Here is a 57,671-nt window from a genome sequence, read left to right as displayed (position 1 = left end):
CGCGCACACAGCAAGCGCGCACATTACCTGAGCATGACGGTCGCGCGCAAGCACCTGCGTGGACAGCGGGTCGGGAGTAAGGCCCATCTTCTCGCACACGTACTCTTCCACAAACGAATCGATGCTCGAATACGTGCCTACCGCACCCGAAATAGCACCTGTAGCGGCTACCTCACGCGCTTGCTCCATGCGCACTTGCGCGCGCTTTAAGGCCCACGCCCAGCTGCCGAATTTCATGCCGAACGTCATGGGCTCGGCGTGAATGCCGTGCGTACGACCCACACACAGCGTCTCCTGGAATTCGAATGCACGACGCTTGCATGTTTCCCCAAGTTGCTTAATGTCATCCAAAATAATGTCAATCGCTTGCGTGATCTGGTAAGACAGCGCGGTGTCGCCCAAATCAGACGACGTCATGCCGTAGTGAACCCAACGGCTGGGCTTTTCTTGCCCCTCGGGAACATCGGCGTCAATGCATTCTGCCATGTTTGTGGTGAAGGCGATAACGTCGTGATTCGTCACCTTCTCTATCTCGTCGATGCGTTCGACGGTGAAGCCGGCGTGTTCGCGAATCCAGGCGGCTTCTTCCTTGGTAATGCCTGCTTGACCCAGCTCAGCTTGGGCTTCGCACGCAAGAACCTCGATCTCCTTCCAGATTTCGAACTTGTTCTGAAGCGTCCAAATATGACCCATAGCAGGGCGAGTGTAGCGATTGATCATGGCAAGGCCTTTCTACGAAAATACGCACTACGAAGTATAGTGCGTCAATCGCGACCGCGCCCAGAAAACCACTGGAAACGAATCGAACAGAGCATTTTGCATTTGTAACCGACGCGTCTCTCATTACGGCGCATATTGGGGTATGCTTTTTGGCAGCATCGTTATTCGTAGAAGGAACGTCTATGAGCAATGTCATTGTTGTCGGGTGCGGCCGCGTTGGTTCGAGCTTGTCGAATATGCTTTCCGATAGCGGCAACAACGTGTGCGTCATCGACCGCAACCCCGATGCGTTCACGAATTTAGGAAGAGGCTTCAACGGCTCCACACTACAAGGGGTAGGCTTCGACGAAGATCTGCTCATTCAAGCAGGGGCGAAGGAGTGCGATGTTGTTGCGGCAGTCACCCAGTCTGACAACACCAACCTCATGGTCGCTGAGGTTGCCAGCCGTCTATGTGGAGTGCCTCACGTGATCGCACGTCTGTACAATCCCGATCATGAACGTGCGTACATGCAACTGGGTATCGACTACGTGTGTGGCACCTCGCTCGTTGCCGAAGATGTGTTCAGTAAGGTGGTGTCGGGGCATGGCTCGCATCTCGATACGTTCGGCGAATTCGAAGTGCTGCGCTTCTCGCTCGACTTAAGTTGGCACGACAAGCGCACCATCCGCGTTTCCGAGATAGAGCGCGACCACAACGTGCGGATCATCGTATTCGAGCGCGGTGATGGCTCGGCGAGTTCGATTCCTACGAAGGATTCCATTCTGTATCATGGCGACTCCATTCTCGCGTGCGTTCGTCACGATCTGATCGAGCCGTTTTCGAAGTACATTCAAGATTAGCGGCGCGAAAAGCGCTTGGTAGAGGAAAGGGCAACCATGTACATCGTTATCGCCGGCGGAGGGAAAATCGGGGAGTATTTGGCAAGCGTATTGCTGGAAAGCGGCAACTCGGTTGCCGTCATCGAACAATCGCTTGAAACCGCGAACCGTCTGTCGGTCGTTTTGCAAGGCCGCTACCTGGTCATTCATGGCGATGGTTGCGACTCCCGTTATCAGGAGGATGCTGGCATTCGTCATGCCGATGTGTTCGTAGCGGTTACCGGACAGGATGACAGTAACTTGGTGTCGTGTGAAATTGCCCAGCGCGTGTTTAACGTGCCACGGTGCATTGCCCGCGCGAACAGCCCAAAAAACCTGCGCATTTTCAAAGAGGTAGGCATCGAGTGCGTGTCGTCCACCACGGTTATCGCGGGACTTATCGAAGAGGAAGCGTTGCTGGGCAGCGTGAGTGTCGTGTCGTCACTGGCGCATGGCAACGTGGTGTTGGCTGAAATGCTGGTGCCGCGCATGAGACATCATTCCAACGCCGAAGGCGTTTTAGCTGCTGACATTCCCATGCCCGAAGACAGCCTGATTGTTGCAGTTGCCAAAGAGGACGACGCTATTGTGTGCAACGCCGACACACGCCTGTTCCCCGGCGACAAAGCTATTGTCGTCTCCGATACCGACCTACTCGATCACGTGCGCAGCATCTTCAAAGCGCTGTAAACGTGCCCATGCTATACAGCACGGGCACGTTCTACGTTAAACCTACTGATGCTTTGCGAAGCGTCTTGCCTCTTTCCTCGCGCAGCAACCAAGAACAACGGCTGCACAGACAATTATCACTAGAAGGAGATACACTACATCAGGTAATCGGTCTCCTGTTTCAGCTGTGATGGTTGCTTTTGCTGAGTTGTTAGATGAATCGGCATTGCCATCCTGGTTTGAAGAAATACTCACGTTTGTATTAGCGCCAGCATCGGCGCTGCTATCAGGACTCCCAGTATCACCGCTCGAACCACTGTCTCCCTCGGTTCCTCCAGGATTCTCATCTTCGCCACTACTCGATCCGCCTTCGTCTTCGAGGAATACTGCAACCAGTGAGCGATTCTCGTCGATTCTAAAGGTATAAGCAATATCGGTGCTTACCGGCACGTCAGTTTGATAGTTGGCACCATTTTCGAACCATCCCTTGAAAGTTGCTTTTTCGTGAGCATAGGCGTATGCGGTAACGTGATCTCCTTTGGTAGCTGACGCTACGCCAACCGCATCGCCGTTGCCAACAACTTCGACCTCAACAGAAAGGGCTTCTCCACTAGCTTCGTCAACTACATAGCTCTCATTTACAACCATACCATCGTTGCCGATTATTTCCACGGTATCGACGAACACATTGCTCACTTGAGCATCGGGATACGAACGCAGCTGATAGCTTTCACCCTTTACTAAGTCAAGATCGTTGTAAACTTTCTGCTGATAATCAGCACCTTCGAAATCGTGTGATGACCAGGTAATATCGAGTCCTGAATCAACTGTTTCAGTAGCTTTGCAAGCAATAGTGTAGTTCTGGTCGGTGGGTATCCAGAGGTATTTTGCGCCAATTTCAGAATCAACGTAAGCTGACACACTCGCATCGGCACTCATAAGCACTTCATCGACTTGATTGTTTACTATGCGTGCAACAACATTTCCTGAAGCATCACGAACTTCTAGGTCAACCGGACAGTAGAACACTGCTTTCTTGGTGTCGCATAGCTGTCCTTGCTTGAGCGGTGTAATATCGTACTCCTGCAGCGCGTGAGTCCAGTATACGTACGTATCGGGTGTGTGCGCGAAGAACACGTTGTTCTCAGCGTTTTCGTCAGCAGCGATCAGCAGTCTTTCCGCAGCAAGCTGCGCACTTAACGTAAGGTTTAATATTGGATCACCGTCGACAACGTCTTCTAGCTCTTCTTTATGGTCCCCAACTAGTCCATCAAACACATTGTAGCGAACGAAATACCAGAAAACTGGACAATAGCTTCCTAGCGAGAGTATCAACAGCGGGACTGGTTTTCCTTCCTCGCCCTCAGCAAGATAACTCGTTAACATTTCGAAATACTTGTGGAAGGTCATGCCTTTAACAATGGGAGCGTAGTGTTTCTGTTTATAGAAATCTTGTACTGTAGGTGCTAGGTTTTCCGCATCAGATACGAATTTGTCTGTGGGACCCACTGTCTCAAATGGTACATACGTTATACCCGAATATGTTTGATATTCTGCCTGAACTCGAGACTCAAGCTTGGTAAACAACAGATGTTGTGTGCCCCGCGTTGGCAAGTAGAACGTCTTGCCGAAGCGCTCAAAACCCCATTTCTTGAGGGGTACTCGTGGCACAAAATCCTCGGGATTCACGAAATTGAAAATGTTGTCGTAGGTGTTTCTGTGCACCATTGTTTTCGTAGTTGTTGCTGGTGTGGCAAACGTGTAAGCGTACACACGGCTTGTATTGAAGTGCGTGGATAGCCCGAATGACAGGTCGGCAGCCAGCAGGTTTGCCACGGCTGCGCCGCGGCTATGTCCTGTAATGAGAATACGCGCGTTGCGGTCATCTATTCTGTTTTTTTGCAAGTACTCTATTAACTTTCCAAGCAACTCGGTCTCGGCATATTTGAAACCAGCATGATATTTCACGTCTATACCGTCGTTATAGTCAATCTGAGCATTCGATACCCATTCAATATTGCTCGGTGTTCCACGCACGGCAACTATAATAAGATCTTGTTCTTGCCCACTTGCATCCAAAAACTTTTTCTTGCCGAAGGCATAAGCAACCAGATCTATACTCTCCTTGTAATCGGAATCACTATCTTCTTTTATGCTTTTCCCTTGCAGACGATGTGTATAAGAGCTTACGTCCACGTCGCCCTCGCCAGTATCGAAGCCAAGTGCGGCAAATGATTCGCGGATGTATATGCAATCCTTTTTGGGATCCTCACTAGGTGCATTATTATATGCCGCCATAGCAAGAGCAGAAGAAGCAGTGGCAAGTTGAGGGTTGTATTTCGTTGATTGCTGATCGAACCATGCGTCATCCCAGTACACCGGATAGGAAACAGGATGCGTCTCACCGTTGACTACTGACTGCTCCGTTGTGGAAAGGAAGTTGATATTGAAAACACCTTGCTCGTTTTCAACCTTGGAGGGGTCGGATGTCGTATCATCAGTAAAGTGGAGTTGCACGGGCGTGTCGTGGTCGATACAATCGCCTACGCCTAACTGGCCATATTGGTTACCGCCCCACGTCCACGCCGTACCATCGTTTTTCACCACAGCGATTGCATACAAATCGCCCACGGACACATCGGTTACGTTTTCCATGACTTGCGTTGGGGTGGAAGATTGGGCGAGATTATTGTTGTTTATTCCCCACGTCCAAAGCGTGTTATCAGTTTTAATTGCGCAGGCTAGCTCTGCTCCAGTATCAGCTTTGATTACATTATCCATGCGTTTGAAAGGCGTATAGACTACCTCTTCATGATGAGCGGCATCAAAAACCGGGTAGGACATGTTTTGACGGCCCCACATCCACAGCTCATTATTTTCGGTAACATATAATTGAGAAGCGCCCGCCGCAAAGCTTCGTACGGGAAGTTGTGTCTCTATTCTAGTTGGCTCGAATCTAAAAGAACTTGGATCGGGTGCTGTACCGTCGCCAGGAACCCCCCATCCCCATGTATAAAATGAACCGTCCTGCGTTACAGCAGCACCCCTGCCTTCGTCAGCCCACATAGAGACTGCATTGTCCATAATCTTGCATGGTTTGATAGATGAGTCCGATACAGGATTGCTTCCATGATTGTAACCCCATGTAAGAATCTCACCGTTTTCAGTAAGTACAGTAGTAATTCCGTTATAGCCTTCTGAGTCAACACTTTTTACCCCATCCATGATCTTTTGAAAGTCGAGACATTCATATTTGAGGACTGTACCAGAATCGGTGTACTCAGCATTCAGGGCATCGGAACCTGAAACCCATAAAGAACCGTCGCTTTTGAGTGCATGAATCCTATCTCTTGTTAGAGAAACCTGCACCACATTTTCCAAAACTCTCTTTGGGATGGGACGGACATCTCCCGTAGCGGTGTTGTCACCTAAAGGAGCAGCGCCCCATGTCCATAACGAACCGTCATCCATAATGGCAGCCCCGGTGTATTCTCCCAAATAGATTCTCTTTACTCTATTGTCGTAAGAGGAAGAGCGTGTTGTCGGGACAGTTGCGGAATCTCGGGCTACCTCCTGTTCAACTGCAGGGTTTGCTATGGCATATGTTGGAATAAGCCCTGCAACAAGAACACAAGCCAACAAACAACGACCAATTCCGCTGAGCAGCGAGTTTGTAGTCAACTCTTTAGCAAAATGGTACATACGATCACTCTCATTCGTTTGCCATTTCGTGACAAACGTAGTATATCATTCGGTTTTCCACCCTACTTACTAGATTACCGGATAGCCCGTCTTGGTATCGACAATCATCAGAAGTTGACACCCCTCTTACTCAATTCGATCAGCTTTTGGATTTCTGCTTAAGATAGTCTCTCATCATTCGAGTTCTCTCACTGTCCCTACCCTTATTTCTAATGAAAATCCGCCGTACGAAGACGGCGGGAAAACTCAAACGATACAACGAAACGAGAAAGCCACTGCAGAAGAGAAATGCTCAAACTGGAGCCATTCGGAAACTCGTTCATTCCACCAGCCCTGAACAGACGAGTCGACACGGAGGGCTTTAAATAAGCATCATCTGGCCCAGCGTGTTATAGAACCAGTGATCATAGTTCGGTGGGCAGTATTTTTGAGCACCAGCGTAGGTGATCGAATAGCCATAACCGCTGGCAAGACCCGCTACATGTGCGCGAATGGACTCTTCCCAACTCGACCAGCTCGAGTTGCCCCAGCCCCATGCATTGTATGGTCTAAAGCACACCTGCCCGTTGCCGCTTTCGGTGTTCGAAATAGCCGGCGAGAAGCGTGGGTCGATGCCGTTGTCCCATGCCGCTTCCGCAAACACGCTGCCATACCCGGCTAAATTCGTGCCAGCAAGGTACGCATCAATGCGCGCGCTCCATTCGGCAACGAATGCGTCTTTGCCAACTTCCCAGTCCACTTCGGACAGCTGGGCTGCAGCAGCTGATGCAGCGTCGGCGTTCATCGTCGCCTGCTGCTCAGCCCGAGCCTGCTGCGCAGCAGCGATGCGAGCTTCTTCCTCCTGACGAGCAGCTTCCTCAGCCGCTTTGCGCGCTGCTTCCTCTTCGGCTTCGATGCTTTCAATACCCGCAGAAATATCGCGATTCGTTTCCATAGCTAACGACGAGCTATCAGTCGACAAGGTATCGGATGTTGCACCAGAAAAGTCAGTTGCAGCGGACGACGCGCTAACGGCGTCGATTCCAAACGTGTCGGCATCCGACGAGACCCCGCTTCCCGCAGAGGCGAACCCGAGGCCGATGAAAACGGCGAGTGCGCACGATACGAGCGAGCCAATCGCGAAACGCGCGACAATGCTCGTTGTACGATGCGTTTTTCTCCGCTGTGCCAAGCGGCTTCCTTTCTCCGGACAACAAAAACACGACAACCGCAAAGCGGATGACAGCTTGTTGGATTATGAGTGGGATTACTGTCGAAAAAGAGCTTTATGCTTTTGTCGTTGTTTGTATTTTACCGAATTGAGTAGCCCAAACGCAAAGTTTTATGGAGATCGGCTTCACGTTTTGTTCGCTTGACAGTGGCGGAATTAGGCAAAATGCCTGTTAGTTTCACGGTTTGTAGCAAGTATCTCGACCCTGCACACACTAACCGTCACAAAGCGCGCACCTTATGTTCGATCGCTCTTTTGCTGCTCAGCGGTCGGTAGATCGGCACCATCGGCGTTCCAACAACTCGGAGGCTGCGGGGGTAAATGACCCACACTTACAAAGCGGTTCGACAGACTGGAAGACACGACATAACGTGAATCAGGATTTTTTGGACGCAAATACGGTCGGCTCGACACGTACTCAACCCGCCCGTACGTTTCGGAGAGCACCGTTTCTGGACGCACCTCGTATGGGTCGTCCAAGGCAGAGGCCATAGGAAGGAGCTTCCACAGCACAAGATACGCAACGCCAGCAACACCGCCTGTTACCGGCATCGACGCGACAAACAAGATGCGCACCACAAGCGAATCACACTCAAACGCATGGGCTATGCCCGAACACACGCCGCCGACAACGCCGTTTCTGCTTCGCATGACCTTTCTGCGCATCACGGTTCCTCACAGGTCCTCTTCGATTACGCCTTAGCAGCATCTGATGTGCCTAAATCAGGCAAGCGCTCGATGCGGACCTTCGATATGCGCAGACGGCGCATGGCGACAATGCGGAAGCGGTATCCCTGAAAATCAAGCTGGTCGCCAGTTTCTGGCACAGTATCGAGCTTGCTCATAAGCCAGCCGGCCAACGTTTCGTAATCGTCGGAATCCTCAAGCGGCCAACCGCGCTCGATGGCTTCTTCCACCGTGCAACGCCCATCGGCCAACCAAGCGCCGTCGGACACCACCGAAATGAGCGTCGATTCGTGGTCCGTCTCATCCGCAATTTCGCCGACAATTTCCTCAACGATGTCCTCAACGGTAATAAGGCCATCGGTCCCGCCATATTCGTCAACCACAATGGCCATCTGCTGTCGCTTCGTCTGCATTTCTGCGAGCAGGGGAAACACATCTTTCGATTCGGGAACAAACATAGCTTCGTACGCGTAGTCGGCCACAGTATCGTCGCAGCGACCATCCATAAGCGGAGCAATGAGATCTTTGAAATGAATGATACCGGTGATGTTGTCGCAATCTTCGTGATACACCGGCAAGCGGGAATAACCCGTGCCACGCATGCGGTCGAGCGCTTGGCGGATCGTTTCCACATCTTCAACTAAAATCATGTCGACGCGAGGAATCATGATCTCGCGAACTGCCATGTCGCGCAAATCGAGAATGTCGCTGATCATGCGCTTCTCGTCGGCAAGCAGTTCATCGTTGCCTTCGACCATTGATTTAATCTCTTCTTCGGAAAGCGACTGGTTCTTTCGATTGAAGAGCTCGAACATGCCGCGGCCCTGCTTCTTTCCCTTTTCCATTCTCTAATCAATCCGCCTTTCGCGGTTATACAACATACAACGCTACCGACAAAAACTGTAACACGCTACCTGCAACCACGAACAAATGGAACACGAAATGCAGGTAGGGAATCTTTTTGAACACGTAGAACACGGCGCCGATCGTATACGACAGACCACCGGCAAGCAAAAGCCAGAAGCCTGGCGCCGCAAGCGAGCTGTATAAAGCAGGCAGGAAGAACACGATGCTCCACCCCAACAGCAGGTACAACACCGCCGACACCCAACGTGGGCGAAACACCCAAAACGCCTCGGCCGCCATACCCGCAAGCGCTACCGCCCACACGAACACTGCCAGCAGTATACCGCCATGCGGTGCGAGTGTGATCAGGCAATACGGTGTATAGCTTCCCGCAATAAGCAAGTAGATGCCGCAATGGTCGAGCACCTTAAACACACGCTTAGCCTTTTCGGCAGCGATGGCATGGTACAGCGTGGACATAGTGTATTCGAGCAACAGCGATATGGAGAACACCAACGCCGCAAGCAAGCGAATGCCGCCGCCATGGCTAACCGCAATAACCGTGAGAATAGGAATCGCGGCGATGGACAGAGCAGCACCGATGCCATGAGAGATTGAATTGGCGATCTCTTCGCCAAGTCGGTACTCGCGCGTTATGTTTGTTTTCGTCGTCATGGGTTTACTCTAACATGGATTCAACCCATTACGTGTGGCGTTGTCGTCTGTAACGAAGCTGCTACCAGCCAGTGGCCGAATCGCCCACCTACCGCGTTAGCAGATGCGAGGCAGTTGCTCACCTACCAGCATGTCGAGAATGCGCGTGCCACCAAACGCTGTTTCCAACAGCACTTTCGGCCCCCGGTCTAAGCGGGCTGCCGACACCTCGCCAATAATGGCCGCATCGGCACCGTAACGGTTTGCACGCATGGCGGAAAGCGCCGCATCGGCCTCGTCAGGCGCAACAACACACACCATCTTCCCCTCGTTCGCAACTTGCAACACGTCGTACCCGAGCATGTCGCACGCACCCTGCACAGCTGACTTCACAGGAACGTCATCTTCGCGCACTGTAATGTCCACACCCGCCTGCGCAGCCAACTCGTTAAGTGTCGACGCCAAGCCGCCGCGCGTGGGATCACGGAAACAGCGCGTATGTGGGGCAACAGATAACACCTCGGCGATTAGATGGTTTAGCGGTGCGGCGTCGCTTTGTACGTTCGCGGTAAACGACAGGTCCTCACGGCACGCCATGATAGCGATGCCATGGTCGCCTAGTGTGCCGCTCACCAGCACCTTGTCACCTGGGCAGCATTGCGCGCCGCCCAGGTTCACACCTTCGGGAACTATACCGATGCCGCTGGTGTTAATATACACGCCATCGCCATGCCCCCGATTTACCACCTTGGTATCGCCCGTGACGATGCGCACGCCAGCTTCTGCTGCAGCGGTAGCCATCGAAGCACAGATGCGCTTGAGGTCAGCGATAGGATACCCCTCTTCCAGCACGAACCCGCAACTTAAATACAAAGGGGCGGCGCCGCTTGTAGCCACGTCGTTTACCGTGCCGCACACGGCCAAGCGCCCAATGTCGCCACCAGGGAAAAAGTGCGGTGTAACCACGAAGCTATCGGTGGAAAACGCCAGGCGCTCCCCTGCCTGCAACGCTGGCAGCACCGCAGCATCATCGCCACGACGCAGCTCATCGCCTGCGTACGCTTCAAAGAACACTTCGTCGATGATGCGTTTCATCATCGTGCCACCGCTTCCGTGGCCCAGCATGACTGTCGTATCCATAACCTTCCCTATAACGTTTCTCAATTCGGCTTTTGTGAGCAGCCCCGGTTCTTCCTCAATTGCACGGTTACATGGCTACATGGTTGCACGGTTACATGGTTGCACGGCTACATGGTCGCACGAGTACTTGGTTTCGCGATTACCTCGTCAGTTGCGCAGTTTCGCACAGCTATGCAACCGACGGAGCAACCGTAAGCACCAGCTTGCCGTGTTGCACGCCCTTCGTTCCTAAAATGAGATTCGCAACGTCTTGCACCAGCGTCACTTCGCCACGCAAAACAATAACCTCCAAACAGGCATGCGCATCAAGGTGCACATGCAGCGACGTGGTGATATTGGCGAAATAATCGTGCTGGATGGCGTGCAGTTTCTCCTGCAAATCGCTCGCGTGGTGATTGAACACGATGGTCAGCGTGCCCACCACTTCGGTGCCGGGCAGGGCGCATGCTTCCTCTACCAGCGCATCACGCACGAGATCGCGCACAACCTCGCTGCGGTTCTTCGCAAGACCCCGGCGCGCGACGAGCGCATCAAAGCGAACGAGTAAGTCTTCCGGCATAGCAACCGAAAAACGCATAAGGTCGTTGCTCATCGTATCCCACCCGTTCTACACAAGGTTCACCGTTATGTTCGATGCGCTGGCTGCATCATCTTCCAGCGCATCTTTCGCCTCGTCAAGCGCCGCGCGAACATCGTCAAGCAGTGCCTGGGCAACATGCAGCTTCTCGGACACTGTTGCGTAGCCAGCATCGCCCGCCATATGAGCGAGTGTGTGGGACCAACGGCGCTCCAACTTGATATGGTCGTCAATCTGGTCAATCATCTGCTCGAACTGCCCAGTATTTACTCCATTTGTGCACATGGCTTTCTCCTTACGCATCGCGTTGTTCTTGCTACTATGGGTTATACGGCTAATCGGTAGCAAGTTCAAGCGCGGCTTGCAAGGAAGTGTGATTTATTCTATGAAAGGTAACATGTACGAAACAGCTCTTGCTGAAACCTGGGCCTTATTCGGCGACTACGCATGCGGCAGCGAAACAGCACTGACGTGTGCGGTGTCTACATCCCCTTTAACTATTGAAGCACAGCGCGCCCTGAACAGCTCGTTTGCAACGTTTGGGTACGGGCGCGACGCCACGACATTCGTTGTGATACGCGGAACATCAGGTCAAGAGCAGCCGCTCGACCCCCAAGCACTGTTTACGCTCATCGAGGGGTTCGATCCCCTACTGTTAGTCGCTACCGATGCCGATGCGACTCGCCTGCTGGCAGAAGCGTACCGGTGTGCCCTTCCGCTCGATGACGCGAGCCGTGCGTTCGGTCGAACTGTGGTGGCATTTCGCAACTTCGAAGCGCTGATGGAAAGCGCCCAGACGAAGCAAGTCGCCTGGGCGCTGTTAAAGCGGCTCCCTAAGTTCGGAGAATACTAAGTTCACACACCTAAAACGCGTATTTCGCGATGCAGGCATTCGCCGCGTAGTGCTTGAAGTTCGGCACCCAAACGCTACGCGAGGATAACAGCTTTCGCGGCATCAAGCAGATCATGCACCTCGTCAACCGTTTCGGCTTCAGCGTAGATACGCACGAGCGGCTCGGTACCAGAGGGGCGCATCATCACCCACGCATCGCCTTCCAGATAGAACTTCACGCCATCGCGACGATCGATGTCGACCACCTTCTTGCCGCACACCTCGGCGGGCGCGTATGCGGGAACAATGTTCGCGCGGAAGTTCGCCATTTGCTCATCGGTAATCGCAAGACCCTGGCGCTCGAATTCGAGTTTACCCACCTTGTCGAACATGTCGTCTACCAACTGGCCTAAGCTCATGCCACGCTGCGCCATCGTCTCGCACAAAAGCAGCGCCATCAGCAGACCATCGCGCTCCATAACGTGAGTTGGAATGCCAATGCCGCCGGATTCCTCGCCGCCGAGCATGACGTCGCCCTTCTCCATTTCGGCGTAAATCCATTTGAAGCCCACCGGCGTGCTGGTAAGTTCAAGCCCCAAGCGCTTGCACTGACGAGCGAGCATGGCCGACGCCGTAATGGTTGACACCACACGACCGGAAAGGCCCTTGTCTTCGGCCAGATGCGACGTAAGTAACGTGATAATGCGATGCGGGTTCACAAAGTTACCGTGCTCGTCCACCGCACCAATACGGTCGGCATCACCGTCGTTGATGAAGCCGGCGTCGTAGCCCAGCTCGGGAACTTTCGCCAGGCAGCGGTCGACCCATGGCGGAATAGGCTCGGGATGAAGCCCATCGAAGGTGGGGTCACAGGCATTGTTGATCTCGCACACTTCCACACCAATCTCGCGCAGCAGATTCGCCAGATGAATGCGCCCCGCGCCGTACAGCGGGTCGATGACCACGCGCAAGCCTGCACTGCGAATGGCCTCAACGTCAACTGCTTCCTTCAGCGTACGTAAATACGGGGTCATCAGGTCAACTTCAACGTAGCTTGCGCGCGCCGACGTAGGCTTATCAGAAAATGCCGCCTCCACGCGGTCGGTGAATTCCTTGCCCGCGGCACCGCCGTCAGCCATGCGCAGCTTCACGCCCAGGTATTCGGCGGGGTTGTGGCTACTCGTAAGCATAATGCCACCTACTGCATCGGCATCTTGCGCCACACTCCAACACAGCGTAGGCGTGGGGCAGTAATCCTGAGTAAGCTTCACAGTGAAGCCATGCGTAGCAGCAACCTCGGCCGCTAACTGCGCATAAGCATGAGCATCTTGACGGCAGTCATGCCCGACGATGATTGTGCCAAGGCCATCAGTTGCACGCCCCGCCGCAATTGCATCCTCCTTAAAAACGCGTGCCGACGCATCGATAACGCGAACGAGGTTGTCGGCCGTGAAGTCCTCACCGATGATGGCGCGCCATCCGTCGGTTCCGAAATGAATGTCAGCCACGGGATCCTTCTTTCTTGTCCGGTTGGCTGCCTGCGCCCTCTCATCCCTTGCGCCAGATGACGCGACAGGGAAAGAAGCGAGCCGCCAACTCAAAGCCACTGCTTGTCACCCCATTATAAACAAGTTGTCTATTCCTTTTGGCGAAAGCTCGCTGGTTCCTATCATCGAGCGCGCAGCCTGTTACCATAGCCTCATACGAAACGAAACAAGCGGGACAAAACGCGACGCCCGAGATAGGAGATAACCATGTCGAACAGAAGCCTCGCTCGCAGCCACGGAGAAACGAGTATTCTAGTAACTGGCGGTGCTGGGTTCATAGGAAGCCACACCTGTGTCGAGCTGATCGAGCAAGGCTACCGCGTGATAGTGGTTGACGACTTAAGCAACTCGAGCGCCATCGCACTCGATCGCGTGCGCGAGATCACTGGCCTTTCCGCAGATGATGACCGCCTGACCTTCTACGAGAAGAACATTCTTGACCGTGCAGCGATGGAAGCCATCTTCGCCGAAAACGACATCGACGCCATTATCCATTTTGCTGGCTTTAAGGCTGTTGGCGAAAGCGTCGAAAAGCCGCTTGAGTACTACTGGAACAACATAACCGGCACGCTCACGCTCTGCGATGTCGCACGCTCCCATGGCGTGAAAAACATTGTGTTTTCTAGCAGCGCAACGGTGTACGGTGAGCCCGAGTTTATCCCCATCACTGAAGATTGCCCAAAGCACAGCGCCACAAACCCGTATGGGCAGACAAAAAGCATGCTTGAGCAAATTCTGTCCGACCTCTACGTGGGCGACAACGAATGGAACGTCATACTGCTTCGCTACTTCAACCCTATCGGTGCGCACGTGAGCGGCAAGATCGGCGAAGACCCGCAAGGTATTCCCAACAACTTGGTTCCCTACGTTGCACAGGTTGCCGTTGGGCGTCTGAGCAGCGTGGGTGTATTTGGCAACGACTACCCCACACCCGACGGCACGGGCGTGCGCGACTACATTCACGTGGTCGACTTGGCGCGTGGGCACGTTGCAGCGCTTGACTGGATGGGCGGCAAAGTTGGCAGCGGAACCACCGTCACTTTAGGCGACATTCCCGGAGAAGCAGCCGAAGATGGTACCCGCCGCGGAGTTGCCATTTTTAACTTGGGAACCGGCACGGGGTCAAGCGTCTTTGATGTCATCCATTCCTTCGAGCGAGCCTGCGAGCATACGCTTCCCTACGAGATCAAGCCGCGCCGCGCAGGCGACATCGCCGAGAACTACGCAGCATGCGACAAGGCTCGCGCTGAACTTGGGTGGGTGGCTGAATACGACCTTGACCGCATGTGCCAGGACAGCTGGCGTTGGCAGTCATCAAACCCGAACGGATACCGCAGCTAGCGTCGACCAATATCGGTTAGCACCGATTAGCGCAGCGTCAGTTAATGAGGTTGTTATGGACGCGGTTACACACACGCCCGCAACAACCTCATGATAGCTTGCTAGCAACCTGCAACTAGCCTACCGTCGCATCGCCTGTAGCCACACCACCTGCACCTGCTGCACTTTGACCTTGAGTGTAGCCAGGATCAACGTATCCAGGATCGGAATACCCTGGGTCAACATACCCCGGATTGGTGAAATTCGGATCAACAACTCCCGGGTCAACGTAGTTCGGATCGGTATAGCCGTAGTTATACCCCGGATCGGTGTAATACGCAGACGAATCGTCGTAGTACGCGCCACTCTGATCGGTGCCCGAGGAATCACTCGTATCGCTACCACCCGTGCTCACCGCTTCAACCGTGCTGGGATCTTCTCCCGCTTCAACCAATCTCATGAACTCGTCAAGCACCGCTTCGTCGGTGTACACATACGAAATCCCGTCCTCCATGCCAGTGTAGGAAGGCACCATTGCCGAATAGATAACAAGCTCATCGGCAGAATCTTTAAACTGGGTTGCCAGATCAATCAGATCATCAACCGACAAGTCAGTGGTAACACAACTTGCTGCTGCGCTAATAACCCTCGGCAAATCGGTTACCGGCATTGCGAGCACTTCATTTACAATAGCCATCACCAGTTCGCGCTGATGAGCCGTACGCGTGAAGTCTCCGTCGGCAAACTGGCGCGAACGCGCATAGGCAAGCGCCTGCTCACCGTTGAGGTGCTGTTCACCAGCTTCAATATACACACCGGGAATGTGAGGGTCGTCAATGGGTTCTTCGACCGTAATATCCACTCCGCCAACCGCATCGACTAACTCTGAAAGGCTCTCGAAATCGACTTCAGCATAGTGCGAAATATCAATATCAAGTAGCTTTTCCGCCTCTTCGATAGCACCCGCCGCGCCAAGGTAGTTATACGCCGCATTGAACTTGTTCGTTCCATAGCCTTCGAGCTGAATCTGTGTGTCACGGGGAATAGAAACCATGGTGACAATACTCTTCGCTGGGTCAACGCGAACTACCATGTTTGTGTCCGATCGCGAGCCCCCAACCGAGCCATCCTCACGCTTATCGCTGCCGATGAGCATCATATAAAACGGCTCCGTGAACGACTTCGGCTTATCGGTTGACAAGGCGTCTTGAATGGCGAGCAGCTCGTCATCGGTTTTGTCGCCTTTCGTAAGCTCGTTGTTCACCGAGTTAAAGTACAGCGCAGCAGCAGACCCCACACCCAGCGCCGCCACAATAAATGCAACCAGCACCCCGATGGCTATCTTTTTCCCCACGCCCATGCGGCTGCTCTTCTTGGAGTACGCCGGATTCATGCGCGAGTACTGACTCATATTGCCAGCAGGATTCACCGATCCATACGAAGCTCCCGGATACGGGGCACGATTGCCGTTGGCCATACGCTGACGAGCTTGCTGTTCATAGGAGTAGTTGTATTGCCCGTATTGTTGCGTGTTTTTTTTCCGCCTCGCCATAGATGCCCTCATTCTCCCTCAAAGCCGTACGGCGAACTTTTTCCTTGAATGCATAAAACAAACAATTATTTTACCATCTCGCAACGCCGCACATAAAACGGCCATTCACGCACGATAATCTGCGCAAAAGCTGCGAAAAAAGCAAAGTTGCTCAGTTGGCTGCACAGGCGGCTCGATATGCTGAGGGAATCGCTGGAGGTCGATTCTACTTTGTGCCGAATATGCGGTCGCCTGCGTCACCCAAACCAGGAACAATGTAGGCGTCTTCGTTAAGGCCCTCATCGATAGCCGCCACGTAAATATCCACGTCAGGATGAGCTTTTTGCATAGCGGCAACGCCTTCGGGAGCTGCCACCAAGTTCATGAGACGGAGATTCGTACAGCCGCGGCTTTTCAGTGCACTCACAGCATCTATGGCGCTGCCGCCGGTTGCCAACATGGGGTCAACTACAATCACGATAGAGTTTTCAACCTGCTTCGGCATTTTAAAGTAATATTCCACCGGCTGATGGGTTTCCTCGTCACGATACATGCCGATGTGTCCTACATGTGCAAATGGCATAAGCTCCAGCATACCGTCAACCATACCAATACCCGCACGCAGGATGGGCACGATCGTGATGAAGCACTGCTCAAGCTGCGGGAACATGCCTTCGCACAAGGGAGTTTGCACGCTCACTTGCTTTACGGCGAAATCACGCGTCACCTCATAGCCCATGAGCAGCGATATCTCTTTCAGCAGCTGCCGGAAGTCCTTCGAGGACGTGTCTTCACTGCGCATGTGTGACAGCTTGTCGAGTATCAACGGATGAGACATAACGTGTACTTCGCTCATAGAAGCATCCTTCCGTACGGTCTTTCGTTTTCGCATGTACCCGTTATAGCAGCTACCGATCGTAGGTAAACCGTCACTCGCAGGAAAACAACAACCGCACGGAAGGAGAGCACCCTGCCTTCAGTCTCGCATTCGGCCTTTCGTTATGCGCGCCGCCGCGCGAGACGAATTACCGCCGCAATCACCGCCGAGACAGCTGCGACAAGTGCAAATGCAATAACGAATTTGTACGTGGTATCACCCGTTTCGACAAGTGCGGCAGGTTTCTTGGTGCCACCTGCGTTTGGATCCTTCCCGTCTAACGGAGGATTACTTGTGCTACCGCTACCGCCACCGTCGCCATCCGGCGGGGTCACTGGCCCAGCCTCAGGCTTCGCTTCGGCTTTGCCCAAAGGATGCGTAACGCCTGTCAGCTCCACCGATTTTTGCGACACAACACCTGCCCCGTTGGTGAGACGTAGCGTGTACCAGCCGTTTTCTAGGCGACCGTCATCCAGGGGTTTTTTGTCTGGCCCTAGTGTGGGATCGGCCCATTCAGCTATGTAGGTGATACCCTTCTTGTAGCTGTTGCTCACATCAACAAAACCGCTCGTAGCATTTTGCCCACGGGCGATCTCCACACGGCCCACATCCGACGGCCCTGTTGTGGGCCACACCATAATGGTGCGGGTGCCATTGTTAGCACTGGAACCGTTTTCGTCGACACCATTGATGCACCATATGGCCATATCGGGCACTTGCGAATCCTTTGCGAACACAATGGTGCGCGCATCGAAGAGCGGGTCATTAACACTCTGAGCAAGCGCTATGACCTTATGTGTTCCATCGGAAAGCGGACTTATCGTTTCGCTGATCCGTCCTTCTTCGGCTCCAATCATCTGTAGCGTTTTCTCATTATTGGCAGGAGATGCCAAAAGTATCGAGCCAATCTTCACGTTCAATGCGCTGAGATTCAGCTTCGCCCCCGCATCCGTTATCCACAAGAGTGTATCAACAGGCTTTGTGTCAGTTGCGCCCGTATTTTCGGCACTCTCGCGGGAATCCGCATCCTCAGTGACCTCATTCGCATCTTCGCCTGACACTTCCGCGCCCTCAGATGTCGGCGTCTCTTTAGCAGCTACGTGACTTATACGCTCGTCGCTGGCAAGCGTCGTGCCATCAGAGCCGACTAAGCTCATGCCCCAATCGCTAAACTCAATTGCCGTGGGCGTCACAGGGCCATCAGGGTTGTCTGGTGCGCTCGGATCAACTGGTGTCAAAGAGGTGGCTTTCACCGCAATATCGCCATGTGCCTCACTGATAACCAAAACCTTTCCGTCATCAAACACCTTGACACGCGGATCGCTTGTAATGTCGCTGGCAATTCCGTCACGCGTTTCGGTCACCTGCCACGAGTCAACCTGCCACCCGTTAAAGGGCAACGCGATGAAATCGAGCTGCGAACCATCGGTAAATAGTGCACCGTTGGAAAGCGCGTGCTTCCAACCCGTTTCAGCACTCACCGACCGCGCTGCCATCAGCCCCCACGGGTTGAATTCGTCGAACGTCACCGTAAACGAGTCAACCTTTTCGGTTTGCGCTACAGCCGTGCAGGAGTGTTTGCGCTGTGAGTCGGTCACGCGGTATGTGTACGAAGTGTCAGAGGCAAGCCGCTCATCAGTTCCGTTGCCATCGGGGCCGCCCTGATCGGTGAAGGTTTCCGTAAAAACAGTCGGCGAGGTGCCATCCAAGTTTGGTTTCTTAAACGTGTGAACGGTTTGCCACTGGCCCGTTGTGGAGTCCAATCGCTCAAGCAGATAGGAGCTGTCGGAGTTATCAGCCCCCCAAGGAATATCCGCCACGATGTCTACGGTATGCGCCGTAGTATCAGCGATTTTTAAGCCGCGCGGCGTTGCCACTCCGTAACGCACGTTTTCGGTGTCATATCCCACCACGACATACTCGCCTACAGAGTCATTGTTGCTCATCGGGTCTTCTATGGTGGTGTAAGTTTTTTTGCCGGCATACATCGTCATCGACATGCCGTAGTCGTTCCACTCTTCGGTCAGACACTTCACATCACCCTTGTAGGCTTTACCGTTGTATACCGACTTCCCGCCATTTCCGGAAAGGTTAATACCAAACGCCAGCGTAAACTTGTTGAAACGCGAGCTTTCCTCGAACTTCAGGCCCATCTTCAGATTCAAAGCACACGAACCACCATCGGAATTTTTCCAGGTACTCAGCAGCGATTGGCTACTTGAGCCGAAATCGTTGCCGTAGTCGAGCGCAAGCGGTCTGTCGGTCAAATTGAATTCCGAAGTGTCAAGTCCGTCGGGACGTGTATAGGTTTCGGGCTTCCCTTTTGTGTGGGACATCAGCGTATCCGCTTCGGGTAAAAGCGCAAGCCGAGGCGTTTTGTCAGACAATCTTTCGTTGAAAGCACTTATAACCTTGTTGTAATTAATAGCCTGTTCATTATACGTCTCGATGGGCACAATTTTCACGTTGGGAGCATTAGGTGCGCGCATGACGGCAAGGTCGAGAGGCTTCTGGGCGCCAGGCCGCAGCACTTCGTAATAGTACAAGTCCATGGGAGTGCAAGTCAGAACCACACTGTCCTGCCCCTTAGAAATGTTCACAGAATACTGCTCCTCATGGGTTTTCGAACCCTTGTACGAAGGAGTTACCCCAAACCCGGGCGTCTTCCCCACTTTCATCGAGTTCTTGCCAGCTTCGGCACCGTACAAAATGTTGAAATCAAACGACACCGATGCACTGGCACCGTACTCTATCGTGTCACCCTCGATGCGAGTAAGTGCCGTTGAACCCGAATCATAGCCGGTTGCAAGAGACACATCTTCAAAGGAAGGCGGTGCTTGAAGCACCGACTCCACCACAGGCTCGGTGTAGACAAACTCATGTCCTACCAAGCGCAGGAACATAGAGTCCTTGTCCTGAGGCTCCTTCGCGTCATCGAGCCAGTCAAGGTTTGCCAGGAAAGGAATCTCGGGCGAGTTTTCGCCCCATGCGAACTCTGTTTTATCGCTCATGTCACCATAGCAGGAAAACGCTACGCTGCTGCCATTGTCGCAATAGGTGTAGCGGTCGATGCGAACCTTATCGCCGTAGTTCTTCGTTTGGTCGAACAGAGCCATCTGGTACAGAATTTCGCCACCGGGATAATCCATCATAGTGGCCAGACCCGCATCGGGCGAATCGCAATTAGGAATCATGTCCTCAGCTGCGGTAGGCTCGGAAAGCATCAGCAAGATGTTGTTGTTATCCATCTCGTTGAAATCTTCGTGAATCCTACCACGCCACGGCGTAAACGTTGCAGACGCTTTGTCGTAGTTGTAGAAGAAACTTCCGAAAAATACCTGATCGTAGGTGTTGTTGTCCACGTATCCCGATAGGCTGACGCAGCTCAGTGGCACTGTCCAGTTCGAGGTGTTCGTATAGCGCGAAAGGTTGTAGAGCTGGTAGTTGCTTGCCTCACTTTTGAAGAAGGTGCTGTCTGCGTCCTCGTAGTACAGTGAGGTATCTTCATTGGCTTTGTGGCCGTAAAGTTTGCTCCCAAGTGTTTTGTGTAGCCCGTTGTCGTCAGAAAGCCAGGTAAACCCGTGCACGTTGGTCGTATCCAAGTAGCTGCGTGATCCGTCCTCGGGCTCTACCCATTCCAAGTAAGTCAGGTACAGCTCGCCTTGCAGAGCATCTGACCCTGCATAGCCGCCCACTACCAATTCTGGGTGATTGTCGGCATCAACATCGCCCACGGAAACCGAGGTCATTTGCGTACACGGACCGCCCGGAGGCGCCCATCGGGAGCATGTCCCTTCGAAATTCGGCTGGGTAACCGTAACGGTTTTGGGGTTTCCGTTTGCATCCTTTATCTGGAACTGCTGATCGGTGCCTGCGGACGCCTGAACAACTTGAATGGCCGAGCAGTACCGAGATCCTCCCAAGGGATCGCCTCCTTGGAAGGCCACAATGGCCTCTGCCTTGCCGTCACCGGAAAGGTCAGCTACTTCAAGCGATGCAGGAAGATACATGTTATCGGAATATATGTTGGCATTCAGCAACGGCATGTTATCGGCTGCTATCGACTGATGGTAGAAGAGGAACCTATTGCCTTCGCGCGGCTTTTCGCCCAAGAGTTCGGAAGCCTGCCATCCAGAAGGTAAGGGGGTGCTGTCGTCAATTCTGGCATCAGTCAGGTAGAAGGTGTACCACACATCAATCCAGCCCTCGCCGCTTTCGTTGTACGAGAACATCACAATGTCCTCGTAGCCGTTTCCATCAAGATCGCCCGCTTTCAGGTGATACAGATTAGGCTCTTGCATCGTGGGGTTGTAGTTTTCGAAGTCGATTTGCTTGCGCGACTCTGAGCCTTCCGTGCGCGGGTAAAATGCGCGACCCGGATCGAGCACGGCTATGTTTCCCCTCAGATACGCTGGAGGTATGCCTGCACCATACTGGCTGAAATAACCGGATTCAGCATACGAGGTATTGTAGATTCTTACCTTGCCGTCGCTGGTTAGCACAGCAAGATCATCGAGACCATTGTGATCCAAATCGGCCGGAGCAACAGCTCCTATGGTTCTGCCATCAGCATCAAAATCGTAGAAAAGGTCTCGATAATGTGAGTCGTAATCCAGATTCTCTGCAGTGGTTTTTCTTATGTCGGTAATCCACAGGGGCGATTTTAGATTCGAAGGGTCAGAATCGAGGTCATCGTACGTAAGACGCCCGTACTCCAGCGGCGTAACGCCAACCCAGCCACTCACGGGATTGTCGGTGCCGCATTCTTCCGACACCGTGTTTTCGCGCGTGGTGTCAAAACCCATCAGACTTGCGCTCGACAAGCTCGAGTTGTCAGCGACAGGTACCAAGGTGGTACCGTCGTTGAGGGTTTCTCCGTATTCGAGGGGTTCCTCATCGGCAGAGACGGGCTGTGTGGTGCTTGAGGTGGGTGCCGTAGTATCTACTTGTGTTGTGTCGGATTGCTGCACACCTTCGTCAGACGAGGAAGGCTCCGCCAGCGCCCATTGCGTAGGAAAGAGCGAAGCCACCAGCGTGCAGACGATTAGTATTGATACGAGAGAAGTAAGATCAGGCATGCCCTTTGTACGAAGGGCACGAAAAGCACGAACCTGAGGGGTGGGCGTTTTTCTCATCATGAGAGTAACCTCCGAATCCGTTATATTGGAGGTTCAAGTGTAGCAACCGCTCTAAAAGAAATGCCTTTTGAACAGGAACTTTACCTACGCTTGCGCATTCATGTGAACAGAAGTTCAACCTCGCTCATAGTTTGTACGCAGATGCTTTACAACAACACGAGGATATACGGCAGTGTGGCAGAGAATCACGCTCATCTCAGCGTCCCCGTTGTTCCACTCTGACCACGGGCAGACACACCCGTGCTTTTCTGCTCACAGGTCAGCCAGTGGCAGACAGCATGTATAGTTGCACACAGATGAAACTGGCACCCCGGCCAGAGTCGAGGTTCAGCAAAATGTCCAAGCTCCCCTTTGACCTTCCGAAAAGGACGCAAAAGTGAACCGCATCCAGAGCTTTGGGATGCGGTTCACTGTTTTGGCTTGTATCAAGTGCTCGGGATGGTGAAGGAGGGGTTCAACCCGAACAAGAAAAAAAGCGAGTGGGGCTACTTAGTTACTCAATGCCTGCGAGTTCTCGTCCAACCAGGTAGCCGAACGTTACACAGCGACCGAGACTGTTTCCTGGAACAACGAGCGGGTAGTCCGTTCCATACAGGCCGGCGGCGCAGTTGCCGATGGCGTAAAGATTCTCGATTAGCTTATCGTCGGTATCCCAAACTTGCGAGCGGGTGTTGACCTCCATACCTCCGATGGCGACCATAGCCGCAGGGCCAAATTGGGCAGCGTAGTAAGGGGCGCCGTTGATAGGCGTGAGCATGATTGAGCGCTTTCCGAAGTCCTCGTCAACTCCTTTAGCACAGAGTTCGTTGTAGCGGTCGATAGTCGCTTGCAGAGTGTCGGCAGGCAAGTTAGTCAGCGAGGCAAGCTCTTCGATGCTGCTCGCTTCAATTACCATCCCGTTTTCCTTGCCGGAATCGATGCAGCCTTGCCACCATTCCGCTCCCGTGGGCGGATCGTCGTAGTGATGACGGTGAAAGTCCCAGAACATGCCGCCCCCTTGTTCGAGGGTATCGATGGAATCCGGCAGCCAACGATCGCCGCCGAAGATCGCCCAGCAGTATCCCTCGGACTCCGGCTGATTAAGGACGTTGAGCGATCGGCCCTGACACCAGGTATCTTCATTCATGTAGCGCTGGCCGCGCATGTTTACATGCAGAAAGTTCCCGTTTGACAAGGCAGTGTACTGTTGAGGGTGAATCATAGGAGAATAAGCATAATCCTGCACTTTGGCACCGGCCCACAAGGCCATTTTCTGCCCGTCGCCCGTGTTTGCACCGACGGGAGTGTACTGCGATGCGGAGCATTGCAGCATGACCGGTGCGAAAGCCTGGCACATTTCCTCGTCGCCTGAGATGTCACCCGTCGCCAAGACGATACCTTTGGTTCCGACAAACCGCTGATATCCCTCAGGGGTCGATGCAATCACACCAGTGATCTTGCTTCCCTCTCGCTCGAGCTGTTCGGCGCGGCATTCGAAGAAGTATTCAGCACCATTATCCTTCGACTCGGCGAGGAGAATGCCAGCGGCAGGACCGGCACCGAACTGTCCCTCGGCGTCTTTGAATTGCAGGCAGCCGTAATACTCGGGATACGTGGGACCCTTGTAGCCGCAAGCGAGAAGCATGATAGTGAAATCGTTCGCCTCCAGTTTGTCGCAGAACCATTCGATGCCCTCGGCGGAGCGGCGCAAGTAGTTCCATACGTTCGCTTCGTTACAACGGGAGCCGCTTTGAGCTATCCAGTCGCGCGCAATGGCTTCCATATCGACTTCAACTCCGGCTTCCTTCCAATAGCGATTGTTGACTGAGCCAAATGCTCCGCCGCGGAAAGAGGGTTCTGGCATTTTCTCGATCACGGCGACCGATAAGCCGTTTTCGGCGGCTGAACAAGCAGCAGCGACACCGGCAAGGCCGGCTCCCACTACGATTACGTCCTTCTCGACGGTCGATGTGACGGCGTCTTCTTCGATGGGCGCAGGCGGCGTATCCCACGACCACCGTCCTGCACCGTTGGAGTCCGAAGAGGGGGTAAGAGTTCCCTCGCTTCCTTCAGGAACATCCTTCGGAGCCGAGTTGGATGAGCAGCCAGTCAACCCCGCTGCGGCAAGACCCGCAAGGGCAGACCCGGCGAGAAATTGACGTCGGTTCAGTTTCTTGTTAGACATAGATCCCTCTCCTTTCAAATGAGGTAAGCACCGTGGCTCTGCCAATAGTTTCGAAGAAGAAGAGGTGCACGACATCACCCAAAACGGAACAACGGTCGACAAAAAGTAAATTGATACTTTTTGTATCATGTCCTTCAACAGGGGAAATCTTATAATGCTCAGCGGGAGGAGCGTAGCTACCGACTGCCGCGCTGAATACATGCACATATTACAGAACAGATCAGTTTATCTTAAGCGGACCTGCTCGCTTGTGGGGTTTGCGTTCCTTCAATCATGGCAAATGATTGCTTACGCTTCTTCGTTCATTGCTCCTTATGGCAATATGTTCAGCACGGGAGCCATCGCACCCAACCCATACTATATTAGCGCGGCCATTATTGTGATGACTCCCGCTGTTCTTGTCGTGAAGAAGTGCGTCGTTGAAGAGGAGAAGGCTCTCGTGGCACCCATAGCGGCGTTGTCGCTGGTTGGGTCGGTGCTGCTTCTGATATATCCCTTGTTGGGAAGATATCAGTTCACAGGCTTTGTCGTAGGAGCTTTGGTCATGGGATTCTGCGACGTGTTCCTGCTGTTTTCCTGGGTTGCGTTTTGGAGTACGCTGGCAAGCAGCGGAACGTTGAAAAGTATCTGCTTGTCCTATGTTCTCGCTTTTGCTCTGTACCAGCTTTTTGCGATGTCTCCGCACGCTATCCAGAGCGTCTTTGTAGTCATCGCTCTGCCGGTCAGCGCTTTTTGCCTTATATTCGGTGGTGACGAGCTACGTAGGTCGTTCCCTGCGGCGTTAGAGAACCTTACTCGTCCCCACATTAAGAAAAAGGGAGAATTATTAGCGTCTGTTGCAGCTCTTCATGGCATTTTTGGTATCTCCCAAGTAAGTAATCGCGGCATCGGTGGCACGCTCATTGGAGAGCTTACTCTGGAGAGCGTTTTACCTGCAGGTTTTCTCATTCTGGGGATTACACTGGTGATCTCTCGCGTGCGTACGCCCGAAACACACCTAAAAATCCTCTATCAGTCGGTGTTTTTAAGCATTGTCCTTTACGTTGTGCTCGTCGTTATGCCTGTGCGCTTCTTTCCCGAAATAGCGTTCGGACTCATGCGCTTCGCCATGTTCTCTCTTGACACGCTTACGATTCTCGTTGCGACGGACTATGCGTATCGTGCAAAGGTGCCGATATGGAAAACGTTCGGCCTTTTCTTTCTTGCAGGTCGCGCAAGTTCGTTTGCGGGGTTCCTTGCCCTGTCATATGGTGCAGCGCATGTCAATTCGACCAATAACTTGCTGGTAAGTTGTCTACTGGGTTGCCTGGTGGCGGCTACAGTCGTACAGATGGTGGTGTTTACCCAGCAGGATCTGATTGACATCATGGCTGTTCCTGTCGATGTGAAAGAAGATAAGGTGACGACTGCTGCAGCTCAAATAGACGAGTTCTCCCAGGTTTTTGGCTTGTCTCCACGTGAATCGGAAGTGATGGAATACCTCTTGCGTGGGTACACCGTTGCTCATCTAAGCGAGAAGCTATTCATCTCTCCAAATACGGGAAAGCGCCACGTATCAAATATCTACCGCAAGTTGGGGATTTACAACAAGCAATCACTGATCGAAATGTTTGCGAAATACTTCACAACAAAATAAAGTTGCCGGCAGTGCTCCTTACCATGCGGCAAAGGGCGGCGTGGTGAACCTTACGCGTGCGCTGGCTTCCGAATGGGGTAAGTACGGCATCACCGTGAATTCCATCTGCCCTGGGTATTTCTACACTCCGTTGACCAAGGAGACGCTCGATAGCGACTTCTTCCAGCAAAACGCCAAGACCATAATCCCTGAAGAGCGTTATGGAAACGAAGGTGAGCTCGACACAGCTGCCGTCTTCCTGGCGTCTCCGGCTTCGAGCTACGTCACGGGCATGCAGCTGCCCGTCGACGGTGGCTACACCTGCATGTAGCAGAAGCGAGCATAGTAAACAATGCCGGAAGAGCCGCATGAGATGTGCGGCCCTTCGCTTTATATGCTTTATTCGACAAGCATCCATTGTACTCGGTGAAGTTATGGACTCCTTCCGCATGCTAATCAAACGGCGACGAAGCTAGTTCAATTTCAGAATTGGCAAAGTAACTTTGCCAATTTATCACGCAAAAGCCAAGTTGAGGCAGACGCAAAAGATGAGATTCCCTGTTTCAGCTTTTTCCAGGCAAAGAGCTGCCAAGTGCTAAGAGGATGTACGACAGTGTGGCTCTTTGACCCATCTGTTCGCCCCGCTACGCAAGCCGGGCTTTTCCCGTTATTGCTGTGGGCGTTAATTTCCACACAGCGGTGCGCTTACTGCTTTTGGCGAGGGCGTCTTCGAAGTGACCCGCATTCTCAGAAGCGTAGCGCTCGACGATGGCGCGCAGAGCGGCAGTCCACTCGTCGGCATCTTCTACCAGCGACACAACACCGCACGCGACGGCGCTGGCGTAGGTGGTGGAGTACTGCTCGGGCAGGGGTACGACGTCCGTCACGCCCGTAAGGCAAGCAGCCGGATTTGCCGCCATGATCTTGGTTTTCTCGCCGTGCTTGGCGGAATGGAAGTACACAGCCCCATTCAACACCGCATGCGACACCGGTACTGCATAAGGTGCACCCTCGCGGTCGACAAGTGAAAGCACGCCGTAAGGGCAGCGCTCCAGTACATCCCAGGCAAATTCTGCAGTCTGCTCTCTGTCTTTGCGACGCATACTCGGAGCCTTTCTCTTCGAAGTAGCGGATACACTCGCCAAGCATACCGCTAAACAGCTGTTTCTTGAAGGGTGCCAGCGTGCCCGCGTGTCAGAATGGGACAACGGGGACGCAGCACCAAAGTGTGATCCTTTGGCACATTTTTCAGCCATCGTTTCGTCACGATCTGTGGCGAACAAAGTACCCGAGAAACGCAGAGACAACGAGCCAATAGCTGTTCTCTACACTCAGCTCGGCTCTTAGACTTTTGTAATAAAGCTACAGGGGAGGGTGAACGCAATGGTGCAATACTAAGCACATTTTGTCACCCCTCTATTCTCCATACCATTCACAGTTTCTCTTTGGCGAAGTAAGGCGTCCTTTTACGGTTTTATACAGCTCTCTTTTACCATAATGCGTTATAAATCACGTGGGTGTATCTCCAAAGAGAAAGAAGGAACCGTATGAACAAGAACTATTTCGATCTGACCGGTCAGGTGGCAATCGTTACGGGCGCGTCGGGGGGTCTCGGTGTGCAGATGGCAAAGGCGCTGGCCAACCAGGGCGCTAAGGTTGTTGTGATGGCGCGCCGTCAGGAAAAGATCGACGCGGTGGCCGCTGAGATCGCCGAAGAGTTCGGCGTGGAGACGCTCGCTATCCGCTGCGACATCACCGACACCGAAAATGTAAACGCCGCCGTGGCAGAAGTCGTTGAGAAGCTGGGCCGCATCGACATCCTTATCAACAATGCGGGCACGGGTGCTGTGGCTCCTGCTGAAGACATCACCGACGAGCAGTTCTCTAACGAAATGGAAATCGACCTGTTTGGCAGTTTCAAGGTTGCCCGCGCCGTAGCCAAGCAAGCCATGATCCCGGCCAACTACGGGCGCATCATCAACATTGCGAGCATGTACGGCCTGGTGGGCAACAAAGTTGCCGGCAGTGCTCCTTACCATGCGGCAAAGGGCGGCGTGGTGAACCTTACGCGCGCACTGGCTTCCGAATGGGGTAAGTATGGCATCACCGTGAACTCCATCTGCCCTGGCTACTTCTACACTCCGTTGACCAAGGAAACGCTCGACAGCGATTTCTTCCAGCAGAATGCCAAGACCATGATCCCCGAAGAGCGCTACGGTAACGAGGGCGAGCTCGACACGGCCGCCGTCTTCCTGGCGTCTCCGGCTTCGAGCTACGTTACGGGTGTGCAGCTGCCCGTCGACGGTGGCTACACCTGCATGTAGTAGAAGCGAGCATAGTAAACAGCACCGAAAGGGCCGCATGAGATGTGCGGCCCTTTCGCTTTACATGCTTTATTCGACAAGCATCCATTTCCAGGCGGGAACTTGCCTGACGATGCGCCCGTTGTTCCACTGTGACCTATGGGCAGACGCGACTGTGCGCCTGTGCTCCTGTGCGAATTCCGGCCAGATGCCCCAATGTGACAAAGACTCACGCTACGTGGCATAATGACGCAGTTCGAGTCGTCGTTTGGAAGAGTATGCGTCAGAAGCGGCTGTTGCTTTAGCTCATTGAGTGATGTATGACATTTGGTGTGACCCTCTCTGACACAGACATATGCAGGGAGACAGTGTGGTATTAGCTGGTCTTTGGCACACGTTAACACACGAAAGGGGTGCGATCGATGTCTGGAAGAGAAGCAGACTCCCGTTTTGCCTGGTCACATCACGCCAAAATTCTCGTGATCGAGGACGATGCGGCTATTAGTGACGTGGTGTGTTCGACACTGTGCGGGGCAGGATTTTGCTGCATCCCTGCCTATTCGGGTACGGAAGCTCGATTGCTGCTTGATCAAAAGGACGTTTTCGACCTCGTGATTTGCGATTTGATGTTGCCCGGCATTCCCGGTGAAGAAGTAGTCTCGCTCATCCGCACGAAAAGTGCTGTTCCGATACTTGTGACCTCCGCGAAGGCGCAGGTGGTCGACCGCGTGGCATTGCTTCATATGGGAGCCGATGACTATCTGGTCAAACCGTTTGATCTCGACGAACTTGTTGCACGTGTAGAAGCGCTCATTCGGCGCTCGATGCGCCCCGTCGGCGTTTTAGGTGAGAGCGCAGCGCCCAAGCTTGCCAGTTCATCCAATTCCACCAGCCTCACCGCGAACTCATCTGCCCCTTCCCAAACATATGGGAAGTGGAAGCTCTACGAAGACGCGCGAAAGCTCGAAGCTGCAGGCACCCCTGTCAAGCTAACCCGCACCGAGTTCGATATTGTTGCCGCGCTCATGCGCCGTCCCAGTAAGGTATTCACCAAGCGCGAGCTCTACCGCGAGGTGTGGCATGAGGACGCCGCTGTTGAAGAGAAAGCTATCAACACGCACGTCTCCAACATCCGGACGAAACTAAAAGGAACGGGCACGGAGAGTTACATCGAAACCGTATGGGGCATCGGATTTAAGCTAGCGGAGCTGGAAAAGTTGGAAGAGCTGTCGGAGTTGGAACAATGACTCAGCCGGCGTTCGCCCAGCTCGAAAGACAAACAGCCAAAAGGTTGTCTTCAACAGCGCGCTCCTTTGGCGCGCTTTGTCATAGGCCATCCAAAAAGCATGCCGAATCTTGTAACTTTCTTATAACTTCACGGAAGGTTCGTAAACCTTTGCCGTCCATACTCGAATCATCGAGAGGAACGATGGTTCGAAAGGAGAAGAAATGGACGCAATAAGAACGTCTGACCTGACGAAGACGTACGGCGCCAAGCGTGCTGTTGACAACGTGAGCTTGCATGTGGGCGCAGGCGAAATCTATGGATTTGTCGGGCGTAACGGTGCTGGCAAATCGACCGTCATGAAGATGCTCGCAGGGCTGGTGTTGCCCACGGCGGGCGAGATCGAGGTTCTGGGGGAGCGGCAGGCGCCTGGGAGCACGAGTCGCCGACTCGGCGCGCTCATTGAGAACCCGGGTGTTCATCCGGGGCTGTCTGGTCTTGACAACGTTATGGTGCGCGCCCTTGCGCTTGGTGTTCCCCAGGCGAGGGTAGCGAGCATGGACGCACTTGAGATCGTAGGCCTGGCACCGGTTGCAAAGAAGCTCGTCAAAACTTACTCGCTGGGCATGAAGCAGCGCCTCGGACTTGCACTTGCGCTGGTAGGCTCGCCCGACCTGCTGCTACTTGATGAGCCGTTCAATGGGCTAGACCCACAGGCGGTGCGCGAGGTGCGCACAACCATCGTGAACCTTGCGCGGGCTCGCTCCCTTACGGTGTTCGTCAGTTCTCACGTACTTGACCAGCTTGAACGCATGGTTACCCGCTACGGAGTAATCCGCGACGGGCATCTTGTACGCGAAATGAGCGCGGCGGAGGTCGATGCCGAATGTGCCGACTACTTATCTATTCGCGCGGCAACGCCCCAGCTTGCTCTCGCAAAGCTTCAGGAAGCGTTCCCGACAGCGCGCTTTTCCGTGATGGAAGACGATGCGATCCGCGCGGAAGGCGAAGTATCAGCTGAGGATGCGGGGCGCGCGTTGTCAGAGGCGGGAATTCCCGTCACGGAGCTGTTCGTTCACGAACGTGACATCGAAGAACTATTTGTGGGGTTGATGGGTGCCGACCTGGCTATGCTTGGTTGCGACAGCGCCGCTTGGCCTCAGGCAACGAATGCCAACAGGCCGCGCGGGTTCGCCGGGAAAGGGGGTGGTCAGGATGCTTAGCATGGTTAGATCGCTTCTCTACCGTATCGTGAAGTTACGCATCTTCGCTGCCTTCATAGTAGTCATCCTTCTCTGTGCTTTGTTTACCCCCTTTATGATGTGGCTCAACGATGTGTGGCCCGCCTTTGCCGCAACGGGGATTGTTGAACTTCCCGATGGACCCGTGCCGGCGCTCCAGCTATACGGATTTTCCCTTGTTGGAGGTTCATTCCTTTCTTCCGTTATCTGCTTGATGATGGGGTGTCTTGTGGCATACGACTTCAATTTTGGGTTCGTGAAGAATCTCATTCAAGCAGAAGGTGGCAGGTTATCCTATGTTTGTGCGGCGATGATAAGTGCAGTTGTCCTTACCACGATCGTCGTTGCGGCGGGAACGGCTGTTGTGGCGCTCGCGCTGTTTCTGCAAGACATTCCGCTGACGCCCCCCGAAGTTGGCGAGGCTATTCAATGGTTTATCCAGGTGGTGCTCTGTATATCTGCCTATGCGTCCATAGCTGTTTTTCTCGGTATCGCCACAGGTTCTGAGACGGTTGCGTGCATTGGTGGGGTGATTTTTGGCGGAGGTGTGATTGAAGCAGTCCTGCAAATGATCCTAGCCAATGTGCCTGGTCTGCCCGTTTTCATACGCGACTGCCTTGACGGGTACCTTGCTGCTGATTTAGATGTGCTGACCCAAGGAATCGTATGTGACCCGATGACGTACGTGCAAGCGGTGGTGACGCTGCTCGTCGTTGGAACTCTTACCGCTCTCGTCATGCGGCGCAGGAGTCTGGGATAAGGTGTACTGGAAGGAGAGTCCATGGACGGGGTGCTGGCAATAGCGGTGCTTGTTGTGGTGATTGCTGCGACGGCAGTCACCGTCGCACTCTACGAGCGAGAGCTCAAGCGCATGGCGCGCTTTCTTCTCCGCGGTGATAGAAGCCACAATGAGCGGGCGACGGTAGGGTTCTCTACGCCTGGCATCTCGTCGGTTGCTGCTGCCGTGAACAGCGAAATGGACAAGCTGCGCGATGAGCGCTCCGCCATGGACGAGCAACAAGAAACGTTTCGGCGCGACCTTGCCGCTCTCTCCCACGACATCCGCACCCCCCTTACGGGTGCGCAGGGGTATCTTCAACTTTATGAACGAAGCTCTGACCCCGAAGAACAGGCCCGCTGCTTGCGCGAGGCGACTTCGCGTCTTGCGGCCATGCGCGAGCTCACCGATAAGCTATTTGAGTATTCGAAAGCGGTCGACACTGACCGGCCTTTGGAGCTGGGGCCGGTCGAGGTCCTTCCTGTTCTTGCCGAAGTTCTGGCAGGTGCGTATCCTCAGTTTGCCGCGCGCGGTTGGGAAGCTCGCATCCACTTCGAAGATGAGGATGTGGCGGTTTTAGGTGATGAGGAATCGCTTTCTCGCGTGTTCTCGAACCTGCTGTCGAACTCCCTACGGTATGGTGTATCTGCCCCAGCTATCACGCAGGAAACTGTATTGGGGGAAGGCGGCGCGCTGGTTGAAATCTCGGTTTCCAATGAAGTAACGAACCCCAGTTCAATTGAGACAGATCGGCTATTCGAGCGGTTCTATCGCGCTGATGGCGCACGCAGAGGCGGCGGATCGGGCTTAGGTTTGGCAATTGTTGCGAGCCTTTGTTCAAACATGGGAGGCTTCGTAGAAGCGCATCTCGAAGGGAATAACCTCACTGTTGTCGTGCGTCTTCGTTGTGCGTAAGCGTTACAGGCATTGCGGCGCCGCAAAAGTGGTAGCTGCCCACGGGTTAGCCCATTATAGAGAAGGGACAATGCGGACGCTCATGTCCATTGGTTTAGCTGCGAAGGGTGCTGTGGTTGCCAGACCATCTACTCCGGTGCCTGCATACTCTTCAGCATTCTTGAGACCGATGCCACCCGCCGCTATAAGCGTGATATGGCTGTTCACAGCCCGTATCTGTTCGACAACGTCTTTCAACTCTACGGCAGGAATCTTGTCTAACTGGATACCATCGACACCTGCTTTCGCTAAATCTAAGGCATGTTCTACCCCAGATTCGACAAACAGCTTCTTTTCTATGCAGCGCGCTCTGAACTCAGGCATTCTTTCGATGAACGCATCGAAACCCCCCAGGAACGCGAGATGCTGTTCAAACACCAAAACCGTTTCAGACAGTCCTAAGCGATGCGGATAAGCGCCACCTATCATAACTGCCTCGGTCATGAGATCCTTCACGCCCGGCATGCTCTTACGAGTCGTGAGTATTTCGCAGTGCGGATTCGCCCTATGAGCAGCATCAACCATCTTTCTTGTCATCGTTGCGATAGCTGACAGATGGTCAAAAACGTTGAGACAAACCTTCCAAGCAGCATGAAGATTGGCAGCCGACCCCTCAGCCACTAAGAAAACCTCGCCGCTCTTCAGCTTCGCGCCGTCGTCATGTCCTTCAACCACGCGACATCCGATACGCTCCATAATCTGTCTCACAACGCTCGCACCAGCCAGCACGCAATCCTCGCGCGTGAAGTATTCCATACGACCTGAACAATCGCCTATTCCCAAAACCATGCTTGTTAGGTCAATATAGGGTATGTCTTCCTCGATGAAGCGATCTATGCGCTCAGTCGGTATTCTTATCATTGAAACTTCCTTTTCTCGTCATGCGACGCTACGCGACAGTGGGGACACGAGCCTATTGTCCCAAAATACATGGAGCGGAGCAAAAGAAAAGAGCTGCGGGAGCTTTCGCATGCTGAATAAATATTACGACGCAAAGGGAATTCTATTGACAACCCCCAACATGCAATATATATTTGTCATGTCACATATATATTGCATGTTGAGAGAGGTGATGCAGTGGATGACGCAAAAAACGAGCGCTTACGATCCGCACGTACCGAGGCAGGGCTCTCGCAGCAGCAGTTAGCCGATGCCGTGGGGGCAACTCGCCAGACCATCGGTCTCATAGAGACTGGGCGCTACAACCCAAGCCTCAAGCTGTGTACTGCCATCTGTAAGACATTGAGCAAAACGCTCAACGACCTTTTTTGGGAATAGGAGATGAAACTATGCTTTGCACGCGAAAATGGAACGACATCATGGGGCCAAAGGACGAACGGCTTGAAGCCGAAGAGAACAAGGCCATGAGGATAAGCATGTACATCTTGCTTATCGGTTCGGTATTGTGTCTTTACTACACCATCATGCTCAACCAAGTGGCATCCACCACGCAGAATCCTATCATGACCGACTTGGGCGCAAGCCTTGTCCCCGTGCAGGTTCCTCTTACGATCACGATCCTTATTGCGGGAATTGTTTCCCTGTGGATTCAACTTAAATCGGGTGCGGTGTCCAGCTACAAGCGTTTTGCGGAAGTGGATGCTATTCCCTGGGATTACGTTGTAATATGCTCTGCATTTTGCGGTGCTGTGATAGGAGCCCTCACCTGCGGCATGCGTATCGTCGCAGAGATTCAGATTGTTGGCATTAATCAGGTTGCATGGTTCGGAGACATGGCCATAGGAATCGTGTTCTTTATCATGAGCTTTGCTATCAGCTTTGTAGTTCTCGCTTACACAATCCACGATGCCATCAAGCACCGCCGTGCGCTCGATAGCGAACTGGAAGGGTAGGTGCACTACCTGCTGCGACGACGCATGCGCACGACGGCAACCGCACCGGCGCATGCGGCTATCGCGGCTATGCCTGTTGCAGTTGCCGCAGACACCCCCAGCGAGTCGCCCGTGGCAACCAGCGGCTTTTTCGTCGCACCTCCCGCCGGAACAGGAGCAGGTGCAGGAGAAGGAGCTTCACCAAACACACCGAACGGCGAGAGCGTGGTAACATTCACCGCTACCTTGCCATTCGTGACGACGAGACCCTTAAACACCTCTTCTTGAGCCCCGGCAGGCAGATGCGCCACGTTCACCATCCATCCCTCATAACTCGTACCAACGTCGAACGTGAGCGCCAATGACCCCTTGAAATCAATAGGGTACTTGGTATTCTTATCGCGCAAGGCCACATCGACCGCAAGGATTCGCTGCTTTTCCCCGCCCAACTCCGCAAGAGCGCTTGTGGTCTTCTCATCCACCGCAGTTAACACCAGCTCCACATCGGCCCACTCCGGAAACTCACCGGTTGCGCTTACGATAACAGTCTTGTTGCCATCAACAAAGGGGGCAGAAACAGGCTTTTTAACGTATGCCGGCTCGGGTACCGGGTTTGCGTAGGCCTTGATAGGGAAGTTGTCGTAGTCAAAGCTGTCGGAGGGAATATCGTCTTCATCACCAGGATTGGACGCTTTCAGCTCCGCCACGATGTCGAACAGGTCCTCTGTTAGCTCCCCGCTATCCTCAGTTGTAATCGAATAACTTTCTCCGGGGTTGACAATACCACACGAATACTTTGTAAGAACTCCTTTCAGGTCGGGATCATCCTCGATCAACCTCTCCCAGCCGAGCCTGTTGATGCCTTTGTCAAGCTGGACAAGATAGAATTCTCCGTCTAAACCGGGCACGGCAGCTTTCTCTGTTACCACAACCGAGTACCTATACCCTTTCTCCACAATCACGCTCTGCGGAAAATGTACCAGGTGGTAGCCACCATACTCATACGTCAACGTGTTAGTTGCTACAAGCGTACCGTCCTTGGGACCTGTCGCATCTTTGTCCAAGAGATACATCTGGTAGGTTACCGTCGTGTTAGGGCAGGAGGTTTCGAACGACACCGAGGTGACTTCCTGACGCTCATCCGCCGTAAAAACGTTAGCCATGCTCGCCGGTAGTGGGTTCGGCAGCGTCATCGGACTGGTTGAAGGCATGAAGTCATACTGGTCGATAATGCGGTACTTTCCCTTGTCCCCCATGGTGGTGGTGTCGTAATCGAATGATTCGACGTTGTTAATGCTCTGATCGAAATAGGACAGGTAGAAGTAGCCATCATCGCCCCAGTTGAACTTGTTGGGGAACGTTCCCGATTCCGACCCCCAGCTATTCTTGACAATCCAGGCTCCGTCACAAGGCGGCGGCGTGGCACCTGACACTTGCTCCGATGTTAAAAAGTTGTCCTTCGAGTATTCGTCATCCCACCCGACAATGGTGACGGCGTGAGTTATCGGGACAACCTCATAGGTGTAGTGAGCCCACGTTTTAGTGTTGAGATACTTGTTGTCCTCAGGCGACATGCCCGGCATATATTGGTCAGCGCAGAAGTTAATACTCACCGCACGCCCCTTGAGCAATTCGCTTTTGATGGCGTCAACGCCAGGCTGATTGAAGTGGTAGCCACCCTGACTATCAATGTCGGCAGGGGAGGGCAGCAGGTTGGCATCCTCAAGCTGTATGGAAGACATAAAGCGCCTTTTTTCGTCAACCGACCAGTCGCCTTTAGGGCTGTAGTAAACCGGATTACCTTCGCTGTCGTTGACGGTTTCCCCTTCCGTGCTGCGGTAGGGCACCTCCTTCTCGGGAACAGGACCTATTCCTGACGACAGCACCGACGTGATAGTGGGAGGCGAGCCACCCTGTTCAAGGACGATATCTGGGTCAGTTTTGTGGTTACCAGCGGCATCTACCGTGTAATAACCCTCCCCCAGCTGGCTTTGGTAGTTGGCAGAACCTGAAGCAGTAATAGCTTCCTGAGAAAGGGGTGTGTAGGCGAGCCACGCGAGGTGAAGCTCTGACAGGTCAAGCCCTTGGGAAGCCGACCAACCCAGCTCGCTTAAGATACTCGTCTCCGATGCAGCCATTGCACCGAAGCTCCAGCAGGTGGCCCAAGGGTTCTGAAACTTGACCGGAGTTACCTTGTCGATTTTGGGATCGCGCAAATCGTACGCTTTGGGAATTGCTTCCTCCGACAGCGACGCAATGCCGTTTGTCGCGCCGAATCCGTTGTTCGCGCGATTGGTCAGGAGGTCGTCTACGTTTCCCGTCGCGTTGTATTTCTGGCGCATCTCGGCGTCAACCTCGTTGAACACACGTAAGAAGCGATCGATTGCCGCGCTGTTGTCAGCTGCGGCGGCGACGGAAGGCTCGGCGCAAGCAACACCTGGCATCACAGGCACAAATACAACGGCAAGCAGAACAGCAAGTGCGGCGCGGGTTAGGCGATTAACGAAGGAAGGGGGCTGCATTTTCATCAGAACTCCTTGCGCGTATTCGTTGCGAGCACGAAACAGAACAAAAGACAGAGTCAGTGGCAGAGCAAGGGGTGAAGCAAGGGGTGAAGCAAGGGGTGAAGCAAGGGGTGAAGCAAGGGGTAGGACAAGATGATGCGTAGCTGCAAAAAATGCGTTTGCGGCTCTCTTGATTCTATCCTATTGCGAAGACATAATCCCTGTACATGCCATTCGTTCTGTTTTGAATGGCGTTACAGCTAAATGTAACTGTAACGCCATTGGTCGAACAGCTGGTCAACGATTGTTGTGTCGGGAAAGGAGTCTCACCACCCGGCATTCAGAAGCTCAGATCACACGCTCGATGATTTCAGCGAGAAGCGCCGTGGCGCCGTCACCACAGGCCGAATCGTAATAGGTCACGAAGCGTTCATCTTGCAGGTAGCCTTTCGCAAGCGCAACGTGAGCCTGTGGACTGTAGGCATCATCGCCCCAATGGGCGCGTATCCATCGCGCGTGCATCTCGGCCAGCTCACTTGCGTCCGCATCGCTTACCTCATCTGACAGCAACATCTCCCGCAACTTATCCTTGATAGCGTGTTCCAGGTACTCTTTGGTATCCCATTCCTCCCGACTCATGGACGACATGCGCGCATTCGTCTGGTCAATCACTTCGTCTCCGTAGCGCTTCCGAGCTTCCTTTCCATACGCTTCCTCAAAGTGCTCGACCGAGCTTTGTTTCAAAGTCTCAAAAGCCTCTTCATCGGTCATGTCCTTAACGTCCTTCCATTTCTCTATCAGAATGTCAGTTGTGCGCAGGAACGTGTTAAGACGATCCTGCTGCGCGAGCAGGCTCCTTCGGTGAAGTGAAAGCACCTTAAGCATATCGAGGTCGGGCTCCTCCATCAGTTCTTTAAGGTCCCCCAAGGGAAGTCCGCACGAACGAAGCGTCCTGATCACACGCAGAGCGGCGACGTCTTCTGCTCCGTAGCGACGCCAATTGTTCGCATCTCGCACGGGACTCAGAAGTCCGAGCTGCTCGTAGTAATGCAGCGTTCTCACGCTCACGCCCGCCATGTTGGCAAGCTGCTTGGCCGTGTAGCCGGTGTTGCCGGTGTTGCCGGTATTGCCGGTGTTGCCCGCGTTGCCCACATGTCCGACGTTGCCCGCATATCCGGTGCTCATATCTTCGGTACCTGTTTTCATATACGCTCGGTTGCAACCACAACGGATGGTAAACCCTTACGTAACGTGATACGCAAGCCTGTTCGCATAACGGAAGAGCGAGAAAAAAGATGACTACAGCGCTTTTCCCCTTTGCCGCTTCCCAATCGCTTAGTGCTTCTGAGGGTAGTCGTGGTTGTATCCAGGAACATCCATGTGTGATATCTGCCAGAAGTACAGGCTTGCAACGGTGCAATAGGGGGTAAAACGTTGGCGATACTTCTCGAACAATTCCCTACTTACGACCCTATGATGATACACCATGCGGATTCCGCGATGTATACCAACATCGTCGAAGGCAAATACGTTCATCCTGTTCATGCTGAAGATCAGGATCATCTCTGCGGTCCATCTTCCAACACCCTTTAGCGATGTGAGTGTCTTGATAGCCGCTTCGTCATCCATGCCCTCCAGCGCGCCTATGTCGAACTCGCCCGACAGAACCGCATCGGCAACGGACTTGATGTATCCCGCCTTGCGAAACGTCATACCGCAACCCTGAAGGTCGTCGATGCTCAGGGAGCTAACGGCTTCGGGTGTTATGGGGTCGCCAGTTTTTTCTGTAAGACGACCAAGAACGGTTTTGAGCGCCGACGTCGAAATCTGCTGGCCGACGATGCTCTTCACAACCGAAGTGAACACGTCTCCGTCCATGGGACGGCGAATGCTGCCAACAGCCTTGATAGCACGTGCCAGCTTTTTGTCCTTTGACATAAGGTATTCGATTGCTTCGTCATCGTATCGGAAGAAGCCAGGCTCGTTGCAGCTGTACATCACGTGCCTTTCGCTCGGGTCATCTACCAATTGTGCCATTAGGCGTGACCTAATGTTGCCTAATGTCGCCCAATCTCACCCAAAATAGGCACTATCACTACAACAAAATCTAACTACATAAGGGCCGTATCCGCTGGTCATTAGCGAATATAGCCCCTTACAACTGTCAAACTTGAATGAACACTGATTGATTGAACAACAAAGCCACAGCACGTGGCCTTGTTGTTCAGCCTTATAAGTTATTCGTACAGCGCAACGGCGCGCTCGAGCTGGTTTATGATGTCGATTTGCTGGGGACACATGGCCTCGCACTTGCCACATTTGATGCAGGCACTCGCTGTACCCTCGGCTGCTTGCCAGCTGTACAGGTCCTTAACGAAATCGTGATCACCCGTCATAGCCTCGAGGTTCAATAGCTCCATGATCTGGGGAATCTGGACATGCGACGGACAACCCTTCATGCAGTAATTGCATGCGGTGCAGGGAACGCCCGCAAGTGAACGCAACACACCAATCGCTTCGTTCAAAGCCGTCTCTTCAGCAGACGTAAACGGCACGTTTGCCGTGTAGCTCGCGACGTTTTCCCTCATCTGCTCAACCGTAGACATGCCCGAAAGCACGGCCAGCACGTTCGGCAAATTCCAGCAGAATCGGTAGGCCCACTCCGCTTGCGAGGCGCTCGGGTTACAAGCAGTCAGAACATCAGCGGCGGCCTGAGGCAACTTGCACAGCCGCCCACCACGTGCGGGTTCCATAATGATGACGGGCTTGTCGTGACGCGCGGCCACCTCCATGAGTCGGCGTGCTTCGTTGTGTGGGTCATTCCAATCCAGATAGTTCACCTGCAACTGCACGAAGTCCATTTCCGGATGCGCCGCGAGCAGCTTTTCTAAACATGCAGCGTCGTCATGCATGGAAAAGCCAACAAAACGAATTTTGCCTGCCGCTTTCTGCTCTTGCGCCCATTCCCACATGCCATATTCGTCGAACTTCGCGGTGCGCTTGCCACCAACGTTGTGCAGCAAATAGTAATCAACGTAGTCGGTGCCCATACGTTCGAGAGACACGTCCAGGCAATTCTTCGCCGATTCTGCGTCGGGCATTGCCCACGCGAGGCACTTGGTAGCAAGCGTGAACGATTCGCGCGGATAGCGCGCAACAAGCGCTTCTCCGATTGCAGTTTCAGACGCACCGTCATGGTAAACGAACGCAGTGTCGAAATAGGTGTTGCCTGCTTCCATGAAAACGTCCACCATCTGCTTGAACTGCTCAATGTTGATGCTTGTTTGATCGCCTTCGTCAAGCAGCGGTAACCTCATGCAGCCAAAGCCCATCTTTGATTCGGGAATAATCTGATTGCCCATGAACCGCCCTTTCTCGCTTTCTCGTTCAACAGTAGACTATCGTTCACCGTGTCGGAAGTAAAATACTCATGCGGCATACCAACCTATGCTTATGTGATATGAAAAGGGTAACCCATACCTACTACATTGTGTCCGGAAGAGTTGAGTTTTCAACCTTACACGAGCTACACAAGCGAGGTCACCCCATCTAGAAATGCCTTCGTTGCGCGAGATAGGCGCTGCTCGCGCTTCCACACCAGAAACAAGTCGGCTTCAAGACGCGGGACAAGAGGACGAAACGCCAGCCCACTTCCTGCGGTCGCATCCACAATACCTCCTAAGACGATTGCATACCCAAAGCCTTCCCGGGTGAATCGAGAAACATTGTAGGCTAGGTCGTAGGTCGCGACGATATCAAGCTTGTCCCTTTCCGAACCGAACCATGACATGAGATCGCTTCCCATGGCAGCACGGTACGGAAGAAGCAGTGGCCGCCCGACCAAATCCGTGCGATCAATACGCTCTTTGCAGGCGAGATCGTCATCTTCCCTCATCAACACGCCCCAGGTGTCTTTGGCGGGAATGCGCAGAAAGTTGAACTTCCCGCTATCAACGCTCGACACGACAAGAAGACCTAAGTCAGCAGCATTGTTCTCCAATTTTTCCAGAACGAAATCGCCGTCTCCACTGAGCAGGCGATACGTAACGGAAGGATGCACACGATGAATCCGCTCAGCGGCACGCGCGAGAAACGAAACTGCATCTGTCTCGCCGCATGCGATGCGCACCTCGCCCGTAACAGCCTCCGAGCCAGTAGCCATATCACAACGTATGGACTCCACGAGGTCCACCACCTCCTGAGCTCGCTCGCGAAATACGCGCCCGTCTTCGGTAAGCGCGACACGCTTGCCACTACGATCGAACAGCGCAACTCCCAACTCGGTCTCGAGCTCGATCATCTGGCGTGAGAGTGGAGGCTGGGTCATATGGAGCGATTCGGCTGCCTTCGTGATGCTCCCCTCGCGGGCGACAGCTAAGAAGTATTGCATCGTGCGTATATCCATACAGGGCTCCTTGGAATCCGATAGGCTGGAATCCCAACTGCATGTAGTATATCAACTCAGTATGGGAGTTTATATAAAATGCAACATTGATATATGTAAGCCCTCCGACTAATCTGTTCGGAACAACAGTTACACAAAAGGAGGCTAAAACGTGGAGCGTACCGAATACCTGAAGCGCCTTCTAGCAGGTGAGACGGTAGAAGCCGGCAGCGAGATGCATCTCATGATGCACGATATGAGTCAAGACGCTATCCGCATCTGCATGGACATCAACGGCACCTACCATGCACCCGGCGAGCTCGCGGCACTCATGTCGGAGTTAACCGGCAGGCCCGTTCCTGAGGGCTTCGCCCTGTTCCCGCCGTTCAACGCAGACTGCGGCAAGAATATCTTCCTCGGGAAAAACGTGTTTATCAACAGCGGCTGCAAGTTCCAGGACCAGGGCGGCATCTACCTGGGCGACGGCTGCCTCATAGGACACAACGTCGTACTGGCCACACTCAACCACCATCTGGATCCCGCGCAGCGCGGCAGCATGGTACCCAAGTCCATAAGGTTGGGCAGCGACGTTTGGGTAGGGTCGGGAGCCATTATCTTGCCCGGCATCACCATCGGAGACGGCGCGGTCGTTGCTGCAGGCACGGTAGTCACGAAAGATGTGGCAGCGCGCACCGTCGTTGCAGGTAACCCGGCGCGAGTTATCAAGCAGATCAAACAAGGTGAACAATAACAGAGCATCAGGAGGAATACGAGATGTCCGAAAAGATGCATGGAGCGACCAGGAACAGCTGGATGAGCCACGTGGCCTTCGAGGCAAGCGGCACGAACATGAGCAACGAATGGTGCGAGCCCGTAAGCGACGAGGACTACCTCACGCTTTAGCTTGTACGCGCTGGTACGCCGGTACGCGCTGGTACGCGCTCGTGATAATTTGCTGAAATGATCGACGAAACGAAGGAGCTCAGAGTATAATGCCTTCTACTGCGGGCGTCGCCAAGTGGTAAGGCCCAAGCTTCCCAATCCATTTTGGGACATATCTGACCATTACCATTTGGCTCTTGACCTGCGATTTTTATATCTGGGTGGTACTCCATAATTCTCGGAATATCACACCAAAATCCACCAAACAAATCCACCAAAATGAAGAGGTCTCCAACATGGAGACCTCACGCAAATTCTCTGGAGCGGGCGACGGGACTCGAACCCGCGAAATGAAGGCTTGGGAAGCCTTTGCCTTACCACTTGGCCACGCCCGCATGACGCAAAAGTCTAGCACAGTTGCGGCAATAGCGCCTGTCTCCAGCCGCCAAATTCCACAAGCGTACACGCAGAATCCAGAGAAGGAAGATCAGCGTTTCGCGAACGCGGTTCATGCTTACACAACTGAAAGGAGATCATCGTGGCTACCGATAGACAATGGGCAAAAGTGCTCGAAGAGTACGAACTCGCGTACTTCCGTGCCGGTCTGGCGCTCAGCTCGCCACAGTCGTACAGCATAGAAGTAAAGGTGGTGATCTGCGAGCAGATGACGACAAGCGCCGCAGCGGTCGATGCGGCAATGAAGGCGGATTTCGAAGCTCTGCCCGAGTTGGCCCAGAAGCGCCTCATGGAAATGCTCTGCGCATCCGGCGTTGGGAGCCGGTCTTCGAAGGCTCGGGCGTTTTGTAGTATGCGAGCCCGCGTAAGCTTACTTACGGCGCTTCTTGGGTTCGGGCAGCTCTGGCAGCATCTCTGCCACGAGAGTTGCAATAGCGGCCGCATCCTCCGTGTCCATCAGCAGCATGGGCGACGCGCCCTCGTACGGCATCTCATACGACGACAGGACGGCGCGAGCCGCCCCCGTGTTCTTCACCAGGAACCGGTCGTCATACACGCCGCCGAACAGCTTCCCGGACGCGTAGAGCAGATATTCGCCCATCATCTTGCGCGTGGAGACCTCCGGAACATCGGCCAGCAGGTCGAGGACGTATTTCAGGTACTCGGGGCTCGACGCCATGCGATCACCCTTCCTCCAGTCATGCGCTCTCTGGCGTTTTCATTTCCCGTAGTGTACTCCATCTCTGGAATGGCATTGGTTCTGACGGTGTCATAGCGACGAACCTTCTTTGTCTTGTGTGGCGTAAACTGAGCGGCAGTGGCCGGTGTCAGGAGGTTCGTTTGATTGGCGATATCGAAAAGGGAAAGTTTCTGAAGCTGTTTAACCGAGGTGGGTACGTTCTCGACTTCAGCACGAACGGCTTCGACGTGTTCACCATGGCAAGCGTAGGCGTCCCACTTTGCCAGCGTTACCAAGCATCTAAGGGCCAATCCCTCACTCCTTTTTATACGATGCTTCTGATACACAGGCGTTCAAGCTTCTCTCCGAGCTGCTCGAGTATTACGAGGAAAACTACCGTCCAGAGTTCGATGACACCGAAGCACCACCCTATTCGTCGGGCAGGTACGACCGCTCCAACAAGGGAACGTATTTGAGATCTCGCGAGATCATAGACCGCGAGAAGGCCCACTCAACGCCGTTTGCCGAGACTGCCGAGTACCTGAAGGGCAAGTTCTCGAGCGAGTACCTCGACAAGCAGATCGACCTACTGTCAAGAATGCGAACCGAGAATCCGACGGAAGCGATCGGGAAGTCCAAGGAGCTCATCGAGAGCTGCTGCAAGACCATCCTCGAAGAGCAGGGCGTGACCGTTGAGAAGAGTTGGGACGTGTCCCGTCTGATCTCGGAGACGGAAAAGCTGCTGCATGTTTCGGCGAAGCAGGTCGACGAGAACGCTCCTACGTCAAAGCACGTGAAAAAGCTACTGGGAAGCCTCCACGGCGTGGCGGTTGGCGTTGCCGAGTTCCGCAACGAGTTCGGAAGCGGGCACGGGAAGAGCGCCAGCTTCCGTGCCGCCCCCGTTCGCCATGCGAAGCTCGCGGTCGGATGCAGCCTCACGCTCTGCGAGTACCTTTGGGAAACCTACGAATGGAGGATCGAGACCGGCGCTCTCAGCCGTGGATAAATCGTCCGATCTGTTCGTCCAGGAACGCGAAGTATTCCGCATCCAGGTTGAGGCTACGCATCCTCTTCACCGCTCATGAGCGCCTTGCGCTCGTTGGCCTCGATGGCCATGCGCACCTGCTCGGCAAGTTCCTCCTCGTCGGGCATGACGGTTACGTACGTCGAGGCGAAGATCCTGTTCTCCAAGCCACCCAGAGCGTAATGCGCATCTATGTTCCTCTTGTCCGTGCACAAGATGATGCCGATGGGCGGGTTGTCGAACTCGTCGTTGACTTCCTCGGCGTAGTAGTTCAAGTAGGCGTTTATCTGGCCGACGGCGGAAGCCATGAGCTTCGATGTCTTGAGCTCGATCAGGACGTAGCTCCGAAGCAGCTTGTTGTAGAAGACCATGTCGACGTAATGGTGCACGTTGCCCAAAGTCACGCGTTGCTGAGTGCCGACGAACCAGAAGCCACGCCCGAGCTCGCGCATGAACTTCTCAATTTGCGCCACGAGAGCGGCTTCCAGGTCGCTTTCCATAGGAGGCTCGTCTTCGGGAAGGTCGAGGAATTCGAGGACGTAGGGCTCGCGGATTATATCCGCTGGGTCGCGCGGGACGACGCCCTCGTTTGCCAGCGCCATGACGTGTTCTCTTCTCGCCTCATCCTTCGCCTTCAGCAGGCGCTCGAACAGCATGCTGTCCATCTGGCGGCGCATCTCGCGCACGCTCCAACCTGAGTTGGCCGCCTCATGTTCGTAGAAGCTGCGCCTTTGCGAATCGCCAACGCCCATGAGCTCGCAATAGTGGGTCCAGGTCAATTTTCCAGTCACTGACTGGAAAATCTGGTGCTCGTTGTAGAACTGCCTCATGTTGTACAGGTTGGTCATGGAGTAGCCGCGTCCGAGCTCCCTCGTCAGCCGCTTCGATAGCTGCTTGATTGTCTGGTCGCCGTATTCCGCGCGGTCCTTGCCCTTCAGCTCGTAAACGACGATCATGCGACCGTTGAGCCAGTAGGAGAGAAGCTGCGTGCGGTTCGTCTCGTTCGCCACGTGCCTTTTAGCCGCCTGGTCGACCTTCTTGATGCCCGCCACGAGGTCTTCGAACGTCTCCGGCTCTATGCTCTCGCGTTCTATGGTCGCAAGCGCTATGTCGTCACCTGAGATTTTCCAATCACTGACTGGAAAATCTTGGAGGTAGCTATTATCTGGTGTTTCGTTCGTCATTCTTCCTCCCGCCAAAACTCGCACCGCTGGCGCTAGAAGTCCGTATCCGCTAATGATAGCTCATAGCGTTATGCCCTGCCGCAGCCATCCCACATCCGCTGGCGTGTCGGCGATGGCTAATCCAGGACCGATTGAATGCTTCTTGCGAAATATGCCAGACAGAGTCTGGCGAATTGACGGCACTCAACTCTACGCCTTTTGGATGTTGAAGTTGAAGCTATGCGCCTAGTTTGCTCGCCCGTTCCTCGGCCACGTCAAGCGCCTCGCCGTACCACTTCTGCCGGAACTCGGCTACGCTCATCGTCACGCCCACCTCGGCCAGATCCTGCTTCTTCTCCTGGAACGTGTCTGTGATGATCGAGTCGTCGAACATCACTTTCAGATCTCCTTCAAGGGGAAGGTTGACGCCGAAGCCGCGTGCAATGTGGAGAAGGGCCCGCGCGATGCTGGTGATGGACTGTTCCAGAACATGCTCGTGCCTGGCGATGTTGCGCATCAAGGAACACCCGCATCTTGCTGATGTCCACCTCCGTGATCATGGCGTCGAAGGCAACGTCCACCGCCTGTATCGCGTCGATGGCGTCTGCGAATATGCTCTGCCCGTAAGGCGACATGTCCACCCTCGTGTTCTCCACGGCGGGCTTGACGATGGCGAAAGTGGGGAAAGGGCATCCGGTGTCGTACTCCGCGCACACGCCATCAGGCTCGATCTTCCTACCGTCCTCGTCGAAGCAAACCGTCACGATCCTATACGTGGGGAAAGCCTTGAAAGCCACCGCATTCCTGGCTTCGATTTTTGAGGATGAAGAAGGGGAAGGAGAAGGCGACGGAGAGGCCATAACCCCTTTTCCAGATGGTGAAGAAACTCCCGCGTCTCCATGTGAAGCCGTTGCGGCCGTTCCGTCTTCGTCAGCCCCGTATAGCGAAGAGCTCCCGCGCGAACTTCGTCCCGCATCCGCCGTTTGCTTCGCATATGGCGAAGATAAGCCATGTGAAGGCGAAGGTTGGGAAGGTGCCGCCCCATCACGCGCCTCGCAGGGCGTCGTCCATCATTGCGTACCTCACTGTGGACGTGACGGCATCAAGGGAGAAGACCTTCGCTGACGTATGCGACTCCTGGGAGGAGTCGACGCGTAACTCGGGCAAGGTAACCGAAGGCGCTATGAACGGCTACATCACCAACCTCGGGCACATGCGTGGGAAGATTGGCGACAAGCCCCTCACGGTCATCACCAGCCAGCAGGTCGAAGCGGCGCTCGCCGAGGTGCGCGAGGAACGCGGCATCGGCGGTACCACCATGCACAAAATATACGCTATCACCAAGCGCGTGTTCGCCTACGCGGTGCGCAACGACTGGCTTGTGCGCAACCCCTGCGACAAGATAGACGCGCCGCAGATAGACGAAGTCGTCAATCGCCGCTCGCTCACTGCCGAGGAGTGCGCCGTGCTGCGTGCTCGCATCGATGCCGCGGAAGACGAGGCGCTCGCCGAATTCGAGGAGAAGGAGGATAGGGCCTTCAAGTACGGCACCAAGTTTGGGCGCAAGATTGTCCGAGGCCTGTCCGGTCTCTCGTGTCTTGTGGCGCTACGTCTTGAGCTCGCTACGGGAATGCGCCGCTCGGAGGTCCTGGGGCTCACATGGTCGGCCATCAATTTCAATACCGGGCAGGTAACCGTACGCCAGAAGCTCGTCTACGAGAAGAGACGAGGCTCAAAGGAGGCCGGCAAACTCGTCATTGACAAGCCCAAGACCAAGACGAGCGTTCGCACGCTGTTCGTCGATGCAGACACCCTGGCCCATCTTTCTCGCTGGAAGCGGTTCCAGGGAAAGGCCCTCCACCTCGTCATGCCGGATGGCACGGCGGTTACGCAGACCGAGGAAACTCCCGTGTGCGTGGGCGACAAGGGCGACTGGCTGAGTCCGCAGGGCATCCTCCGCTGGTGGGAAGGCTACGAGCAGCGCGGCTACACAAAAGGCGGTTCCGACGGCACGTACCGCCGTGTGGGCTTCCGTGACCAGATAGGCTTCCCGGGGCTTTGCATGCACGAGCTCAGGCACACGCAGGCCACCCAGCTTCTGGGGCAGCGCGTTGATCTCAAGACTGTGCAAGCCAGCTTGGGTCACGCCAAGGCGTCCTACACGCTCGACCTCTACGCGCATGCGATTCCAGCCAACGACCGCGATGCCGCCAACATCATGGGCGCGCTCACCTCGATGCCCGTGAAATCCACCGCAGACGTGGTAAGATTCGAAAAAACAGCTTAGCAGCACAGAAATCCACCAGCAAATCCACCAGAGGAAAGGGCATATGCTTTATAATCGCACAACAGAGCGTTTTACCAGGGGCTTTATGGAACTGGTGACAGGGTTCGAACGCGAAGCCGCTAGCTTCCCAAGCTTGTATTCGCGGGTTCGAGTCCCGTCGCCCGCTCCAGAGCGCACGTGCGAACGCCGTCACGACCGACGGCGTTCGTTGTTGTTATAAGCGCTTTTCATAGGACGCTCTTATTTCGTCGAACGCTCTTTCGAAGCGTCAATACCCATATGTGCAAACAAACTCAAAACATCAACGCCAGGACGCACCGGCATAATACCGCTCGCATAAGCTCTTCTCTCTTGCGTAAGCCATGGCAACGTGTCTAGGTCGATGTAGCAATCCTGTTCGCCCCTCAAACCGGAAAGAAGCCAAAGGCCGCGCGGCAACCGCCCCGTCTCTCCATCGACAACTTCCTTAAGGTATTTTCCGACGCACGTCTCCCAGCGGGATTTATTCTCCCCCGCATAAACGCGAGTCAACGATTCGGCCTTGCTGTACTTGGCATCAAGGATAAAGGTGCTGTTCCTAACGCCATCATCAATCTTTACCACAAAATCGGGCGTTACGGGGTTTGCCCCATCTCGCGTCTTGTGAAGCGAGCAGCTATTGAACTCACGAGCATCGGGGTAAATTGCCGGCTCGTACCAAATGCGAACCACCACGTCACCCCGCTCAAGCACGAACACATTCGCCACAGGAGACGGGTTCGCCGGGTACTTGGGCGTCGGATCATATGTTCCTGCGTAAATGGCCCGCTCGCCCTCCTTTGGCACAAAGCCGCATTTCTCCAAAGCGTTCAGCAAGCGATACAACACGTATATCTCGTAGAGCCTGTCCGCACGCACCACCTCAATAGCAAGCCCATCTGAGAAATAAGGGAACTCACCGAAGGAAAGAAACCGATCAACGGCAGAAAAAATACCCGAATACGCATGAATCTCCCTAAACGTTTGAGTCCGTTGCAAGGGAGCCTGCACTATATTTATGCTGGTCACATTAGGAAGGATGGAAGAAAGAGTTCGTTTTATACGCAAAGCCCTACCACGCAGTCTCTTCGCCCGCTCCACCCGAACGAGTCTGTTGTCTCTCAAGATACGCAACGCGATCCCAGAGAAAGAGCGGCTTGTATCCTTGTCTTCTGTCACTACGCCAAGCGGAGAAAAAAGCTTGCTATCGCGGCTAACTCTGCCAGCAAAATCGGTCAACTGACATATTGCCAGCGAAAGAAATGCGAACACAACCTGATTCTCGTACACATCGAAGCTGCGCTTTGCCTGTGCAGCCGAAAGATTCCTCGGCGCATATTTCCTGCTGCCGCAGACAAGAGCCCGCTCCCCTAAAACAGCTGGCCGTAGCGCTTGCGGGTTTCGCGCCAACCAACGTGCCTCTCGAGCGCCGAAACGGCGCGCGTCTTTTGCCGAGATAATCTTCTCCGTCGGAACAATCTTGCTTGCAGCGTGAACGTGCAATGAAGGAACTGCTCTCTCGATCGCATCAAGGGCATTCTCTATCGCCACGAGATACGTATCAATCGACCTTCCAACACCACGCTTGAAACCGCCCTCAACAACGGAATAGCGACCATGTGCTCCGCAGCTTCCATCCGAAAGAAGCCATCGCAACACAACGTCGCTTGAAGGGTCGCCGAGCAAAACTGTTAGCATCTGCTCAATATCCCTGGCGTTTATTTCCTGACTGCATTCGCACGTGATGTCTTTGCTTCGAAAAACATCGGTTTCGATTCCCCACTCATCCAGAAAAGACACTCGCAGGCAAACATATCCGTATGCCAAAGCGAAAAGGCGCAACCTCGTGTCGTGATCTTCCGATTTAAGCTGAAACCCCTCGTAGACCTCGTTTCCCACGATGGTCTGCAACAGGGCACCACCCTCCCGATGGAAATCAAACGCTTCGTCGTTCACCTCAATGCGGAAACGACGTGCCGCAACCTGGCATCCCTTCGGAAAAAGAAGCACTATTTCGTATTGCCCATCTTGCACAACGGTACCTTTTTGAAGGTGAAGCCTTCCGTCTTCCCCGTATCCGTGGAACAAGGGCATGTCAACCTGGCCTGAACTACCCTTCAAGCGAACTACGAACCGCGAAAGCGCGAGCGACGCTCCTTTAGCAGAAGAATTGGTAGAATCCATCGTCATTGCCCTGGTCAAGCATGTGGGTAACCAATCTGCATGTCTTCGGTAAGGTTTTCTCGGACGCCTTTTTCAGATCCTCAAGCAACTTGCGAGTGACCTCACCCATTCCGTTTATCGAAGGCAGAACACGTTGCGCTACAGCATAATCGACAACCCTTGCCTCTCCTTTCGTCTTCAGAGCCCTCATCAAGGGTGTAGCCGTTGAAACGTAGCGTGCGATAGCCTGCTGGCACCTCCACGAAACAGGAGCCCGATGCTCGGCACAAATGGAGAAAATACGTTCGAGCAGCTCTCGCTGGGACGGCTCGATTCTGTTGCCCGTCGGGCCAAAGGCGGCCATTAGACACCCGTAGCTGTATGCCTTTTCCGCTCCAAAGCCAGACCCCTGTCTCATAGCCTCGCCGAAACTCGGAGCAACAGGCTCGGTTGCACCGGTATCGATAACCCACGCGCGATTGAGAAAGCGCGGAGAAAGTGCTTCAGTCGTATGATCGAAGTTAACTGTCGCAATCCATTTTACGGAAGTGGGCACAAGCAGACTTTCCCCGCCTTGCATGTTGAGAGCGGTCGGCTTAACTAGTGCGTCATCCGAATTCGCGATGAACGGCGACCAGTAGTTTTCCATCGTTGAAAGGTTCGCCTCATCGAGCAGAATCAGATACGGAGGCAAGGATTGCTCATCTGTGGTGCGACATTCACCATCAAGAAGCACAACGTCATCCATCACCGCTTGATCGGTCGCCTGAAACGCACCGGTCAGGGGATTGTAGTAGCCAATGTAATCGCGGTGACTCGTCCAACCCTGTTCGACATTGATGCGCGTGAAGCGACGCGAGCCATCCTGCCGAAGTCCCATCGCCCCGGCGACAGCTTCAGCAAGCGAGGTCTTTCCCGTACCAGGCAATCCAGAAAGAACCGTGATATTGCCGCTCATGATGCACACCATGAGGTTTGCCACATCCTCGCTCGCAACTTCACGGCACGCACCTGTATCAAGAGAGGAAACAATGTTCTGAACAATTTGCTCAGGTGCAAGGGCTTCCTCATCCTCACGTATTCTGGAAACAGCAGGGCTTGTTCTCGCCGACGTTCTTGCCTTGCCGCACATGCCTCCAGCTGACGTGAACCCGCCTGATACCAAACGCCCTTCGAGCACGTTTTCCAACAGAGAACGCGCATCCCTGTCATACTTTGCAAGCACAGAAGCAGCCGTTTCTTCAAGCAGCGCGGCATCTTCCTGTAAACGCTGTTTTGATACAGCGATCGTTTCCAACTCCCCACGCTCTTCCGAAATCTTTTGCTCTATCTCGTTGAGCTCCTCCTGCGCACCTCCCAATGCCTCTTCACGAATACGCTGAGCATCGGCAAGCGCAGCCTGAGCTTCTTTCTTAGCAGTTTCGGCCTGGCGCTTATGTTCCTCCGCTTCGGCGCGATAGCCTGCCATCTCTTGTTCGATTTGTTCGGCGATTTCTTCCCTATCTACCAGGAGCTCTTTCACTGAAGGCCAGTACTCTTCTGAGGTAGCCAGCTCCATCAGGTAATCAGACATTTCAGGCGCAGAAAGTGCCGAGGTTAGAACCTCTGTGTATTCAAGTGCTTTGTCAGGCTTCGTCAAAAGCGCTTTCAGACGCTCCTTCCTACCCTCTGTCAGAGAAAAACCAGCGTCTGCCGAACTGCTCTCGCCGATCGCTTTGATGGTCGCGCTGATTTCGGCCGGACTCAACGTGAGTTCCGCCTGTTTACGCATAATATTTCGCAGACCCTCAAGCAAATCAGCATCGCTCATCCAGTCGATAGCCGCGCTTGCCCGCTTCGATAGTGCGTTGAACGCGCTGATCTTGATGAACGATTTTGTTTCGCCGTACAAGGCAGTCGAGCAACGAAGCGTAACAACGTCACCTCGCTCCGTTTCGGCTGCGAAGATGTTCTGCTGGTAATCATCCGTCGCCGTCAGCGCAATACTCCCCTCCCCTGAAAAGCTATATGCGAAGGGGCCGTAGTGGAGAAGCCTTGTCCCTTCAATTTGCTCGACAGCAACAAGATCAGTGATGGGCGATTCTGTGGTTTCAGTTTCGAGAGTTTTCCTGAATGGGCGAGTAAAGTCGGCTTCGTCGACAGCTTCAACTATCTGAATGAGGTTTCGACCAAGCTTATGGTCTTCGAAGGCGGTAAGCTCTATTTCGCCGCCAATGTAGTCAGGATTGAGCTTCGCAAAATACCGATCTTCGCGATCCTCTTCTTTGTTCACGATATCGCGTTCGTTTATTCTCGCGATAACAACCTCGCCATACATGCTACGAATCTTTCCGGCATCGTATTTTCCATTGATGCTCGCACATATGCATCCGCGAGTCGGAAAAAGGCCCGGATCGAGCGACAGTAGTTCGTCCCCTGATAAAACGTACTGCGGATAAACAAAGCATACTTTTGTCATCTCGGATGGCGGATAGCTAACCCAAGAGAGCAAATCTTTGCCGATGATATCCTCGAGCTTTTCGTAGTCGGCCATAAGGCCCCCTTCAATTCGTGAGATACCGCTTTGAGGATGATATCACGTGATGGCCGCTTGATGAGTGTTTCATATTTCGACCCCCGATGACACAAACCTATCAAAACAAACCGCCAACACAAACTACTATGCGTCCCAAACAACATGCAATCCTTCACTCTGCATCGTCTCATCTCACCGCGCTACAGTTTCCTTAGCCGATGAGCATTGCTGGGCATTGCGAGACATAAGAAGGCTCTGCGACATTTCTGTACAATTGCTGTCAAACTGCTAGAAATGTCTTATTATTGCGAACCGAAACACGCTCATAGATAAATTAGATGTCATTTGGCATTGTTTTGTCATGCAAGGAGGGACTTATGCCCAACTCGAAAAGCACCGATCTTTCGCTGCCATCGCGTTCCAACAAGGGACGATTTGTGAAATACGGGACCGCTATAACGTTGAGTGCGCTGCTTTGTGTACCCGCCCCCGTCTACCTTGCAGCCAATGCGTACGCAACTGAATCCGAACAAGCAACCGAAGCCGCCAAAGGAGCTGCGGCAAGCGTCGATAGCGAAGTTACAAGGGCGTATACGATTGCAGCTCTTGGCCTTCAAGGATGCGACGCTGCGACAATGGAACAGAATCTTCTTAACCACGGATTCACGAAAGCTGAAGTGCTCAACTTCAACCTGCCTAAGCTTCGAAGCGTCGATGCTGCACTCGCCGACTCCATCACGGCGTTGCAAAACACACTCGTCGCCGGCAGCAACACCGATACCGACAACGCCGCAACGAGCGGTAACACGAGTGATAACCAAACGCAAGAAACCACGCCTGACCCTACAGGAAGCGAAACGGAGCAGCCGAATCCCGGAACGTCTACCGACCCTGCAAACCCCACGGAACCGGCCAATCCAACCGACCCTGCTGATCCCACCAATCCTGTCGCTCCCGAGGAATCACCCGATCTAAGCGATGACGAGGACAATACCAGCGAAGATACTTCTCCAGCAACAACACCTGATGACAATACCGCAGAAGGCGTCACCGACAACGCGGCAGGAGAAACGCCCACTGAAGGAGCCAAGAGCCATCCGTCCTCATCAGCCACTTCAACAAGCAGCGAACCTTCGTATCCAGCATGGACATATGAGGGCAGCAAAGAGTATGTGCATCGGCCGATGCAGCAGAATCTCACGACCACCAAATTCATTGCCATCATCGGAGAGCCTGCCCGTCAACTTGCAGAAGAAAACGACTTGTACGCGTCGGTGATGATCGCACAGGCAATTCTAGAATCTAACTCGGGCAACTCGCAATTAGCTCAAAGTCCCAATCGCAATCTTTTTGGTATAAAGGGTAGTTACAAGGGGTCATCCATTTCCTTAGGAACCTTGGAAGACGACGGCAACGGAAACATGAGCGCTATCACCGCTCAGTTCCGCACGTATTCAACCTTCGAAGAATCCCTGAAAGACTACGTCAACCTTTTGACTAAGGATAACGCTGTGCTATACCGAGGCGCGCTCAAAAGCGTCGCCCCCACGTATGAAAAAGCATGCGCGTACTTGCAAGGCCGCTACGCTACAGATTCATCCTATGCGGAAAAACTGTGTGGCATTATTGAAACGTACGATTTAACCCGCTATGACGAGTCGCTTGATTACGAGCTGGTGGAAACGTACCAGGTCCCTATCGAAGAGGATGACCTCGACAATACGATTACCAACAAGGCAGCGGGTTCAAACTCTGACGAACCTCTTCTTGAAGAGCGCGACCTTGTAGACTTGGCTATCGAAGCAACCAGCCATCTAGGCGATAAGTACGTCTGGGGAGGCAACGTTCCCGGTGCCTTCGACTGCTCTGGACTGGTAAGCTACTCGTATAAGGAAGCGCTCGGAATGTCTATTCCTCGCACGACCTACTACCAGTGCATTCAAGGCGAAGATGTCGACTTTGCCGATCTTCACATGGGCGATTTGGTGTTCTTTGCAGACGATAAAGGCGTGTGCGGACATGTTGGCATGTACCTTGGCGAAGGCTGCTATATAGAAGCCTCAGCTCCAGGCGACGTGGTTAAGATCACATCAATAGAGGAAAAGGAACCAACCTTCGCAAAGCGCATTTGCAAAACCAAGTCGGTTGAAGAAGATGAAGAAAACCCAGCTCAAGAGGATCTTACACCTACCCGACAGTAACCATCTTCTTCATAACCCACAAAACACGAACGGTACCGTTTGTTACAGCGCGGTGCCGTTCGTGGGTATGAAGAAACGGTTCATATCGACGCCTTCATGTTCAAGCAACTTAACTTTGACGCCGATTCCTCCACCAAACCCCGTAAGGCTCCCATTGGCTCCCACGATGCGATGACAGGGAACAACAATGCCAATAGGATTGCGCCCTACCGCTTGCCCAACGCAACGCGGCGATGATGCGCCGCGCACAGCGGCAACTTGCTCGGAAAGCTCCCCGTAGCTTACCGTTTCGCCATAAGGGATATCCCGCAGCAGCTGCCAAACCACCTTCTGAAATTCGCTTCCAGTAGGAGCAAGCGGAAGCTCGTCTACAGCGGGGCGCTTCTTCTCAAAATATGCGTCGAGCCAATCGCGCAGGTGTGCGAGCACAGGATCTTTTGCGTTTCGTTCGGCAGATTCAAGCAGCGAAGCATCTTGATGTCGGCCGTTTTCAAACCACAGTCCGCACACAGCGTCCGTATCGCTTACAATGGTGAGCCGCCCAACCAGCGAGTCGTATTCTGCATAGGAGCGCATCTTCTGTCCCCTTTTCAGTCGCTTACGCCTTGGTTACCCAGTGCCTTAGGCACCTCTTGTCAATCCCCTATCATTTAACACGATCGGGACCCGAAGGCCCCGATCGTTAAAAACGTTATATTATTCAACGGCTACTTCGTTGCTCCGATGCGGCAAATGGTTGTGCCGCAGTCGGGGCACGTTCCCTTCAGAATTGGCTTGCCGTTCTTCATCTTCTCTTCGCGTGGGTTCTGCATAACCTTCTTAGCCTTGCATTTCACGCAATAAGCTTCTGTCGCCATGGTCTTTCCTTTCCTAAATTGCGCTCCGCTCTCGTACTCATACACGATCTTCAAGCCCCGCCGAAACGACCTTCGACAAAACTGCTATCTCGTTTCACAATACCAGAATAACCCTGCTGTGACTAGCTTAAACGGCCTTGATGAACTCCATAAGGAAGTTGGCGCGAGCGTCGAGCAGCTCCGTGTCAATCGCATCCACCGTGTCCTGCGCCTCTGCGTACAGCGCAGGCTTGCCGTTCTGCATGCCCGCAAGATGCATCGCCTGACACCCATTCTTGATAGCAACCGATGCCGCGCTATCTTCAAACGCAATGGTTGCCGTGTTGGTGCGCACGCCCGTCACCTGCGTCGCCTTCTTCAAGAAACGCTTCATGCGAGACGAAGCCCTTGCCAAGCGATACGATCCTTCGCGTTCGATCAGACAGAGGTCGCCCGCACCAATGGAATCGACATTCACGATCAGGGCCCCCCGAAGATCTTGACTATGCTCGTTCAAGAACGCCTTCATACCCGAGTTCCCCTCAAGTTCAGCTCCTAGTGCAACAAACCACACTTCAGTGGTTATACCCGCATTGCGGAATTGGCGAACTTCATCGACCTCAAAACCCATAGTAGCAGCAACTTGAGCCCCACTGTCACCTGTACTGGTATCGGCAAGCATATCCGCCGAGAATGCGCCACCCTGCCAGGGGAAGCGATGTTTCTTCACCGGTTCTGATTCTTCAAAGAATCCTTCGAAATCGGCATCGTCCGCCAACGGATCGAACGCCGTAGTGGCACCAAGACCATCATCATACTCGCCGTACTCATCGTCTTCAAAACCGTCTTCGTACTCACCGTTTGACTGAGCTACTTCGGGAATAGCGTCGTCTTCCTGTCGGAAGCTCTCCCAACCACCACGTTCCTTACCTACCGTGCGAGCATCGAAGCCCTCATCCACGTTCAGCCATTCTTGAGCTGACGTGTCCCTTTCCTTCGACTTGGGCTTCAATTTACCGAAAAAGCGCGATACGCGCGACGTGGGCATATCAACGTATCCGGCACCTGCGAACGCTCCCGTTTCAGTAAAGTCCTCGTCGTACGCAGAATCGTCAACATCGTCAACATAGATGTCGTCCGGGTCAACGTTGTTCAACAGTTCTTCGTTGATCGGTGCAAACGATCCGGTCAGGCCAACAAGTTTGCTCACTGGCTCGGGCAGAGTTTCCTTTGCCTGATCCTCAACTGGCATAATGGCACCCGACAACGACGGCAACAAAGAACGAAGGGCTTGTCTACGGTTGTCAGGAGCGGTACCCTGGTTTGTCACCGCAGGCACACGGGAGCTCAGCGACCCAGCTTCAGCCAAAGGCGCACGCTGCTTATGGGCATTCGCCACCGGCTCGTATTCCTTCTTCTCCGCAATATCGGGCAGCTTAATTGATCGACGATGTGGCTTTGCAGGTTCCTTAACCTGTGCCGCCGGGCGCAACGACGATGAAATTCGCCCTGTAGTGGCCGCTGGATCAACCGTCACGTTCACGCGGTCAGTTGTGCGCGGAGCATTCGGTTGTGCCGCCTGAGCTTCTTGCTGCACTTTCACCGGATCAAGGAACGACGGCATGGCAATGCGTGGCTCGTCAATCGCTTCGATCTGTCCTTGTTCGATCACGCCATCCAACAGGCCGGACGACCCTTGCTCAGGTTGCTTTTCTTGTTCGGTGCTCATGCCGTGCTCAATTTGTTCAACAGACACAGCGGTTTCGCCCTGACCAACCCTCGCAACTTGCTCAGGCTGTGCTTCGCCTGAAATAACGACAGGCGTTTCAGGCGAAGAAACCTGTATCGGCTCATCAGATTGCCGCTGAGCCTGCTGAATCATCTCATGTGACAAAGAATCGACCGGTGATTGGTCGGCGACAGTTTGTTGCGACGCATTAACATCAGAGACAACCGTCTCAGGTTGCTCGACAACTTCGGGAAACACGTCTCCATCGATGCTAGCCGCTTGATGAAAGAACGACGAAGGATTGGCTTGCAGTGCCGCAGATTGAACCTGAGAAGCCGCTGTTGCGCTAGCCATCGCCCACTCAGGTGGTTCAACCTCACGGATCTCTTCTTTCCCCACGGAAAGAGC

General features: G+C 53.8%; 47 protein-coding genes and 1 tRNA gene (2 of these 48 cut by a window edge). 18 read left to right on the top strand and 30 right to left on the bottom strand.

Going from position 1 to position 57,671, the window contains the following annotated elements; translation table 11 throughout:
• Positions 1–720 carry the 5' portion of an adenylosuccinate lyase gene (gene purB, locus G7Y43_RS00525; RefSeq protein WP_165042961.1) on the bottom strand. It extends 624 nt beyond the left edge of the window, so the window shows 720 of its 1,344 coding nt (coding positions 1–720); it begins with the start codon at positions 718–720; the stop codon falls past the left edge of the window.
• 182 nt (positions 721–902) lie between these two features.
• On the opposite strand from purB, the gene G7Y43_RS00520 reads away from it, so the two are divergent.
• Positions 903–1,562 carry a TrkA family potassium uptake protein gene (locus tag G7Y43_RS00520; protein WP_165042959.1) on the top strand — a complete coding sequence of 220 codons (660 nt, stop codon included), beginning with the start codon at positions 903–905 and terminating at the stop codon, positions 1,560–1,562.
• A gap of 36 nt (positions 1,563–1,598) precedes the next feature.
• Positions 1,599–2,270, top strand: a complete 672-nt coding sequence (locus G7Y43_RS00515; protein WP_165042957.1) for a TrkA family potassium uptake protein — start codon at positions 1,599–1,601, stop codon at positions 2,268–2,270.
• Between the two features lie 42 nt (positions 2,271–2,312).
• Here G7Y43_RS00515 and G7Y43_RS00510 read toward each other — a convergent pair whose 3' ends face one another.
• The 8 genes from G7Y43_RS00510 to G7Y43_RS00475 all read right to left on the bottom strand — a co-directional run bounded on the left by G7Y43_RS00510 (position 2,313) and on the right by G7Y43_RS00475 (position 11,350).
• A complete protein-coding gene (locus G7Y43_RS00510) occupies positions 2,313–5,951 on the bottom strand; it encodes a hypothetical protein (protein ID WP_165042955.1) in 3,639 nt (1,212 codons plus the stop codon).
• Positions 5,952–6,312: 361 nt separating this feature from the next.
• Positions 6,313–7,122, bottom strand: a complete 810-nt coding sequence (locus G7Y43_RS00505; RefSeq protein WP_165042953.1) for a glucosaminidase domain-containing protein — start codon at positions 7,120–7,122, stop codon at positions 6,313–6,315.
• Positions 7,123–7,398: 276 nt separating this feature from the next.
• Positions 7,399–7,812, bottom strand: a complete 414-nt coding sequence (locus tag G7Y43_RS00500; protein WP_165042951.1) for a PspC domain-containing protein — start codon at positions 7,810–7,812, stop codon at positions 7,399–7,401.
• Between the two features lie 41 nt (positions 7,813–7,853).
• A complete protein-coding gene (locus G7Y43_RS00495) occupies positions 7,854–8,693 on the bottom strand; it encodes a hemolysin family protein (RefSeq protein ID WP_165042949.1) in 840 nt (279 codons plus the stop codon).
• 25 nt (positions 8,694–8,718) lie between these two features.
• On the bottom strand, positions 8,719–9,369 hold the full coding sequence (locus G7Y43_RS00490; protein ID WP_165042947.1) for a hemolysin III family protein: 651 nt from the start codon (positions 9,367–9,369) through the stop codon (positions 8,719–8,721).
• 96 nt (positions 9,370–9,465) lie between these two features.
• Positions 9,466–10,488 (bottom strand): hydrogenase expression/formation protein HypE, encoded by a 1,023-nt coding sequence (hypE, locus tag G7Y43_RS00485; RefSeq protein WP_165042945.1) that lies wholly within the window; start codon positions 10,486–10,488, stop codon positions 9,466–9,468.
• 169 nt (positions 10,489–10,657) lie between these two features.
• On the bottom strand, positions 10,658–11,080 hold the full coding sequence (nikR, locus tag G7Y43_RS00480) for a nickel-responsive transcriptional regulator NikR (RefSeq protein ID WP_165042943.1): 423 nt from the start codon (positions 11,078–11,080) through the stop codon (positions 10,658–10,660).
• 15 nt (positions 11,081–11,095) lie between these two features.
• Positions 11,096–11,350: a dynein gamma chain protein gene (locus tag G7Y43_RS00475; RefSeq protein ID WP_165042941.1), complete on the bottom strand. Its 255-nt coding sequence runs from the start codon at positions 11,348–11,350 to the stop codon at positions 11,096–11,098.
• A 112-nt stretch (positions 11,351–11,462) separates the two neighbouring features.
• Here G7Y43_RS00475 and G7Y43_RS00470 point away from each other — a divergent pair, with 112 nt between their 5' ends.
• Positions 11,463–11,918, top strand: coding sequence for a hypothetical protein (locus tag G7Y43_RS00470; RefSeq protein ID WP_206215059.1), 456 nt, complete (start codon positions 11,463–11,465; stop codon positions 11,916–11,918).
• Positions 11,919–11,992: 74 nt separating this feature from the next.
• Here the strand turns inward: G7Y43_RS00470 and G7Y43_RS00465 are convergent, their stop codons facing one another.
• The gene (locus tag G7Y43_RS00465) at positions 11,993–13,405 is read right to left on the bottom strand and encodes a phosphoglucosamine mutase (protein ID WP_165042937.1); all 1,413 of its coding nucleotides are present in this window, start codon (positions 13,403–13,405) and stop codon (positions 11,993–11,995) included.
• Between the two features lie 246 nt (positions 13,406–13,651).
• Here G7Y43_RS00465 and galE point away from each other — a divergent pair, with 246 nt between their 5' ends.
• Positions 13,652–14,785 carry a UDP-glucose 4-epimerase GalE gene (gene galE / locus G7Y43_RS00460; RefSeq protein WP_165042935.1) on the top strand — a complete coding sequence of 378 codons (1,134 nt, stop codon included), beginning with the start codon at positions 13,652–13,654 and terminating at the stop codon, positions 14,783–14,785.
• Positions 14,786–14,900: 115 nt separating this feature from the next.
• Here galE and G7Y43_RS00455 read toward each other — a convergent pair whose 3' ends face one another.
• From G7Y43_RS00455 to G7Y43_RS00440, 4 genes are all read right to left on the bottom strand, one after another.
• A complete protein-coding gene (locus G7Y43_RS00455; protein ID WP_241158082.1) occupies positions 14,901–16,316 on the bottom strand; it encodes an LCP family protein in 1,416 nt (471 codons plus the stop codon).
• Positions 16,317–16,521: 205 nt separating this feature from the next.
• Positions 16,522–17,151: a uracil phosphoribosyltransferase gene (gene upp / locus G7Y43_RS00450; protein ID WP_165042933.1), complete on the bottom strand. Its 630-nt coding sequence runs from the start codon at positions 17,149–17,151 to the stop codon at positions 16,522–16,524.
• A 143-nt stretch (positions 17,152–17,294) separates the two neighbouring features.
• Positions 17,295–22,250 (bottom strand): hypothetical protein, encoded by a 4,956-nt coding sequence (locus tag G7Y43_RS00445; protein ID WP_165042931.1) that lies wholly within the window; start codon positions 22,248–22,250, stop codon positions 17,295–17,297.
• A 553-nt stretch (positions 22,251–22,803) separates the two neighbouring features.
• Positions 22,804–24,474 carry an FAD-dependent oxidoreductase gene (locus G7Y43_RS00440; RefSeq protein WP_165043089.1) on the bottom strand — a complete coding sequence of 557 codons (1,671 nt, stop codon included), beginning with the start codon at positions 24,472–24,474 and terminating at the stop codon, positions 22,804–22,806.
• A 280-nt stretch (positions 24,475–24,754) separates the two neighbouring features.
• Here G7Y43_RS00440 and G7Y43_RS00435 point away from each other — a divergent pair, with 280 nt between their 5' ends.
• Positions 24,755–26,110 (top strand): helix-turn-helix transcriptional regulator, encoded by a 1,356-nt coding sequence (locus G7Y43_RS00435; protein ID WP_165042930.1) that lies wholly within the window; start codon positions 24,755–24,757, stop codon positions 26,108–26,110.
• Positions 26,111–26,150: 40 nt separating this feature from the next.
• Positions 26,151–26,420: an SDR family oxidoreductase gene (locus G7Y43_RS00430; protein ID WP_241158081.1), complete on the top strand. Its 270-nt coding sequence runs from the start codon at positions 26,151–26,153 to the stop codon at positions 26,418–26,420.
• 313 nt (positions 26,421–26,733) lie between these two features.
• On the opposite strand, the gene G7Y43_RS00425 is transcribed toward G7Y43_RS00430, so the two are convergent.
• Complete coding sequence (locus G7Y43_RS00425) at positions 26,734–27,192, bottom strand: pyridoxamine 5'-phosphate oxidase family protein (protein WP_165042928.1); 459 nt, start codon at positions 27,190–27,192, stop codon at positions 26,734–26,736.
• 444 nt (positions 27,193–27,636) lie between these two features.
• Here G7Y43_RS00425 and G7Y43_RS00420 point away from each other — a divergent pair, with 444 nt between their 5' ends.
• The 5 genes from G7Y43_RS00420 to G7Y43_RS00400 all read left to right on the top strand — a co-directional run bounded on the left by G7Y43_RS00420 (position 27,637) and on the right by G7Y43_RS00400 (position 32,551).
• Positions 27,637–28,413 (top strand): SDR family NAD(P)-dependent oxidoreductase, encoded by a 777-nt coding sequence (locus G7Y43_RS00420; protein WP_165042926.1) that lies wholly within the window; start codon positions 27,637–27,639, stop codon positions 28,411–28,413.
• A gap of 401 nt (positions 28,414–28,814) precedes the next feature.
• On the top strand, positions 28,815–29,639 hold the full coding sequence (locus G7Y43_RS00415; RefSeq protein WP_165042924.1) for a response regulator transcription factor: 825 nt from the start codon (positions 28,815–28,817) through the stop codon (positions 29,637–29,639).
• A gap of 202 nt (positions 29,640–29,841) precedes the next feature.
• A complete protein-coding gene (locus G7Y43_RS00410) occupies positions 29,842–30,840 on the top strand; it encodes an ABC transporter ATP-binding protein (protein WP_165042922.1) in 999 nt (332 codons plus the stop codon).
• Positions 30,833–31,618 carry a hypothetical protein gene (locus tag G7Y43_RS00405; RefSeq protein ID WP_165042920.1) on the top strand — a complete coding sequence of 262 codons (786 nt, stop codon included), beginning with the start codon at positions 30,833–30,835 and terminating at the stop codon, positions 31,616–31,618. Before G7Y43_RS00410 ends, G7Y43_RS00405 begins: the two co-directional genes overlap by 8 nt.
• A gap of 21 nt (positions 31,619–31,639) precedes the next feature.
• A complete protein-coding gene (locus G7Y43_RS00400) occupies positions 31,640–32,551 on the top strand; it encodes a sensor histidine kinase KdpD (protein WP_165042918.1) in 912 nt (303 codons plus the stop codon).
• Between the two features lie 54 nt (positions 32,552–32,605).
• Here the strand turns inward: G7Y43_RS00400 and modD are convergent, their stop codons facing one another.
• Positions 32,606–33,451 (bottom strand): ModD protein, encoded by an 846-nt coding sequence (modD, locus tag G7Y43_RS00395; RefSeq protein ID WP_165042916.1) that lies wholly within the window; start codon positions 33,449–33,451, stop codon positions 32,606–32,608.
• Between the two features lie 216 nt (positions 33,452–33,667).
• Here modD and G7Y43_RS00390 point away from each other — a divergent pair, with 216 nt between their 5' ends.
• Entirely contained in the window at positions 33,668–33,868 is a 201-nt protein-coding gene (locus G7Y43_RS00390) for a helix-turn-helix transcriptional regulator (protein ID WP_165042914.1), read from the top strand.
• Between the two features lie 11 nt (positions 33,869–33,879).
• The gene (locus G7Y43_RS00385; RefSeq protein WP_165042912.1) at positions 33,880–34,443 is read left to right on the top strand and encodes a hypothetical protein; all 564 of its coding nucleotides are present in this window, start codon (positions 33,880–33,882) and stop codon (positions 34,441–34,443) included.
• Between the two features lie 5 nt (positions 34,444–34,448).
• On the opposite strand, the gene G7Y43_RS00380 is transcribed toward G7Y43_RS00385, so the two are convergent.
• The 5 genes from G7Y43_RS00380 to G7Y43_RS00360 form a co-directional block, all read right to left on the bottom strand.
• Entirely contained in the window at positions 34,449–36,950 is a 2,502-nt protein-coding gene (locus G7Y43_RS00380) for a lectin like domain-containing protein (RefSeq protein ID WP_165042910.1), read from the bottom strand.
• Between the two features lie 324 nt (positions 36,951–37,274).
• A complete protein-coding gene (locus G7Y43_RS00375) occupies positions 37,275–38,111 on the bottom strand; it encodes a MerR family transcriptional regulator (protein ID WP_165042908.1) in 837 nt (278 codons plus the stop codon).
• 150 nt (positions 38,112–38,261) lie between these two features.
• Positions 38,262–38,924, bottom strand: a complete 663-nt coding sequence (locus tag G7Y43_RS00370; RefSeq protein ID WP_165042906.1) for a DNA-3-methyladenine glycosylase — start codon at positions 38,922–38,924, stop codon at positions 38,262–38,264.
• 239 nt (positions 38,925–39,163) lie between these two features.
• Positions 39,164–40,288, bottom strand: a complete 1,125-nt coding sequence (locus tag G7Y43_RS00365) for an aldo/keto reductase (protein ID WP_165042904.1) — start codon at positions 40,286–40,288, stop codon at positions 39,164–39,166.
• A 164-nt stretch (positions 40,289–40,452) separates the two neighbouring features.
• Positions 40,453–41,331, bottom strand: coding sequence for a LysR family transcriptional regulator (locus G7Y43_RS00360; protein ID WP_165042903.1), 879 nt, complete (start codon positions 41,329–41,331; stop codon positions 40,453–40,455).
• 151 nt (positions 41,332–41,482) lie between these two features.
• Between G7Y43_RS00360 and G7Y43_RS00355 the strand changes: the two genes are divergently transcribed.
• Together G7Y43_RS00355 and G7Y43_RS10705 are read left to right on the top strand one after the other, a co-directional pair.
• On the top strand, positions 41,483–42,061 hold the full coding sequence (locus G7Y43_RS00355) for a sugar O-acetyltransferase (protein WP_165042901.1): 579 nt from the start codon (positions 41,483–41,485) through the stop codon (positions 42,059–42,061).
• Positions 42,062–42,084: 23 nt separating this feature from the next.
• Positions 42,085–42,213: a hypothetical protein gene (locus tag G7Y43_RS10705; protein WP_255464250.1), complete on the top strand. Its 129-nt coding sequence runs from the start codon at positions 42,085–42,087 to the stop codon at positions 42,211–42,213.
• Between the two features lie 298 nt (positions 42,214–42,511).
• Here the strand turns inward: G7Y43_RS10705 and G7Y43_RS00345 are convergent.
• Positions 42,512–42,587: transfer RNA gene (locus tag G7Y43_RS00345), tRNA-Gly, on the bottom strand.
• Positions 42,588–43,018: 431 nt separating this feature from the next.
• Positions 43,019–43,327: a TfoX/Sxy family protein gene (locus tag G7Y43_RS00340; protein WP_165042899.1), complete on the bottom strand. Its 309-nt coding sequence runs from the start codon at positions 43,325–43,327 to the stop codon at positions 43,019–43,021.
• A 472-nt stretch (positions 43,328–43,799) separates the two neighbouring features.
• Here G7Y43_RS00340 and G7Y43_RS00335 point away from each other — a divergent pair, with 472 nt between their 5' ends.
• On the top strand, positions 43,800–44,333 hold the full coding sequence (locus tag G7Y43_RS00335) for an abortive infection family protein (RefSeq protein ID WP_206215057.1): 534 nt from the start codon (positions 43,800–43,802) through the stop codon (positions 44,331–44,333).
• Between the two features lie 53 nt (positions 44,334–44,386).
• On the opposite strand, the gene G7Y43_RS00330 is transcribed toward G7Y43_RS00335, so the two are convergent.
• Positions 44,387–45,535 (bottom strand): YhcG family protein, encoded by a 1,149-nt coding sequence (locus G7Y43_RS00330; protein ID WP_165042897.1) that lies wholly within the window; start codon positions 45,533–45,535, stop codon positions 44,387–44,389.
• 217 nt (positions 45,536–45,752) lie between these two features.
• Positions 45,753–46,031 carry a hypothetical protein gene (locus G7Y43_RS00325; RefSeq protein WP_165042895.1) on the bottom strand — a complete coding sequence of 93 codons (279 nt, stop codon included), beginning with the start codon at positions 46,029–46,031 and terminating at the stop codon, positions 45,753–45,755.
• Between the two features lie 477 nt (positions 46,032–46,508).
• Between G7Y43_RS00325 and G7Y43_RS00320 the strand changes: the two genes are divergently transcribed.
• Entirely contained in the window at positions 46,509–47,801 is a 1,293-nt protein-coding gene (locus G7Y43_RS00320) for a tyrosine-type recombinase/integrase (protein ID WP_165042894.1), read from the top strand.
• 240 nt (positions 47,802–48,041) lie between these two features.
• Here G7Y43_RS00320 and G7Y43_RS00315 read toward each other — a convergent pair whose 3' ends face one another.
• Both G7Y43_RS00315 and G7Y43_RS00310 read right to left on the bottom strand, forming a co-directional pair.
• The gene (locus tag G7Y43_RS00315) at positions 48,042–49,853 is read right to left on the bottom strand and encodes a hypothetical protein (RefSeq protein ID WP_165042892.1); all 1,812 of its coding nucleotides are present in this window, start codon (positions 49,851–49,853) and stop codon (positions 48,042–48,044) included.
• Positions 49,854–49,977: 124 nt separating this feature from the next.
• The gene (locus tag G7Y43_RS00310) at positions 49,978–52,515 is read right to left on the bottom strand and encodes an AAA family ATPase (RefSeq protein ID WP_165042890.1); all 2,538 of its coding nucleotides are present in this window, start codon (positions 52,513–52,515) and stop codon (positions 49,978–49,980) included.
• A gap of 359 nt (positions 52,516–52,874) precedes the next feature.
• Between G7Y43_RS00310 and G7Y43_RS00305 the strand changes: the two genes are divergently transcribed.
• Positions 52,875–54,698, top strand: coding sequence for a glucosaminidase domain-containing protein (locus G7Y43_RS00305; protein WP_165042888.1), 1,824 nt, complete (start codon positions 52,875–52,877; stop codon positions 54,696–54,698).
• Between the two features lie 42 nt (positions 54,699–54,740).
• On the opposite strand, the gene G7Y43_RS00300 is transcribed toward G7Y43_RS00305, so the two are convergent.
• The 3 genes from G7Y43_RS00300 to G7Y43_RS00290 all read right to left on the bottom strand — a co-directional run.
• Complete coding sequence (locus tag G7Y43_RS00300) at positions 54,741–55,274, bottom strand: methylated-DNA--[protein]-cysteine S-methyltransferase (RefSeq protein ID WP_165042887.1); 534 nt, start codon at positions 55,272–55,274, stop codon at positions 54,741–54,743.
• Positions 55,275–55,405: 131 nt separating this feature from the next.
• Positions 55,406–55,555: a DUF5679 domain-containing protein gene (locus G7Y43_RS00295; protein WP_165042885.1), complete on the bottom strand. Its 150-nt coding sequence runs from the start codon at positions 55,553–55,555 to the stop codon at positions 55,406–55,408.
• A gap of 127 nt (positions 55,556–55,682) precedes the next feature.
• Positions 55,683–57,671, bottom strand: partial view of a M28 family peptidase gene (locus G7Y43_RS00290; RefSeq protein ID WP_165042883.1) — the 3' portion only. Its footprint extends 1,350 nt past the window's final position; only the last 1,989 of its 3,339 coding nucleotides appear in the window; its start codon lies beyond the right edge, outside the window; its stop codon occupies positions 55,683–55,685.

This window comes from Adlercreutzia sp. ZJ138 (assembly GCF_011038935.1).
Classification (GTDB): Bacteria; Actinomycetota; Coriobacteriia; order Coriobacteriales; family Eggerthellaceae; genus ZJ141.
This window is presented reverse-complemented; position numbering and strand designations above follow the sequence as displayed.

Bases quoted from the DNA above. Each gene is read 5' to 3' on its own strand.
- G7Y43_RS00405 (WP_165042920.1), top strand. From the start codon at position 30,833: ATGCTTAGCATGGTTAGATCGCTTCTCTACCGTATCGTGAAGTTACGC.
- G7Y43_RS00360 (WP_165042903.1), bottom strand. From the start codon at position 41,331: ATGGATATACGCACGATGCAATACTTCTTAGCTGTCGCCCGCGAGGGG.
- G7Y43_RS00420 (WP_165042926.1), top strand. From the start codon at position 27,637: ATGAACAAGAACTATTTCGATCTGACCGGTCAGGTGGCAATCGTTACG.
- G7Y43_RS00500 (WP_165042951.1), bottom strand. From the start codon at position 7,812: ATGCGAAGCAGAAACGGCGTTGTCGGCGGCGTGTGTTCGGGCATAGCC.
- hypE (WP_165042945.1), bottom strand. From the start codon at position 10,488: ATGGATACGACAGTCATGCTGGGCCACGGAAGCGGTGGCACGATGATG.
- G7Y43_RS00520 (WP_165042959.1), top strand. From the start codon at position 903: ATGAGCAATGTCATTGTTGTCGGGTGCGGCCGCGTTGGTTCGAGCTTG.
- G7Y43_RS00470 (WP_206215059.1), top strand. From the start codon at position 11,463: ATGTACGAAACAGCTCTTGCTGAAACCTGGGCCTTATTCGGCGACTAC.
- G7Y43_RS00445 (WP_165042931.1), bottom strand. From the start codon at position 22,250: ATGCCTGATCTTACTTCTCTCGTATCAATACTAATCGTCTGCACGCTG.
- G7Y43_RS00295 (WP_165042885.1), bottom strand. From the start codon at position 55,555: ATGGCGACAGAAGCTTATTGCGTGAAATGCAAGGCTAAGAAGGTTATG.
- G7Y43_RS00415 (WP_165042924.1), top strand. From the start codon at position 28,815: ATGTCTGGAAGAGAAGCAGACTCCCGTTTTGCCTGGTCACATCACGCC.
- G7Y43_RS00305 (WP_165042888.1), top strand. From the start codon at position 52,875: ATGCCCAACTCGAAAAGCACCGATCTTTCGCTGCCATCGCGTTCCAAC.
- G7Y43_RS00310 (WP_165042890.1), bottom strand. From the start codon at position 52,515: ATGGCCGACTACGAAAAGCTCGAGGATATCATCGGCAAAGATTTGCTC.
- G7Y43_RS00380 (WP_165042910.1), bottom strand. From the start codon at position 36,950: ATGAAAATGCAGCCCCCTTCCTTCGTTAATCGCCTAACCCGCGCCGCA.
- G7Y43_RS00425 (WP_165042928.1), bottom strand. From the start codon at position 27,192: ATGCGTCGCAAAGACAGAGAGCAGACTGCAGAATTTGCCTGGGATGTA.
- G7Y43_RS00340 (WP_165042899.1), bottom strand. From the start codon at position 43,327: ATGGCGTCGAGCCCCGAGTACCTGAAATACGTCCTCGACCTGCTGGCC.
- G7Y43_RS00515 (WP_165042957.1), top strand. From the start codon at position 1,599: ATGTACATCGTTATCGCCGGCGGAGGGAAAATCGGGGAGTATTTGGCA.
- G7Y43_RS00435 (WP_165042930.1), top strand. From the start codon at position 24,755: ATGATTGCTTACGCTTCTTCGTTCATTGCTCCTTATGGCAATATGTTC.
- G7Y43_RS00475 (WP_165042941.1), bottom strand. From the start codon at position 11,350: ATGTGCACAAATGGAGTAAATACTGGGCAGTTCGAGCAGATGATTGAC.
- G7Y43_RS00455 (WP_241158082.1), bottom strand. From the start codon at position 16,316: ATGGCGAGGCGGAAAAAAAACACGCAACAATACGGGCAATACAACTAC.
- modD (WP_165042916.1), bottom strand. From the start codon at position 33,451: ATGATAAGAATACCGACTGAGCGCATAGATCGCTTCATCGAGGAAGAC.
- G7Y43_RS00490 (WP_165042947.1), bottom strand. From the start codon at position 9,369: ATGACGACGAAAACAAACATAACGCGCGAGTACCGACTTGGCGAAGAG.
- G7Y43_RS00410 (WP_165042922.1), top strand. From the start codon at position 29,842: ATGGACGCAATAAGAACGTCTGACCTGACGAAGACGTACGGCGCCAAG.
- G7Y43_RS00325 (WP_165042895.1), bottom strand. From the start codon at position 46,031: ATGCGCAACATCGCCAGGCACGAGCATGTTCTGGAACAGTCCATCACC.
- galE (WP_165042935.1), top strand. From the start codon at position 13,652: ATGTCGAACAGAAGCCTCGCTCGCAGCCACGGAGAAACGAGTATTCTA.
- G7Y43_RS00375 (WP_165042908.1), bottom strand. From the start codon at position 38,111: ATGAGCACCGGATATGCGGGCAACGTCGGACATGTGGGCAACGCGGGC.
- G7Y43_RS10705 (WP_255464250.1), top strand. From the start codon at position 42,085: ATGTCCGAAAAGATGCATGGAGCGACCAGGAACAGCTGGATGAGCCAC.
- nikR (WP_165042943.1), bottom strand. From the start codon at position 11,080: ATGAGCAACGACCTTATGCGTTTTTCGGTTGCTATGCCGGAAGACTTA.
- G7Y43_RS00440 (WP_165043089.1), bottom strand. From the start codon at position 24,474: ATGTCTAACAAGAAACTGAACCGACGTCAATTTCTCGCCGGGTCTGCC.
- upp (WP_165042933.1), bottom strand. From the start codon at position 17,151: ATGAGCGAAGTACACGTTATGTCTCATCCGTTGATACTCGACAAGCTG.
- G7Y43_RS00300 (WP_165042887.1), bottom strand. From the start codon at position 55,274: ATGCGCTCCTATGCAGAATACGACTCGCTGGTTGGGCGGCTCACCATT.
- G7Y43_RS00400 (WP_165042918.1), top strand. From the start codon at position 31,640: ATGGACGGGGTGCTGGCAATAGCGGTGCTTGTTGTGGTGATTGCTGCG.
- G7Y43_RS00510 (WP_165042955.1), bottom strand. From the start codon at position 5,951: ATGTACCATTTTGCTAAAGAGTTGACTACAAACTCGCTGCTCAGCGGA.
- G7Y43_RS00385 (WP_165042912.1), top strand. From the start codon at position 33,880: ATGCTTTGCACGCGAAAATGGAACGACATCATGGGGCCAAAGGACGAA.
- G7Y43_RS00320 (WP_165042894.1), top strand. From the start codon at position 46,509: ATGGCGAAGATAAGCCATGTGAAGGCGAAGGTTGGGAAGGTGCCGCCC.
- G7Y43_RS00330 (WP_165042897.1), bottom strand. From the start codon at position 45,535: ATGACGAACGAAACACCAGATAATAGCTACCTCCAAGATTTTCCAGTC.
- G7Y43_RS00365 (WP_165042904.1), bottom strand. From the start codon at position 40,288: ATGGGCAATCAGATTATTCCCGAATCAAAGATGGGCTTTGGCTGCATG.
- G7Y43_RS00370 (WP_165042906.1), bottom strand. From the start codon at position 38,924: ATGTACAGCTGCAACGAGCCTGGCTTCTTCCGATACGATGACGAAGCA.
- G7Y43_RS00495 (WP_165042949.1), bottom strand. From the start codon at position 8,693: ATGGAAAAGGGAAAGAAGCAGGGCCGCGGCATGTTCGAGCTCTTCAAT.